General features: G+C 74.0%; 43 protein-coding genes and 1 other RNA gene (1 of these 44 running past the window's edge). 25 read left to right on the forward strand and 19 right to left on the reverse strand.

The window, feature by feature from the left end; translation table 11 throughout:
• Positions 1-87: 87 nt before the first annotated feature.
• From ACZ6ZT_RS31315 to ACZ6ZT_RS31340, 6 genes are read right to left on the reverse strand one after another with little or no spacing between them, the layout of a single operon-like run.
• Positions 88-684: a Uma2 family endonuclease gene (locus tag ACZ6ZT_RS31315; protein WP_469723567.1), complete on the reverse strand. Its 597-nt coding sequence runs from the start codon at positions 682-684 to the stop codon at positions 88-90.
• Positions 685-732: 48 nt separating this feature from the next.
• Entirely contained in the window at positions 733-2,043 is a 1,311-nt protein-coding gene (locus ACZ6ZT_RS31320) for a DUF58 domain-containing protein (protein ID WP_469723568.1), read from the reverse strand.
• Positions 2,043-3,005 (reverse strand): AAA family ATPase, encoded by a 963-nt coding sequence (locus ACZ6ZT_RS31325; protein WP_469723569.1) that lies wholly within the window; start codon positions 3,003-3,005, stop codon positions 2,043-2,045. Before ACZ6ZT_RS31325 ends, ACZ6ZT_RS31320 begins: the two co-directional genes overlap by 1 nt.
• A complete protein-coding gene (locus ACZ6ZT_RS31330) occupies positions 3,002-5,161 on the reverse strand; it encodes a DUF4350 domain-containing protein (RefSeq protein ID WP_469723570.1) in 2,160 nt (719 codons plus the stop codon). Before ACZ6ZT_RS31330 ends, ACZ6ZT_RS31325 begins: the two co-directional genes overlap by 4 nt.
• Positions 5,158-5,829, reverse strand: coding sequence for a DUF4129 domain-containing protein (locus tag ACZ6ZT_RS31335; RefSeq protein ID WP_469723571.1), 672 nt, complete (start codon positions 5,827-5,829; stop codon positions 5,158-5,160). The genes ACZ6ZT_RS31330 and ACZ6ZT_RS31335 overlap by 4 nt, the downstream gene beginning before the upstream one ends.
• A gap of 7 nt (positions 5,830-5,836) precedes the next feature.
• Positions 5,837-7,171, reverse strand: coding sequence for a DUF7847 domain-containing protein (locus ACZ6ZT_RS31340; protein WP_469723572.1), 1,335 nt, complete (start codon positions 7,169-7,171; stop codon positions 5,837-5,839).
• 238 nt (positions 7,172-7,409) lie between these two features.
• Here ACZ6ZT_RS31340 and mtrA point away from each other — a divergent pair, with 238 nt between their 5' ends.
• From mtrA to ACZ6ZT_RS31370, 6 genes are all read left to right on the forward strand, one after another.
• The gene (gene mtrA, locus ACZ6ZT_RS31345; protein WP_351826892.1) at positions 7,410-8,099 is read left to right on the forward strand and encodes a two-component system response regulator MtrA; all 690 of its coding nucleotides are present in this window, start codon (positions 7,410-7,412) and stop codon (positions 8,097-8,099) included.
• A gap of 97 nt (positions 8,100-8,196) precedes the next feature.
• Positions 8,197-10,074, forward strand: a complete 1,878-nt coding sequence (gene mtrB, locus ACZ6ZT_RS31350) for an MtrAB system histidine kinase MtrB (protein ID WP_469723632.1) — start codon at positions 8,197-8,199, stop codon at positions 10,072-10,074.
• 100 nt (positions 10,075-10,174) lie between these two features.
• Entirely contained in the window at positions 10,175-11,950 is a 1,776-nt protein-coding gene (locus tag ACZ6ZT_RS31355; RefSeq protein WP_469723573.1) for an LpqB family beta-propeller domain-containing protein, read from the forward strand.
• A 64-nt stretch (positions 11,951-12,014) separates the two neighbouring features.
• Positions 12,015-12,767 carry a ComF family protein gene (locus tag ACZ6ZT_RS31360; protein WP_469723574.1) on the forward strand — a complete coding sequence of 251 codons (753 nt, stop codon included), beginning with the start codon at positions 12,015-12,017 and terminating at the stop codon, positions 12,765-12,767.
• Between the two features lie 307 nt (positions 12,768-13,074).
• Positions 13,075-13,770, forward strand: coding sequence for a ribosome hibernation-promoting factor, HPF/YfiA family (gene hpf / locus ACZ6ZT_RS31365; protein ID WP_469723575.1), 696 nt, complete (start codon positions 13,075-13,077; stop codon positions 13,768-13,770).
• Positions 13,771-14,045: 275 nt separating this feature from the next.
• A complete protein-coding gene (locus ACZ6ZT_RS31370; RefSeq protein ID WP_469723576.1) occupies positions 14,046-14,849 on the forward strand; it encodes a response regulator in 804 nt (267 codons plus the stop codon).
• 32 nt (positions 14,850-14,881) lie between these two features.
• Here ACZ6ZT_RS31370 and ACZ6ZT_RS31375 read toward each other — a convergent pair whose 3' ends face one another.
• The gene (locus ACZ6ZT_RS31375; RefSeq protein WP_469723577.1) at positions 14,882-16,060 is read right to left on the reverse strand and encodes a winged helix-turn-helix domain-containing protein; all 1,179 of its coding nucleotides are present in this window, start codon (positions 16,058-16,060) and stop codon (positions 14,882-14,884) included.
• Between the two features lie 9 nt (positions 16,061-16,069).
• Complete coding sequence (locus ACZ6ZT_RS31380) at positions 16,070-16,660, reverse strand: GNAT family N-acetyltransferase (protein ID WP_469723578.1); 591 nt, start codon at positions 16,658-16,660, stop codon at positions 16,070-16,072.
• A 227-nt stretch (positions 16,661-16,887) separates the two neighbouring features.
• Between ACZ6ZT_RS31380 and secA the strand changes: the two genes are divergently transcribed.
• The 5 genes from secA to ACZ6ZT_RS31405 all read left to right on the forward strand — a co-directional run bounded on the left by secA (position 16,888) and on the right by ACZ6ZT_RS31405 (position 27,118).
• Positions 16,888-19,686 carry a preprotein translocase subunit SecA gene (gene secA, locus ACZ6ZT_RS31385; protein ID WP_469723579.1) on the forward strand — a complete coding sequence of 933 codons (2,799 nt, stop codon included), beginning with the start codon at positions 16,888-16,890 and terminating at the stop codon, positions 19,684-19,686.
• A gap of 464 nt (positions 19,687-20,150) precedes the next feature.
• The gene (locus tag ACZ6ZT_RS31390) at positions 20,151-20,585 is read left to right on the forward strand and encodes an Rv3235 family protein (protein ID WP_469723580.1); all 435 of its coding nucleotides are present in this window, start codon (positions 20,151-20,153) and stop codon (positions 20,583-20,585) included.
• Positions 20,586-20,616: 31 nt separating this feature from the next.
• Positions 20,617-21,117, forward strand: a complete 501-nt coding sequence (locus ACZ6ZT_RS31395) for a DUF6912 family protein (RefSeq protein WP_469723581.1) — start codon at positions 20,617-20,619, stop codon at positions 21,115-21,117.
• Entirely contained in the window at positions 21,114-21,782 is a 669-nt protein-coding gene (locus tag ACZ6ZT_RS31400) for an HAD family hydrolase (protein WP_469723582.1), read from the forward strand. Before ACZ6ZT_RS31395 ends, ACZ6ZT_RS31400 begins: the two co-directional genes overlap by 4 nt.
• Before the next feature lie 368 nt (positions 21,783-22,150).
• The gene (locus tag ACZ6ZT_RS31405; RefSeq protein WP_469723583.1) at positions 22,151-27,118 is read left to right on the forward strand and encodes an NAD-glutamate dehydrogenase; all 4,968 of its coding nucleotides are present in this window, start codon (positions 22,151-22,153) and stop codon (positions 27,116-27,118) included.
• Positions 27,119-27,191: 73 nt separating this feature from the next.
• Here the strand turns inward: ACZ6ZT_RS31405 and ACZ6ZT_RS31410 are convergent, their stop codons facing one another.
• Both ACZ6ZT_RS31410 and ACZ6ZT_RS31415 read right to left on the reverse strand, forming a co-directional pair.
• Positions 27,192-27,995, reverse strand: coding sequence for an ABC transporter ATP-binding protein (locus tag ACZ6ZT_RS31410; RefSeq protein WP_469723633.1), 804 nt, complete (start codon positions 27,993-27,995; stop codon positions 27,192-27,194).
• Between the two features lie 4 nt (positions 27,996-27,999).
• A complete protein-coding gene (locus ACZ6ZT_RS31415; RefSeq protein WP_469723584.1) occupies positions 28,000-28,902 on the reverse strand; it encodes an ABC transporter permease in 903 nt (300 codons plus the stop codon).
• Between the two features lie 143 nt (positions 28,903-29,045).
• Here ACZ6ZT_RS31415 and ACZ6ZT_RS31420 point away from each other — a divergent pair, with 143 nt between their 5' ends.
• The gene (locus tag ACZ6ZT_RS31420) at positions 29,046-29,663 is read left to right on the forward strand and encodes a TetR/AcrR family transcriptional regulator (RefSeq protein WP_469723585.1); all 618 of its coding nucleotides are present in this window, start codon (positions 29,046-29,048) and stop codon (positions 29,661-29,663) included.
• 13 nt (positions 29,664-29,676) lie between these two features.
• On the opposite strand, the gene ACZ6ZT_RS31425 is transcribed toward ACZ6ZT_RS31420, so the two are convergent.
• From ACZ6ZT_RS31425 to ACZ6ZT_RS31445, 5 genes are all read right to left on the reverse strand, one after another.
• Entirely contained in the window at positions 29,677-31,944 is a 2,268-nt protein-coding gene (locus ACZ6ZT_RS31425) for a bifunctional glycosyltransferase/CDP-glycerol:glycerophosphate glycerophosphotransferase (protein WP_469723587.1), read from the reverse strand.
• 160 nt (positions 31,945-32,104) lie between these two features.
• Positions 32,105-32,965, reverse strand: coding sequence for a carbohydrate ABC transporter permease (locus tag ACZ6ZT_RS31430; protein ID WP_469723588.1), 861 nt, complete (start codon positions 32,963-32,965; stop codon positions 32,105-32,107).
• Positions 32,962-34,281 carry a carbohydrate ABC transporter permease gene (locus tag ACZ6ZT_RS31435; protein ID WP_469723589.1) on the reverse strand — a complete coding sequence of 440 codons (1,320 nt, stop codon included), beginning with the start codon at positions 34,279-34,281 and terminating at the stop codon, positions 32,962-32,964. Before ACZ6ZT_RS31435 ends, ACZ6ZT_RS31430 begins: the two co-directional genes overlap by 4 nt.
• Positions 34,282-34,285: 4 nt before the next feature.
• Positions 34,286-35,683, reverse strand: a complete 1,398-nt coding sequence (locus ACZ6ZT_RS31440; RefSeq protein ID WP_469723590.1) for an ABC transporter substrate-binding protein — start codon at positions 35,681-35,683, stop codon at positions 34,286-34,288.
• 146 nt (positions 35,684-35,829) lie between these two features.
• A complete protein-coding gene (locus tag ACZ6ZT_RS31445; RefSeq protein WP_469723591.1) occupies positions 35,830-39,459 on the reverse strand; it encodes an FtsK/SpoIIIE domain-containing protein in 3,630 nt (1,209 codons plus the stop codon).
• A gap of 485 nt (positions 39,460-39,944) precedes the next feature.
• Here ACZ6ZT_RS31445 and ACZ6ZT_RS31450 point away from each other — a divergent pair, with 485 nt between their 5' ends.
• Together ACZ6ZT_RS31450 and ACZ6ZT_RS31455 are read left to right on the forward strand one after the other, a co-directional pair.
• Positions 39,945-41,681, forward strand: coding sequence for a serine/threonine-protein kinase (locus ACZ6ZT_RS31450; protein ID WP_469723593.1), 1,737 nt, complete (start codon positions 39,945-39,947; stop codon positions 41,679-41,681).
• A gap of 168 nt (positions 41,682-41,849) precedes the next feature.
• A complete protein-coding gene (locus tag ACZ6ZT_RS31455) occupies positions 41,850-43,109 on the forward strand; it encodes a serine/threonine-protein kinase (protein WP_469723594.1) in 1,260 nt (419 codons plus the stop codon).
• Positions 43,110-43,141: 32 nt separating this feature from the next.
• On the opposite strand, the gene ACZ6ZT_RS31460 is transcribed toward ACZ6ZT_RS31455, so the two are convergent.
• Complete coding sequence (locus tag ACZ6ZT_RS31460; protein ID WP_469723595.1) at positions 43,142-44,200, reverse strand: isopenicillin N synthase family dioxygenase; 1,059 nt, start codon at positions 44,198-44,200, stop codon at positions 43,142-43,144.
• A 318-nt stretch (positions 44,201-44,518) separates the two neighbouring features.
• Between ACZ6ZT_RS31460 and prfB the strand changes: the two genes are divergently transcribed.
• Positions 44,519-45,628 (forward strand): peptide chain release factor 2, encoded by a 1,110-nt coding sequence (prfB, locus tag ACZ6ZT_RS31465; protein WP_469723596.1) that lies wholly within the window; start codon positions 44,519-44,521, stop codon positions 45,626-45,628.
• Between the two features lie 97 nt (positions 45,629-45,725).
• On the opposite strand, the gene ACZ6ZT_RS31470 is transcribed toward prfB, so the two are convergent.
• Positions 45,726-45,914 (reverse strand): hypothetical protein, encoded by a 189-nt coding sequence (locus ACZ6ZT_RS31470; protein ID WP_469723597.1) that lies wholly within the window; start codon positions 45,912-45,914, stop codon positions 45,726-45,728.
• A gap of 221 nt (positions 45,915-46,135) precedes the next feature.
• Between ACZ6ZT_RS31470 and ftsE the strand changes: the two genes are divergently transcribed.
• From ftsE to ssrA, 5 genes are all read left to right on the forward strand, one after another.
• Positions 46,136-46,825 (forward strand): cell division ATP-binding protein FtsE, encoded by a 690-nt coding sequence (gene ftsE, locus ACZ6ZT_RS31475; RefSeq protein WP_030240478.1) that lies wholly within the window; start codon positions 46,136-46,138, stop codon positions 46,823-46,825.
• Positions 46,826-46,841: 16 nt separating this feature from the next.
• Positions 46,842-47,804, forward strand: coding sequence for a permease-like cell division protein FtsX (gene ftsX / locus ACZ6ZT_RS31480; protein ID WP_469723598.1), 963 nt, complete (start codon positions 46,842-46,844; stop codon positions 47,802-47,804).
• Between the two features lie 67 nt (positions 47,805-47,871).
• On the forward strand, positions 47,872-49,053 hold the full coding sequence (locus ACZ6ZT_RS31485) for a S41 family peptidase (RefSeq protein WP_469723599.1): 1,182 nt from the start codon (positions 47,872-47,874) through the stop codon (positions 49,051-49,053).
• An 18-nt stretch (positions 49,054-49,071) separates the two neighbouring features.
• On the forward strand, positions 49,072-49,557 hold the full coding sequence (gene smpB / locus ACZ6ZT_RS31490) for an SsrA-binding protein SmpB (protein WP_469723600.1): 486 nt from the start codon (positions 49,072-49,074) through the stop codon (positions 49,555-49,557).
• Positions 49,558-49,639: 82 nt separating this feature from the next.
• Positions 49,640-50,028, forward strand: a transfer-messenger RNA (tmRNA) gene (gene ssrA, locus ACZ6ZT_RS31495).
• A 65-nt stretch (positions 50,029-50,093) separates the two neighbouring features.
• Here the strand turns inward: ssrA and ACZ6ZT_RS31500 are convergent.
• Positions 50,094-51,797 (reverse strand): SH3 domain-containing protein, encoded by a 1,704-nt coding sequence (locus ACZ6ZT_RS31500; protein ID WP_469723601.1) that lies wholly within the window; start codon positions 51,795-51,797, stop codon positions 50,094-50,096.
• Positions 51,798-51,842: 45 nt separating this feature from the next.
• Positions 51,843-53,126, reverse strand: a complete 1,284-nt coding sequence (locus ACZ6ZT_RS31505; protein WP_469723602.1) for an MFS transporter — start codon at positions 53,124-53,126, stop codon at positions 51,843-51,845.
• An 84-nt stretch (positions 53,127-53,210) separates the two neighbouring features.
• Here ACZ6ZT_RS31505 and ACZ6ZT_RS31510 point away from each other — a divergent pair, with 84 nt between their 5' ends.
• From ACZ6ZT_RS31510 to ACZ6ZT_RS31530, 5 genes are all read left to right on the forward strand, one after another.
• Complete coding sequence (locus tag ACZ6ZT_RS31510) at positions 53,211-54,299, forward strand: LysR family transcriptional regulator (protein WP_469723603.1); 1,089 nt, start codon at positions 53,211-53,213, stop codon at positions 54,297-54,299.
• A 39-nt stretch (positions 54,300-54,338) separates the two neighbouring features.
• Positions 54,339-55,709: a nitrate/nitrite transporter gene (locus ACZ6ZT_RS31515; RefSeq protein WP_469723604.1), complete on the forward strand. Its 1,371-nt coding sequence runs from the start codon at positions 54,339-54,341 to the stop codon at positions 55,707-55,709.
• 133 nt (positions 55,710-55,842) lie between these two features.
• Complete coding sequence (locus ACZ6ZT_RS31520) at positions 55,843-57,012, forward strand: uroporphyrinogen-III synthase (protein WP_469723605.1); 1,170 nt, start codon at positions 55,843-55,845, stop codon at positions 57,010-57,012.
• A 30-nt stretch (positions 57,013-57,042) separates the two neighbouring features.
• Positions 57,043-57,567 (forward strand): GNAT family N-acetyltransferase, encoded by a 525-nt coding sequence (locus ACZ6ZT_RS31525; protein WP_469723635.1) that lies wholly within the window; start codon positions 57,043-57,045, stop codon positions 57,565-57,567.
• Positions 57,568-57,663: 96 nt separating this feature from the next.
• A protein-coding gene (locus ACZ6ZT_RS31530) for a CGNR zinc finger domain-containing protein (protein WP_469723607.1) crosses the window boundary here: on the forward strand, positions 57,664-57,671 show its 5' portion. Its footprint extends 592 nt past the window's final position; only the first 8 of its 600 coding nucleotides appear in the window; it begins with the start codon at positions 57,664-57,666; the stop codon falls past the right edge of the window.

The following is a 57,671-nucleotide window of genomic DNA, read 5'->3' on the forward strand; positions in this document are numbered from 1 at the left end:
AGCCCCGCACCAGCCCTTACGGGTTCGGTGCGGGGCTTTTCTGCGTTTACGGGCTCTTTTCCGTGGACCGGGCGGGTGCTCCCGTTTTCACCAGTCGGCGGGATAGCTCTTGAGGCTGCTCGTGTCGAGAGTCCAGCGGCCGGCGGTGACACTGTCACCGAAGGCGTAGGGGACCGTCTTGCGGTAGCGGATGCCGTCGGGCCCGTCCGAGGGGTCGCTGTGCACCGTGACGTTCTTCGTGTCTTTCCGGGGGTCCACGACGACGTAGAGCGGGACTCCCATCCGCGGGTAGTCGTGCAGCTTGTCGTGGATGCCGGTGAGGGAATTGGTGCGGGACACGACCTCCACGACCATCAGGACGTCGCGGGAGTTGACGACCTTCGCCGTGTCGTCGGTGTCGTCCTCCGAGATGACCATGAGGTCGGGGACCTTGGTCAGGCCGGTGACGGGGTCGCCCATGTTCGTGTCGTTGAGGGCCATGACCTCGGGTGTCTGGGCTTCGATCTGGCGACGCAGCCGCACGACGTTCAGGCCGTGCGGTGCCGTGGGGCTCATCATCGTGAGGAAGATCTGACCGTCGGTGGTCTGTACCTTCCACTGGTCCTCTTGGTGCTCGGCCAGCTCCGCGAGTTGCTCCGCGAAATCGTGCATGCGGCGCATCTGCTCGGGGGTGAGGTCGGCCATGGTGCCCTCCGGGTGTGTACCGGACCAGCGTATCCAGGCGGGGGCCGGCTAGAGGCGGCCCTGGGACTTCAGGGACAGGTAGGTGTCGGCCAGGGCCGGGGGGAGGGCTTCCGGGGTGGCGTCGATGACGTGGACGCCGTGGCGGGTGAGCTGGGCCGCGGTGCGGTGGCGTTGGGACTGGGTCTGGGTGGCCGCGGCGGCTTCGTACACGGCGTCCAGGGAGCCGCGGGCGGTGGCCATTTCGGCGATGTGGGGGTCCGCCACCGAGGCGACGATCACCGTGTGGCGCTGGGTGAGGCGGGGGAGGAACGGGAGCAGGCCCTCTTCGACGGGGGCCGTGTCCAGGCTTGTGAGGAGGACCACCAGGGAGCGGCGCGGGGCGCTGCGCAGGATGGTGGAGACCAGGGTGCGGGCGTCCGTTTCGACCAGGGCCGGTTCGAGGCCGGCCATGGCGTTGACGAAGGCCGGGAGGGTGTCGGCGGTCGAGCGGCCCTGGATCTGGGCCCGGGGGCGGCGGTCGTGGGCCAGCAGGTCGACGCGGTCGCCCGCGCGGGTGGCCAGGGCCGCGAGGAGCAGGGCCGCGTCCATCGAGGAGTCCAGGCGGGGGGCGTCGCCGACGCGGCCCGCCGAGGTGCGGCCGGTGTCCAGGCAGATCAGGATGTGCCGGTCGCGTTCGGGGCGCCAGGTGCGGACGGCGACCTTGGGCCGGCGGGCGGTGGCCCGCCAGTCGATGGAGCGGGTGTCGTCGCCGGGTACGTAATCGCGCAGGCTGTCGAACTCGGTGCCCTCACCGCGGGTCAGCACGCTGGTGCGGCCGTCCAGTTCGCGCAGGCGGGCGAGGCGGGACGGGAGGTGCTTGCGGCTGGTGAACGGCGGCAGGACGCGGACCGTCCAGGGGACGGTGTGCGAGCCCTGGCGGGCGAGCAGGCCGAGGGGGCCGTACGAGCGGATCGTGACGCGGTCGGCCCGGCGGTCGCCGCGCCGGGTGGGGCGCAGGCGGGTGGTCAGGCGGCGGCGTTCGCCGGCCGGGACGGTCACGGTGTGGCGGGAGGCTTCCGCTTCGGTGCCGGGCTGCCAGCTGCTGGGGGGCCAGGCGTCGCGGACGCGGGCGCGGAGGGGGCGGCCGGCGGGGTTGGCGAGGATGAGGTCGACGTCGGCCGGTTCGCCGAGGCGGGCCGAGGTGGCGCCCGAGCGGGTCAGCTTCAGGGTGCGGACGGGCGCCGCGAGGGCGTAGTCGACGCAGCAGGCCAGGGCGAGGGGGCCGCCTGCGGCGAGGATCCCCGTCCAGCTCGGTTCGAGGATGCCGACCGGGACGGCGGCGAGGGCCGCGATCAGGGCGGCGCGTCCGGTGAGGGCCATCAGCGGGGTACGGGGACGTGGGAGAGGATCGCGGTGATGACCGCGTCCGGGGTGACGCCTTCCATCTCGGCTTCCGGGCGCAGTTGGACACGGTGTCGCAGGGTCGGCAGGGCGAGGGCCTTCACGTCGTCGGGGGTGACGTAGTCGCGGCCGCTGAGCCAGGCCCAGGCGCGGGCGGTGGTCAGCAGGGCGGTCGCGCCGCGGGGGGAGACGCCGAGGGTGAGGGACGGCGATTCGCGGGTGGCGCGGCAGATGTCGACGACGTACGCGGTGATCTCGGGGGAGACGGTGGTGCGGGCGACGGCCTCGCGGGCGGCTTCGAGGTGGCGGGCGCCGGCGACCGGGCGGAGGCCGGCGGCGTGCAGGTCGCGGGGGTCGAAGCCGGCGGCGTGCCGGGTCAGGACGCCGATCTCGTCCTCGCGGGAGGGGAGGGGGACGGTGAGCTTGAGCAGGAAGCGGTCCAGCTGGGCTTCGGGGAGCGGGTACGTGCCCTCGTACTCGACCGGGTTCATGGTGGCGGCGACGAGGAAGGGCTCGGGGAGCTTGCGGGGGGTGCCGTCGACGGTGACCTGACGTTCCTCCATCGCTTCGAGGAGGGAGGACTGGGTCTTGGGGGGCGTGCGGTTGATCTCGTCGGCGAGGAGGAGGTTGGTGAAGACGGGGCCGTCCTGGAAGGAGAACTCGGCGGTCCGGGCGTCGTAGACGAGGGAGCCGGTGACGTCGCTCGGCATCAGGTCGGGGGTGAACTGGACGCGCTTGGTGTCGAGTTCGAGGGCGGCCGCGAGGGCGCGGACCAGGAGGGTCTTCGCGACGCCGGGGACGCCTTCGAGGAGGACGTGGCCGCGGCACAGGAGGGCGACGACGAGGCCGGTGACGGCGGAGTCCTGGCCGACCACGGCCTTGGCGATCTCGGTGCGGAGCGCTTCCAGCGAGGTGCGGGCGCTGTCCGTGGTGGCCGTCATGAGGTGCGGACCTCTCTTTCGAGGGCGTCGAGGTGGTCGGCGAGCGCGACGAGTGCCGCGTCGTCGGCGGGGGTGGGGCCGAAGAGGAGGGTGGTGGTGGTCGTGTCGGGGGCGTTGCCGGTGCTGAGGCGGGCGGACACGGCGGGGACCAGGGTCACGGGGTCGTGGGCCTGGCGGGCCGGTACGCCGACCAGTGCGGAGAGGCGTTCGCGGGTGGCGGCGCGCAGCACGGTCGCGGCGCGGTCGCGGGCGTCGGCCTTGCGGTAGAGGCGGGCGCGGCCCTCGGTGGCCTCGGAGGCGCGGATCGCGACGGGGAGGTCCTCGGTGACGAGGGGGCCGAGGCGGCGGGCGCGCCACAGGGCGGCGAGGACGGCGGCCACGGAGAGCTGGAGCAGGGCCCAGGCCCAGCCGGCGGGGACGAGGCCCAGGAGGCTCTGCTCGTCGGCGCCGGGGTCGGCGGGCATGTCGGCGAGGGTGGGCAGGTACCAGACCAGGTGCGGGCGGGAGCCGAGGAGTTGGAGGGCGAGGGAGGCGTTGCCCTGGTCGGCGAGGCGGTCGTTGCGCAGGAACGTTCCGGAGCCGAGGAGGACGGTGTCGCCGCCGTGGGTGGCGCCGGGGAGGACGAGGACGGTGGGGTGGCCGTCGCTGGGGTAGCAGCCGAGGGCGCCGGGGAGGTCGGTGGTGTAGCGCAGGCCGTCGCCGGTGCCGGCCCGGCCGGCGGTGTCGGCGGCGGGGAGGCCGCAGCCGGGGGCGCCGGTGGGCTGGGGGTCGAGGTCGCGCCGGTGGGCGAAGCCCTTGGTGCGGGCGGCGGGGGCCAGGCCGGGGAGGCCGGCGCTGCCGGGGGCGACGAGGACGGTCCGGCCGCCGGAGAGGTCGGCGGCGGAACGGAGGGCGCGCCGCTGGGGTTCGCCGAGCAGGTCGGGGTCGGTGACCAGCAGGGTGGTGCCGGGGCCGGCCGCGGCGGCGGCCTCGTCGGCGTTGGTGACGACGCGGCTGGTGACGCCGCGGTCCTTGAGAAGCTGGGCCAGGGCGCGGGAGCCGTCGGGGTCGGCGGAGCGGGGGTCGAGGAGGCCGTGGTGGTCGCCGGCCTGGAGCCCGGCAAGGGCGACGGCCGCGACGAGCAGGATCCCGAACGCGAGCAGGAACCCCCGGGCCCGGGCCCAGACCCGGGCGGGCACGCCGTTGCCCTGGCCGGGCGGTACGGGGGGCCGCGGGTCGGCGGCGACGGGCGTCGGGGTCGTCATGGGGTGACCTGACCGGGGGGTGGAGGGGTCGGTCCCGCTGCTGCCCTGGCCGGGCGGGGGGTACGGGGAGGCGGGGCGGGGCGCGCCGGTGCCCTGGCCGGGCGGGGGGTACGGGGAGGCGGGGCGGGGCGCGGTGAGGGCTGAGCCGGAGGCGAGCGGGGAGGCCTGGGTGCCGGTCCGCGTGCTCGGGGCTTGGCCGGGTGGGGTTCGCGGGGTCTCCGGCTGGGGCGCGCCGGTGCCGGCTGCGTCCTCGCCGGGCGGCAGGGTCTCGCTGCTGCTGCCCGGCGGGGTGTGTGCGGTGCCCGGCTGGGGCGCGCCGGTGCTGGCCGCATTCTCGCCGGGTGGCAGGGCTTCGCTGCCGTGCGGGGTGTGTGCGGTGCCCGGCTGGGGGGCGCCGGTGCTGGCCGTGTCCTCGCCGGGTGGCAGGGCTTCGCTGCTGCTGCCGTGCGGGGTGTGTGCGGTGTCCGGCTGGGGGGCGCCGGTGCTGGCCGTGTCCTCGCCGGGTGGCAGGGCCTCGCTGCCGCTGCCGCTGCCGTGCGGGGTGTGGGGGGTGCCCGGCTGGGGGGCGCTGGTGTCGGCTGCGTCCTCGCCGGGTGGCAGGGTCTCGCTGTTGCTGCCGTGCGGGGTGTGTGCGGTGTCCGGCTGGGGCGCGCCGGTGCTGGCCGCGTCTTCGCCGGGGGCGGGCGGGAGGGCCTGGCTGCCGCTGCCTTGGGCGGAGGGGGCGTGCGGGGGCCTGGGGAGGGGTGCATCGGTACGGGGTGCGCCCTCGCCGGGCGGGGAGGCCTGATCGCTGCCGCTGCTGGGCGGGGTGGGGGGTGTGCCCTCGCCGTTCGGGCAGGGGCGGCTGCCGTTGCCCTGGTCAGAGGGGGTGTGCGGGGGCTGTCGCCGGGGTGCGGCGTCGTCGGGGGTCATCGGAGGGGGGCCGGGGTCGTGTGGAGGAGGGTTTCGTCGAGGGTGCGCAGGGGGGTGTAGGTGGCGGGGGTGGCCGGGCGGCCGCCGTAGGTGACCTCGTCGAAGGCGTGGGCGGCCGCGCGCAGGGCCTCGGCGTGGGCCGGGAGGGAGGGGGCCGCTTCGGTGGCGGCCTCGTCGGCGGTGCGGCCGGGGCGGGGGTCGAGGAGGGCGCGTTCCTCCAGGGAGCGGACGAGGGCCCGCATGCGTTCCTGGACGGCTTCGGTCCAGCGGCCGGCCGCGGCGTGGGCCTCGGCGGCCGCCCGGTGTTCGGCGGCGCTGCGGGGGCCCTGGTCGAAGAGGGTGCCGGCGCCGGCGGGGGTGCGGCGGGGGGTGCCGAGCCGCCACCACAGGGCGGCGACGGCCAGGACGACCAGGAGGGCGACGGCGAGCAGGCCGAGGCCGCCGCCCGGGGTGGCTCCGGCGGCGCGGCCGAAGAAGTCGCCGATCCACTCCCAGAGGCGGTCCAGGGCGCGCTGGAGGAGCCCCGGGTCGTGCTGGTGGTAGGCGGGCTTCGACAGCTCGCGGGCGGCCGCCTCGCGGGCGGCGTCGCGCGGCGTCGTCACCGGTGGTGTCCCGTCGCGCTGCAGCAGGGCCGCCACGCCCGTGCCGATGAGTCCCCCCGTTCCCATCGCCGCGTCAGCCTCCGGTGACCGGTTCGCCGGCGGCCCGGGCGAGTTCCAGGTCCAGGGCCTCGCGCCGGATGCGCTGGTCGACGTAAAGGAGGGTGGTGACGCCGGTCTGCATCGGGACGGTGACGGCGGCGGCGATGATCGAACCGACCGAGGTGATGATCAGGAAGGTCCAGTTGGTGGCGGCGGAGCCGTCGAAGAGGGAGCTGAAGCCGCCGGGGGAGACGAGGAGGGCGAGTCCCGCGAACGGCATCACGATGATGCCGGCGGTGATCACGCGCAGGATCCACGTCAGCGTGCTGATGCCGAAGACGCGCCACCAGGAGCCGCGGACCAGTTTCGCGGAGCGCTTCAGGGCGTCGGTGACCGAGCCGCGTTCCAGCATCAGGGCGGGCGGCGCCAGCACGAAGGTCACGTAGAACCAGGCCAGCAGCACCAGTCCGACGGGGAAGCCGAGGGCGGCCACGCCGATGTTGCCGACCAGGATGCCGGGCAGGACCGGGAGGAAGGCGGCGGCCACGGCGCCCAGCAGCAGGAGGGCGATCAGGGCGAGCATGCGCCCGGCCAGCGGGCGTACGGCGTTCAGGGTGGCGGGGACGGTGGAGGAGCGGCCGAGGACGGCGCGGCTGACGACGGGCGCGAGCAGGGCCGTGACGAGGAACAGCCCGAGGGCTTCCAGGAAGTACTCGGCGCCGTAGAGGAGGGCCGTGGAGCCCAGGACGCCGGAGACCTCCTCGTCGGTGGGGGTGCGGCCGGCGGTGGTGTCGGTGGTGAGGAGGACGCTGTCCATGGTGGTGCGCTGGACGAAGAGCAGCACGGTCTGGCACAGGGCGGCGACGACGAGGCTGACGGAGAGCACGGGCCGCCAGTGGCCGCGCAGGACGCCGACCGCGCCGTCCAGGATCTCGCCGAGGCCGAGGGGGCGCAGCGGGATCACGCCGGGCTTGGCGGCGGGCGGCGGGCCGCCCCAGCCGCCGGGGCCGGCGGGGTAGCCGTAGGGCGGGGCGGGCTGCTGTCCGGGCTGGGAGGGATACGGGCCCCAGCCGGCGGGCGGCTGCGGGGGTGCCGGCGGGGCCGGGGCCGCGGCGGGGGCGGGCGCGGGCGCGGGGGCCGAGCCCGGGTTGGACCACTGGCCCGGCGGCGGCTGGGCCGCCGCCCACTTGCCGTCGCCGGCGGGCGGCGCGGCGGGCTGTGCGGCGGGCTGTGCGGCCGGCGACGTGGCGGCGGACGGCGCGTCGGCGGGCGCGGCCACCGGCTGCGCGTCGGCGGGCCGGTCGGTGTGGGAGCCCTGGCCGCCGTCGGACGGGGATCCGGGCGTGGCCCAGCCCGGAGAGTCGTTCATCGTCGCTCCTTCACGTGCACCTGCCGTGGCCGGCGCGCTGGTCGGCTGCCATCGTGCCACGGGGGATCACGGAAGGGACCGGCCGTCCCCCCGGAAGATCCCCGGCCGCTCGTCCCTTCAATTGTCGCGCGGATCCACGGCAGACTGGTCGTCCTGATCACCACGCAGGTCCGAGGGGCGATTTCCAGCCCTTTTGGCTGTGGGACAGCTCACCGCCAGGTAACGATTAGCTAATGGGATGATGTCAAGCATGAAGGGACGAGTCCTTGTCGTCGACGACGACACCGCGCTGGCCGAGATGCTCGGCATTGTGCTGCGTGGAGAAGGTTTTGAGCCGTCGTTCGTAGCGGACGGCGACAAGGCGCTGGCTGCCTTCCGGGAGGCGAAGCCGGACCTGGTCCTGCTCGACCTCATGCTGCCCGGACGGGACGGCATAGAGGTCTGCAGGCTGATCCGGGCCGAATCGGGTGTGCCGATCGTCATGCTCACCGCGAAGAGCGACACGGTCGACGTCGTGGTGGGCCTGGAGTCAGGCGCCGACGACTACATCGTGAAGCCGTTCAAGCCGAAGGAGCTGGTCGCCAGGATCCGGGCGAGGCTGCGGCGCTCCGAGGAGCCCGCGCCGGAGCAGCTGGTCATCGGTGACCTGGTCATCGACGTGGCCGGGCACTCCGTCAAGCGGGACGGCGCCGCCATCGCGCTGACCCCGCTGGAGTTCGACCTGCTGGTCGCGCTCGCACGCAAGCCCTGGCAGGTCTTCACCCGCGAGGTGCTGCTGGAGCAGGTCTGGGGCTACCGCCACGCGGCGGACACCCGCCTGGTCAACGTGCACGTGCAGCGGCTGCGCTCCAAGGTGGAGAAGGACCCGGAGCGCCCTGAGATCGTCGTGACGGTGCGTGGTGTCGGCTACAAGGCCGGACCGAGCTGACGTGCCGCCCGGCACGCCCCGGGGCGGCCCCCGTCGGGGAGCCCCGTGGGGCGGCCGGCTGCTGCGTCTCGGCAAGGACGGAGCGCCCGGCGGCCCCCTGCTGCGGCTCGTCGTACGCCTCGTACGACGGCCGCTGCTTCCGGCTGTCCGGCTGTGGCGGCGCAACATCCAGCTCCGGGTGGTCGCGGCGACGCTGCTGATGTCGCTCGCCGTCGTCCTCGCGCTGGGCTTCGTCGTCATCGCGCAGGTCAGCAAGGGTCTCCTCGACGCCAAGGAGGAGGCCGCGCAGAGCCAGGCCGCGGGCGGTTTCGCCGTCGCACAGGAGAAGGCGAACACGCCGTCCGCGGCGGACGGGGCCGACGCCGCCGACAACAAGGTCGGCCGCGACGCCAGCACCTGGATGAACTCGCTGGTCAAGCAGCTGGCCAGCGGCGGGCAGACCGCCTTCGAGGTGGTCGCGCTCGGCGCGGGCACCGGCGAGCAGGCGCCCGGCGCGCAGGGCGTCAAGGGCGCCCGCGCCTCCGGCAACGTCGATCCGACGGCGAGCGTCCCGCTGGAGCTGCGCCGTGCCGTCAACCACGCCACCGGCACCTTCAAGACCTTTTCGCAGATCAAGTACACCGCCGGGAGCGGGGAGAAGCTCCCCGAGCCCGCGCTGGTCGTCGGCAAGCGGCTCACGGACATCAACGGGGACCCGTACGACCTGTACTACCTCTTCCCGCTCACCCAGGAGGAGGAGTCCCTCAACCTCGTCAAGAGCACCATCGCGACCGCCGGCCTGTTCGTCGTGGTGCTGCTCAGCGCCATCGCCTCGCTCGTCGTGCGGCAGATCGTGACGCCCGTGCGGATGGCCGCCGGGATCGCCGAGCGGCTCTCGGCCGGCCGGCTCCAGGAGCGGATGAAGGTCACCGGCGAGGACGACATCGCCCGTCTGGGCGAAGCCTTCAACAAAATGGCGCAGAACCTCCAGAACAAGATCCAGCAGTTGGAGGAGCTCTCGCGGATGCAGCGCCGGTTCGTCTCGGACGTCTCCCACGAGCTGCGCACCCCGCTGACGACGGTCCGGATGGCCGCCGACGTCATCCACGACGCCCGCGTCGACTTCGACCCGATAACGGCCCGCTCCGCCGAACTGCTCGCCGGGCAGCTCGACCGGTTCGAGTCGCTCCTCGCCGACCTGCTGGAGATCAGCCGGTTCGACGCGGGCGCGGCCGCCCTGGAGGCGGAGCCCATCGACCTGCGGGACGTCGTACGCCGGGTCATCGACGGCGCCGAGCCGCTCGCCGAGCACAAGCGCACCCGGATCCGCGTCCTCGGGGACACCCAGCCGGTGATAGCGGAGGCCGACGCCCGCCGGGTGGAGCGGGTGCTGCGCAACCTCGTCGTCAACGCCGTCGAGCACGGCGAGGGCCGTGACGTGGTGGTGCGGCTCGCCTCGGCGGGCGGGGCCGTCGCCGTCGCCGTCCGCGACTACGGGGTCGGGCTCAAGCCCGGCGAGGCCACCCGCGTCTTCAACCGGTTCTGGCGCGCCGACCCGGCCCGGGCGCGCACCACCGGCGGTACGGGCCTCGGCCTGTCGATCGCCGTCGAGGACGCCCGGCTGCACGGCGGCTGGCTCCAGGCCTGGGGCGAGCCGGGCGGCGGCTCCCAGTTCCGCCTCACCCTGCCCCGTACCGCCGACGAGCCGCTGCGCGGATCGCCGATCCCGCTGGAGCCCGAGGACTCCCGGGGCAACCGGGCCCGGGCCGCGGCCGACGCCGCCGGGCGGGGCGAGGCCGCCGGCCGGCCGGGCGCGGGCGGCGCCGGGCACGGCGAGCGGGCCGGCCGGTCGCCGATACCGCCGAGGCCGGCCGTCACCACCGCCCAGCCGGTGCCCGCCGACCCCACGGCGCTGCCCGGCAACGGCGCCCGGGTCGTGGCCAGGCCCGCCGATCAGGGAGCAGCACAGGAGGATGGATCCGGTGGAGGACGCTGAACGCGCGTCGGCGCACGCGCGGGGCCCGCGGCGGGCCCGGCCCGTACGGGGCGCACGGCGCGGGGGGCCGCGGGGGGCCCGGGCGAGGGCGGTCGCGGCCGTGGGCGCGGTGGCGCTGCTGCTGGCCGGCTGCGCCTCCATGCCCGACCGCGGGGAGATCCGCCGGGTGGAGGCCTCGCAGGGCGTCGACTCGCAGGTGCGGGTGTTCGGCGTCCCGCCGGCCGACAAGGCCAGTCCCGCCGACATCGTCGACGGTTTCCTGGAGGCCATGACCAGCGACGACCCGCAGCTGGCGACCGCCCGCAAGTACCTCACCGAGGACGCGGCGGCGCAGTGGCGGCCCGGTTCGGCCGTCACCGTGCTCTCCGCGGGCCTGGACCGGGTGCCCGTGCACGGCGAGAAGGACCCCGAGGGGCCCCGCTGGAAGGTCACCGGCAAGATGCTCGCGACCGTCGACGAGCGCAGCGCGTACCAGCCGGAGACCGGCGGCAAGCGCTACGAGGAGTTCCTCCAGCTGGTCCAGGTGGACAAGCAGTGGCGGATCGCGACCCCGCCCAGTGGCCTCGTGCTCAGCGAGTCCGATTTCCAGCGCATCTACAAGCCGGTGAACAAGTACTACTTCGCGGGCGGCAAGCTCGTCGCCGACCCGGTGTACGTGCGCCAGCGCAGCGATCCCGACACGCGGATGGACCCGACGACGCAGACGGTGCAGTCGCTGCTCGCCGGTCCGTCCAAGTGGCTCGGGCCGGTCGTCTCCACCGCCTTCCCGACCGGTGCGGCCCTGCGCGTGGGCACCAAGTCCCTCTCGTACGACGGCCAGAACACGCTGCGCGTGCCGCTGAACAAGGAGGGCGTCAACGTCGGGCAGCCGCAGTGCGAGAAGATGGCGACCCAGATCCTGTACACGGTGCGGGATCTGACGGCCTCCCGGCTGGACCGGGTCGAACTGCTGCGCACCGACGGCAGGTCCTCGCTGTGCTGGGTGACCGGTTCGGCCGCGGCGGCGCTCGCCAACCGGCCGCCGACGCCCGAGCACCAGTACTACGTGGACAAGGACTACAAGCTGGTGCGGATGGTCCTCGACGTCAACGCCGAGGAGCAGCAGCAGGACAAGCCGGAGCCGGCGCCGGGGCCGCTGGCCACCGCCGCCGCGTTCAAGGTGGGTGCGGCGGCCGTGACGTACGACGAGAAGCGGGCCGCGGTCGTCTCCGACGACGGGCACGGGCTGTACGTGGTGACGCTGACGACGGCCGGGCAGATGCCGCAGCCGCTGCTGAGCAGCAAGTCGGGCAGACTGATCGCGCCGAGCTGGGACGCGCAGGGCGACCTGTGGACGGCGGACCTCGACCCGCAGGGACAGGGCCTGTACCGGATCCCGGGCGGGACGGGGGCGCCGCAGAAGGTGGACGTCGCCGGGCTGGACGGCGGGAAGATCACCGCGTTGAAGGCCTCGCCGGACGGGGTGCGGATCGCGCTGATCGTGGAGCGGGAGGGCGGGCGCAAGAACCTGTACCTGGGGCGGATCGAGCGGCCCGAGGGCAAGGGGGACGCGACGCCGGTGTCGGTGCGGGAGCTGCGGCCGGCCGCGCCGCAGATGGCGGAGGTCACCGCGATCAGCTGGGCGCCGCGCGGCCGGCTGCTGGTCGTGGGCCGGGAGAGCGGCGGCGTCGACCAGGCCCGCTACATGCTGGCCGACGGGTCGATGGTCGCGGCGAGCCTGCCGGGGGCGACCGGGCTGAGCGCGATCGCCGCGACGGAGGACGAGGCGAAGCCGGTGGTGGCCGCCTCCAGTGAGGACGGCATCGTGTGGCTGCCGCCGGGGGCGCAGTGGCGCACGGTGGCGGCGGGTGGCCGGGCACCGGTCTACCCGGGCTGACGGCCGGCCGCCCCGGTTGTCCACAGGGGTCGCGGCTGCGGCCGCCGCCCGGCAGGCTGGAGGCATGCGGGGGTGGTGGCAGGAGCTGGCCGGGCTGGTGCTGCCGTCCGACTGCGCGGGCTGCGGGGCCGCGCGGTGTGTGCTGTGCGCGGACTGCCGGGGCGCGCTCGGCGGCGCCCGGGCCGGGCAGGTGCGTCCCGTGGCGCGCCGGGCCGGGCCGGCGGGGCTGCCCGCGGTGTGGGCGGGCGCCCGGTACGAGGGGGCCGTACGGGCCGTCGTACTGGCCCACAAGGAGCGCGGGGCGCTCCCGCTGGCGGGCCCCCTCGCCGCGGCCCTGGCCGCGGCGGTGCTCCGGGCCGAGGAGGCCGGCCGGGCCGGCGGGGCGGGGGAGGTGGCGCTGGTTCCCGTACCCTCCGCGCGGCCCACGCTGCGGGCGCGCGGGCACGATCCGGCGCGCCGGGTCGCCCTGGCGGCCGCGGGGCGGCTGCGCGGGGCCGGTACGGCGGCGCGGGTGGCGCCGGTGCTGCGGCTGCGGCGGCGGGTCGCCGACCAGGCGGGGCTGGGGGCCCGGCAGCGGCTGGAGAACCTGGCGGGGGCCCTGGAGGTGCGCCCCGGCGGGGTCCGGCTGGTCGCGGGGGCGCGGATCGTACTGGTGGACGACGTCATCACCACCGGGGCCACGCTCGCGGAGGCGGCGCGGGCGCTGCGCGCGGCGGGTCTGCGGGTCGGGGCGGCGGCCGTGGTGGCGGCGCCGCCGGGTTCGTTCCTTCGTGCGGAACCGGCCGCCACGCGTACGGGGCGAAAGACCGGTGAATAGATTTGGAACTGCGGGGGAATGCGCATCGTTGCAGGTAGTAAGAGGGAACAGAAACCTGAGCGGAGGTACGTTCCGGCAGCGGGTGCCGACAACCGGCATAGAGGGATATGTTCGGTTGTGAGGACTTCGTGTCAGTGCCCGTTCAGGGGGTTCTCTCTACTCCGAAGTCGGTGGGATGTAGATCTTGCCGATGGGGGAGGAGGAGGTGAAAGTCGCCAAGTCCGAGGCTCCGGTGTTCACCGGAGCCTGGTGCGAAAGGGAGACGCTTCGCCGCTGGCGGTGGGGCTCTCCGGGAACGGAGTTCTGCGTGGACATCGTCGTCAAGGGCCGCAAGACCGAAGTGCCCGAGCGGTTCCGCAAGCACGTGGCCGCGAAGCTGAATCCCGAGCGGATCCAGAAGCTCGACGCCAAGGTGATCAGCTTGGACGTCGAGGTGTCCAAGGAGCACAACCCGCGGCAGGCCGACCGGTGCGACCGCGTGGAGATCACCCTGCGTTCGCGGGGCCCGGTGATCCGGGCCGAGGCCGCCGCCGCCGACCCGTACGCGGCGCTCGACCTCGCCCAGGACAAGCTGGAGGCCCGGCTGCGCAAGCAGCACGACAAGCGCTTCACCCGCCGTGGTAGCGGCCGGATCTCGGCGGCCGAGGTCGCCGACGTGGTGCCGGGCGTCGCCTCGCTCAACGCGAACGGCGAGCCGGTCTCCGAGGAGCAGGGGGAGGGGGTTCCGACCACCCGGATCGGACCGCTGGAAGTGCAGGGTGAAGGCCCGCTGATCGTCCGCGAGAAGACCCACTCGGCCGGGCCCATGTCGCTCGACCAGGCGCTGTACGAGATGGAACTGGTCGGACACGACTTCTATCTGTTCGTCGACTCCGACACCAAGATGCCCAGCGTCGTCTACCGCCGTCACGCCTACGACTACGGCGTCGTCCACCTGAACGCCGACGGCGCCTCCAGCTCGGACGAGCCGGCCGCCGGCGCCGGTGGCGCGCTGGGCGGCTGACCGTCCTCCCGTTGCCCCTGCGGAACGCCGACCGGGCGATCCGCAGGGGCACCTGTGTGACGTGCTGTGGCCGGAACCCCGCGGGATGTGGCCGGTTCTGCCCGGGAGTTCGGCGGGTTCCGGCCGGGAGCGGCCGGGGAGTGGCTCGTATGGGTCGCACGGCCGCCGACGAGCCCCCTCGCCGGTATCCGGGCATGGAATCATGGCGGGCAGTCAACCGGTGGCGGACCCCGTGGGGTTGACCCGGCAACTCGGCACATGCAGGGGGAGGAACGATGGCGGACAGCTTCGGGCCGGTGCGCGGTGACGACGGCGCGGGCTGTCGCGCGGCGGACCCGTCGGACCCGGCGCGCCGGGCGGACCGGGCGGATCGGGCGGACGGTGTCGCGCCGGTGGATCCGGCGGCCGATCCGGCCGGGGAGCCCATCCGGGTGCTCGTGGTCGACGACCACGCCCTGTTCCGGCGCGGGCTGGAGATCGTCCTCGCCCAGGAGGAGGACATCCAGGTCGTCGGTGAGGCCGGGGACGGGGCGGAGGCGGTGGACAAGGCCGCCGACCTGCTGCCGGACATCGTGCTGATGGACGTGCGGATGCCCCGGCGCGGCGGTATCGAGGCCTGCACCTCGATCAAGGAGGTGGCGCCCTCCGCGAAGATCATCATGCTGACGATCAGCGACGAGGAGGCGGACCTCTACGAGGCGATCAAGGCGGGCGCGACCGGCTACCTGCTCAAGGAGATCTCCACGGACGAGGTCGCGACCGCGATCCGCGCCGTCGCGGACGGGCAGTCGCAGATCAGCCCGTCGATGGCGTCGAAGCTGCTGACCGAGTTCAAGTCGATGATCCAGCGCACCGACGAGCGCAGGCTGGTCCCGGCGCCGCGGCTGACCGACCGCGAGCTGGAGGTGCTGAAGCTGGTGGCGACCGGGATGAACAACCGGGACATCGCCAAGCAGTTGTTCATCTCCGAGAACACCGTCAAGAACCATGTGCGCAACATCCTGGAGAAGCTCCAGCTGCACTCGCGCATGGAGGCGGTCGTCTACGCGATGCGCGAGAAGATCCTCGAAATCCGCTAGTTCCCCCGGAATCCGCCGGCCCCCCGGCCCGGCTAGAGGGCCTTCAGTTCCGCCGTGACCGCCGCGGCCTCGGCGGGCGTGGTGGCGCGCTCGACGCGGACGGCGTCGCAGCCCACCCACTCGGCGGCCTCCCGCAGGGCCCGCGCCATCGCGGCGGCGGCCTTCGGGGTGGTCAGCGAGAGCTGGCGGGCCACCAGGGTGGTGCCCTCGCGGCCCGGGTCGACCCGGCCCTGGAGCAGCCCGCCGGCCAGCAGCGGCATCGCGAAGTACCCGTGGATCCGCTGGGGCTTGGGGACGTACGCCTCCAGCTTGTGGGAGAAGCCGAAGATCCGCTCCGTACGCGGCCGGTCCCAGACCAGGGAGTCGAACGGCGAGAGCAGGGTGGTGCGGTGGCGGCCCCGGGGGGCCGTGGCCAGGGCCGCCGGGTCCGCCCAGGCCGCTTTCGCCCAGCCCTCGACCGCGACCGGCACCAGTCCGGAGTCCGCGAGCACGGCGTCGACCTGGTCCCCCTTGAGCCGGTGGTAGTCGGCGAGGTCGGCGCGGGTGGCGACGCCCAGGGACCGGCCCGCGAGCACGACCAGCCGGCGCAGGCACTCGCGGTCGTCGAGGTCGTCGTGGAGCAGGGCGCCGGGCACCGCCCGCTCGGCCAGGTCGTAGACCCGCTTCCAGCCGCGCCGCTCGGTGCAGACCACGTCACCGGTGTCCAGCAGCCACTCCACCGCGATCTTGGTTTCGGACCAGTCCCACCACGGGCCGCCGTTCTTCGCGCCGCCCAGTTCGGTCGAGGTCAGCGGGCCCTCGGCGGTCAGCCGGTCCAGGACCAGGCGGCAGGAGCCCTCCCGGTCGCGCATCTTGTGCCAGCGATAGCCGTGTGCCCGCTTGACGCGGCGGCGGAAGGCGAAGTGGGGCCACTCCTCGATCGGCAGTACGCACGCCGCGTGCGACCAGTACTCGAAGGCGTGGCGGTCCGTCCAGTACGCCCGCTCGACCGCCGTCCGGCCGACCGCGCCGAGGCGTGCGTACGGGACCAGTTCGTGCGAGCGCGCCAGGACGGAGATGGTGTCCAGCTGGACGGCGCCCAGCCGGCGCAGGAGGCCGCGGACACCGCCCTTGCGGTCCGGGGCGCCGAGGAAGCCCTGGGCGCGCAGGGCGATGCGGCGGGCCTCGTCGGCGGACAGGGAGAGCGTCGGCTGCGGCAGGCTGCTGGTCATGGCCGCAGCCTAGGTCCCGGCACTGACAGCGGGCGGGTGGGGCAGGTAGGGGAGGGCGGAGGGCAGGCCCAGATCGGAGGGGAGCAGGGCGCCGATCCAGCAGTCGCGGACGGTGCCGGCCCGGTGCAGGCCGGCCCGCAGCAGGCCCTCGACGCGGAAGCCGGCCTTCTCGGCGACGGCGCGCGAGCCCTCGTTGCCGGCTTCGGCGCGCCATTCGAGGCGGGCGGCGCCGAGCGCGGTGAAGGCCCAGCGGGCGACGGCGCCCAGGGCCTCGGTCATGTAGCCGTGGCCGCGGTGCTCCCTGGTGGCCCAGTACCCGACCTCGTACTCGTCCTCGCCGCGGACGTGGACGCCGATCGCCGCGACGAGCGGGCCGCCGGGGCCCAGCCGTACGGCGAAGCTGTACGCGGTGTCCTCGCGCCAGCCGGCGGGGACCAGCTCGCTCACGAAGGCCCTGGCGTGGGCGCGCTCGTAGGGGGAGGGGACCATCGTCCAGCGCTGGATGTCCGGGTCCTGGGCGGCGGCGTACACCTCGTCCTCGTCCGACGGGGCGAAGGGGCGCAGGTCCAGCCGTCCGGTGCGCAGTGTGGTGGGTTCCATCCACGGATTGTGGACGCGCGGGAGGGCGGGCGGCGAGGAGTTTTCCCTTCCCCCGGCACCTTCGGCCCTGCCCACACGTTCTCATTCCGGGCGCCCGTGCCCCGCGGATACGGCGGACCTCCCGACGTGACCACGTCCTCGCTTACGATGGCCGTTGCGGTGGGGCCCACCTGCCGTGCCCGGTTACGAACAGTGCCCAGGCCCGACCGGCAAGGAGACAAACCTCGGTGTCCGTCTTCAACAAGCTCATGCGTGCAGGCGAAGGCAAGATCCTGCGCAAACTGCACCGCATCGCGGACCAGGTCAACTCCATCGAAGAGGACTTCGTCAACCTCTCCGACGCCGAGTTGCGCGCGCTCACGGACGAGTACAAGCAGCGGTACCAGGACGGCGAGAGCCTGGACGACCTGCTGCCCGAGGCCTTCGCGACCGTGCGCGAGGCCGCGAAGCGGGTCCTCGGCCAGCGTCACTACGACGTGCAGATCATGGGCGGCGCGGCCCTGCACCTGGGGTACGTGGCGGAGATGAAGACCGGTGAGGGCAAGACCCTCGTCGGTACCCTCCCCGCGTACCTGAACGCGCTGTCGGGCAAGGGCGTCCACCTGATCACGGTGAACGACTACCTGGCCGAGCGCGACTCGGAGATGATGGGCCGCGTCCACAAGTTCCTGGGGCTGGACGTCGGCTGCATCCTGGCGAACATGTCGCCGGCCCAGCGCCGGGAGCAGTACAGCTGCGACATCACGTACGGGACGAACAACGAGTTCGGCTTCGACTACCTGCGCGACAACATGGCGTGGTCGCAGGACGAGCTGGTGCAGCGCGGCCACAACTTCGCCGTGGTCGACGAGGTCGACTCGATCCTCGTCGACGAGGCCCGTACGCCGCTGATCATCTCCGGTCCGGCCGACCAGGCCACCAAGTGGTACGCCGACTTCGCCAAGCTGGTCACCCGGCTGACCAAGGGCGAGGCGGGCCAGCCGCTCAAGGGCATCGAGGAGACCGGCGACTACGAGGTCGACGAGAAGAAGCGCACGGTCGCCATCCACGAGGCCGGTGTCGCGAAGGTCGAGGACTGGCTCGGCATCGAGAACCTGTACGAGTCGGTGAACACCCCCCTCGTCGGTTACCTCAACAACGCGATCAAGGCCAAGGAACTCTTCAAGGCCGACAAGGACTACGTCGTCATCGACGGCGAGGTCATGATCGTCGACGAGCACACGGGCCGTATCCTCGCGGGCCGCCGCTACAACGAGGGCATGCACCAGGCGATCGAGGCGAAGGAGGGGGTGGACATCAAGGACGAGAACCAGACCCTCGCCACGATCACCCTGCAGAACTTCTTCCGCCTGTACACGAAGCTGTCGGGCATGACCGGTACGGCCATGACCGAGGCCGCCGAGTTCCACCAGATCTACAAGCTGGGCGTCGTGCCGATCCCGACGAACCGCGCGATGGTCCGCAAGGACCAGGCGGACCTGATCTACCGCACCGAGGTCGCGAAGTTCGCCGCGGTCGTCGACGACATCGCGGAGAAGCACGAGAAGGGCCAGCCGATCCTCGTCGGTACGACGTCGGTCGAGAAGTCCGAGTACCTCTCGCAGCAGCTCTCCAAGCGGGGCATCCCGCACGAGGTGCTGAACGCGAAGCAGCACGAGCGCGAGGCCTCGATCGTCGCCCAGGCCGGCCGCCGCGGCGCGGTCACCGTCGCCACGAACATGGCCGGCCGCGGTACCGACATCAAGCTCGGCGGCAACCCGGACGACCTCGCCGAGGCGGAGCTGCGCCAGCGCGGCCTGGACCCGGAGGAGCACATCGAGGAGTGGGCGCAGGCCCTGCCCGAGGCGCTGCGCCGTGCGGAGGCGGCCGTGAAGGCCGAGTTCGAAGAGGTCAAGGACCTCGGCGGGCTGTACGTGCTGGGCACCGAGCGGCACGAGTCGCGCCGTATCGACAACCAGCTGCGCGGCCGTTCCGGCCGTCAGGGCGACCCGGGCGAGTCCCGTTTCTACCTGTCGCTCGGCGACGACCTGATGCGTCTGTTCAAGGCGCAGATGGTCGAGCGGGTCATGGCGATGGCGAACGTGCCGGACGACGTGCCGATCGAGAACAAGATGGTGACGCGCGCGATCGCGTCCGCCCAGTCGCAGGTCGAGACGCAGAACTTCGAGACGCGCAAGAACGTCCTGAAGTACGACGAGGTCCTCAACAGCCAGCGCGAGGTCATCTACGGGGAGCGCCGCCGCGTCCTGGAGGGGGAGGACCTGCACGAGCAGGTCGTCTTCTTCATGGACGACACGATCGACGCGTACATCGCGGCCGAGACGGTCGAGGGCTTCGCCGAGGAGTGGGACCTGGACCGGCTGTGGGGTGCCTTCCGGCAGCTCTACCCGATCAAGGTGACGGTGGAGGAGCTGGAGGAGGCCGCCGGCGACCGTGCGGGCATCACGGCCGAGTTCATCGCGGAGTCCGTCAAGGACGACATCCACGAGCAGTACGCGGCGCGCGAGAAGGCGCTCGGTTCCGACGTCATGCGCGAGCTGGAGCGGCGTGTGGTGCTGTCGGTGCTGGACCGCAAGTGGCGTGAGCACCTGTACGAGATGGACTACCTCCAGGAGGGCATCGGCCTGCGGGCGATGGCCCAGAAGGACCCGCTGGTCGAGTACCAGCGCGAGGGCTTCGACATGTTCAACGCCATGATGGAGGGCATCAAGGAGGAGTCCGTCGGCTACCTGTTCAACCTGGAGGTCCAGGTCGAGCAGCAGGTCGAGGAGGTTCCGGTGCAGGCGGCGGCGCCGTCTCTGGAGAAGGAGCCGGTGGCCGCGATGCGGCCGGAGATCCGGGCCAAGGGGCTGGACGCTCCGCAGCGGCCGGACCGGCTGCACTTCTCCGCGCCGTCGGTGGACGGGGAGGGCGGGGTCGTCGAGGGCGAGTTCGACGCGGAGGGTTCCGTCGGCGGAGACGGGATGACGCGGGCGGAGCGGCGCAAGGCGCAGAAGGCCTCCGGCGGGCGTCGGCGCAAGAAGTAGCCCCCGCTCACGGGAAGACCGCTTCGGCCGGGGCCGGGCACCTTGAGGGTGTCCGGCCCCGGCCGTTGTGCTGCGCGGGCGCGGTGCGGGTGCGGCGCCGTTGCGGGGGCTCCGCCCCCGGACCCCCGCGCCTCGAACGCCGGCGGGGCTGGGGATGTGGGCGTTGGCGGGGCTGGGAGGTGGGAGGCGCCCTCGGCCCCCGGGCCTCACGCGTCGGTGCGGCCGGGTTCGTGGTGGATGGGCCGGATGGGTGACGGAGGGTCGCCTATCGGGGGGTGGGCGGGTGGGGGTGGGCGTGTGCCCCGGGGGTGTGGGGCGTGGGTTCGGGGGCTGGGGGGTGGGGGTGGCTCACTCGGATAGGTGGTGTGCCTAAGGGGCGGTGCGGGCGCGGGTGGTGATTGCGGAGGGTTTTGCGGGGCCCTAGAACGGTCACACCGAGTTACCGGACCGTAGGGGGAATCACCATGAACGAGGCCAGCGGCACCGCCCGGACCCGGCCCGCCGGGCGGCGGGATCAGCGGGGGCCCGGGCGGGCGGGGCGGCGGGGCGGGCCGCACGACTGGTTCGCGGAGCGGCTGCTGGCGGTGGTGAGCGGGCAGCGGCCCGTGCATTCGCTGCTGGGGTTCACCGTGGGGGCCGCGTACGAGCAGCTGGCCGGCCTGGCGCCGGTCAGCCCCTCGCCGGGCCGGCCGCGGCCCGTGCTGCGCCACTGCGGGCGCTTCCACCCCCGCCCCGGGGTCATCGAGGCCTTCGCCCGGGTCGCCACCGGCGACCGGGTCTCCGCGATGGCGTTCCGCCTGGAGCAGGGCCCCGACCTGCGCTGGCGCTGTGCGGCGGTGGAGATCCGGGGGCCGCGCACCCGGGGGGATTCGGCGTCCGGGGCGGCGGTCGTATCCTGAGGGCGTTTCCGACTACCGAAAGCAGCCGGCCATGCGCGTGTACGTCCCCCTGACACTCCCCGGTCTCGCCGAGGCGCACAAGGCGGGCGAGCTGGGGCCCGCCCCGCTCCGCGCCTACGCCGTGACGCCCGGGCTGCGGGAGTGGTACGTCTCGGACGACATCGAGGAGCTGGAGTACGCCGCCCTCGGCCGGGCCGCGGCCGCTTCCCTGCGGCTGCTCGCCGCCGACGCGGACGCCCCGCGCCGCCGGGTCGTCGTCGCGCTCGACGTCGACGACAAGGCCGCCACCGCCACCCCCGGCGTCGAGGAGGCCACCCTCGGCCAGGTCGCCCTCGCCGCCGCCGTACGGCTCGCGGTGGCCGCCGCCGTGCACGTCGACGCCGGTGACGCCGAGGCGGACGTCGCCGCGGCCGCCGCCGCGCTGGAGGCCGCGGACGCCGGTGACGACGACGCGCGATTCACCGTCGACGGCGCCGAGGACCACGAGCTGCTCTGGTACGGGGTGCAGGAGATCCCGGGGCTGCTGAAATGACCGGCCCCGGTGCCCACCTCGTGTGGGACTGGAACGGCACGCTGCTGCACGACATCGACGCCGTCGTCCTCGCGACCAACGCCTCCTTCGCCGAGCTGGGCTTCGCCCCGATCACCCTGGAGCGGTACCGCGAGCTGTACGTCGTACCGGTGCCGAAGTTCTACGAGCGCCTCATGGGCCGGCTGCCCACCGAGGAGGAGTGGCTCGTCATGGACGAGGCGTTCCACCGCCACTACTGGGCCGCCGCCGGCAGCGCGGCCCTCGCCGAGGGTGTGCGCGAGCTGCTGAGCGGCTGGCAGACCGAGGGGCTCACCCAGTCCCTCCTGTCCCTCGCGCCCCACGAGAAGCTGGTGCCGCTGGTGCGTACGCACGGCATCGACCGGCACTTCCTGCGCGTCGACGGCCGTACCGGGCCCTCCCACACCTCCAAGGCGGGACATCTCGTACGCCATATGGCCGCCATGGAGTCCGCCGGAGTGACCCCCGGAAGGACGATCCTCATCGGAGACGCCGTGGACGACGCGCTCGCCGCCGCGCACGTCGGAGCCCGCGCGGTGCTGTACACGGGCGGTTCGCACAGCCGCGCCAGTCTGGAATCGGCCGGGGTCCCGGTGGTGGACACGCTGGCCGACGCCGTCGCCGCAGCTCGCGAGATGGCCGGATAGCGCCACCCGGCACGACCGGATGGCCACGTCGCTGGCCAGAGTGTCCAGGTTTCCCCCCGGGATTTGTACAGATGCTGTCAATGACGACCGGGGGGTGGGGCGAGATAGCCTTGTACCCGTGATCAGCGCGATAGTCCTCGGGGGCACGGACGCCCCCGGCCCGCGCCCGGCGCACCTCCGTGCCCGGGCCGTCGCTGGTCCCCGCCGCCGGGACGTCCGCCAGCCCATGGCCGAATCCCTCCCGGCCGGCGCATCCGGCGTGATCACGCCGACACCCCATCCGGACGCACGCACCGCCCCGGGGCGGAGCCGCGTCCATCCTTCCTTCACCTACGTCACGCAATGGCGCGCGACAGGAGCCAGAGGACATGCAGACCAAGCTGGACGAAGCAAAGGCCGAGCTGCTCGCGCGGGCGGCACGGGTAGCTGAGAACAGCCCGGCCGGGGGGCTACTTCCGACTGGGTCCGAGCAAGGGGAGCGTCCCGACCAGGACACGACGCTCTCCTACCTCCAGCGCTACTACCTGCACACGGCGCCCGAAGACCTCGCCGACCGCGACCCGGTCGACGTGTTCGGCGCGGCGCTCTCCCACTACCGGCTCGCCGAGAACCGCCCGCAGGGCACGGCGAACGTCCGCGTGCACACCCCCACGGTCGAGGAGAACGGCTGGACCTCCAGCCACTCGGTCGTCGAGGTCGTCACCGACGACATGCCCTTCCTCGTCGACTCCGTCACCAACGAGCTGTCCCGCCAGGGCCGCGGCATCCACGTCGTGATCCACCCGCAGGTCGTCGTGCGCCGTGACGTCACCGGCAAGCTGATCGAGATCCTCGGCCCCGACTGCGACGCCCATGGCCCGCGGACCGCGCGCCCCCACGACTCGCTCGTCGAATCGTGGATCCACGTCGAGATCGACCGCGAGACCGACAAGGCCGACCTCAAGCAGATCACCGTCGACCTGCTGCGCGTCCTGTCCGACGTGCGCGAGTCCGTCGAGGACTGGGAGAAGATGCGCGACGCCGCGCTGCGCATCGCCGACGAGCTGGCCGCCGAGCCCACCGCGCCCGACCTGCGCGAGTACGAGCTCGAAGAGGCCGGCGAACTGCTGCGCTGGCTCGCCGACGATCACTTCACCTTCCTCGGCTTCCGCGAGTACAACCTCCTCGACGGCGACGCCCTGACCGCCGTGCCCGGCACCGGCCTCGGCATCCTGCGCTCCGACCCGCTGCACAGCGGCAAGGAGGACGGCCACCCGGTCTCGCCGTCCTTCAACCGGCTGCCCGCCGACGCGCGCGCCAAGGCACGCGAGCACCGCCTGCTGGTGCTGACCAAGGCCAACAGCCGTTCCACGGTCCACCGTCCCTCCTACCTCGACTACGTCGGCGTGAAGAAGTTCGACGCCGAGGGCAACGTGGTGGGCGAGCGCCGCTTCCTCGGCCTGTTCTCCTCCGCCGCCTACACCGAGTCGGTGCGCCGCGTCCCGGTCGTGCGCCGCAAGGTCGCCGAGGTCCTGGAGCGGGCCGGCTTCGCCCCCTCCAGCCACGACGGCCGCGACCTGCTCCAGATCCTGGAGACCTACCCGCGCGACGAGCTGTTCCAGACCCCCGTCGACCAGCTCCAGTCCATCGTCACCTCCGTGCTGTACCTCCAGGAGCGGCGCCGGCTGCGGCTGTACCTGCGCCAGGACGAGTACGGCCGCTACTACTCGGCGCTCGTCTACCTGCCGCGCGACCGGTTCACCACCGGTGTCCGGCTGCGCCTGATGGACATCCTGAAGGAGGAGCTCGACGGCATCAGCGTCGACTTCACCGCCTGGAACACCGAGTCGATCCTCTCCCGCATCCACTTCGTCGTCCGCGTCCCGCAGGGCACCGAGCTGCCCGCGCTGACCGACGCCGACGTCGAGCGCATCGAGGGCCGCCTGGTCGACGCGGCCCGCTCCTGGGCCGACGGCTTCGGCGAGGCCCTGACCGCCGAGCTGGGCGAGGAGCGCGCCGCCGAACTGCTGCGCAAGTACGGCACCGCGTTCCCCGAGGGCTACAAGGCCGACCACTCGCCGCGCGCGGCCGTCGCCGACCTGTGCCACCTGGAGCGGCTCTCCGCCAGCGAGAGCGAGTTCGCGCTGTCGCTGTACGAGCCCGTCGGCGCGGGCCCCGGCGAGCGCCGGTTCAAGATCTACCGCACCGGTGAGCAGGTCTCCCTCTCCGCCGTGCTGCCCGTCCTGCAGCGCCTGGGCGTCGAGGTCACCGACGAGCGGCCGTACGAGCTGCGCCGCACCGACCGGGTCAGCGCCTGGATCTACGACTTCGGCCTGCGGATGCCGCTGTCCACGGGCAACGGCGACACCCACCTCGGCGACGACGCCCGCGAGCGCTTCCAGGAGGCCTTCGCGGCCGTCTGGACCGGCGAGGCCGAGAACGACAACTTCAACACCCTCGTCCTCGGTGCCGGGCTGACCTGGCGGCAGGCCGTCGTCCTGCGCGCGTACGCGAAGTACCTGCGCCAGGCCGGCTCCACCTTCAGCCAGGACTACATGGAGGACACCCTCCGCAACAACGTCCACACCACCCGGCTGCTGGTCTCGCTGTTCGAGGCCCGGATGTCGCCCGGCCGCCAGTCCGCCGGCACCGAGCTCATCGACGCCATGCTGGAGGAGCTCGACGGGGCCCTGGACCAGGTCGCCTCGCTGGACGAGGACCGCATCCTGCGCGCCTTCCTCACCCTGATCAAGGCGACGCTGCGGACGAACTTCTTCCAGCTCAACGACGCGGGCGAGCAGCACTCCTACGTGTCGATGAAGTTCGATCCGCAGGCCATCCCGGACCTGCCGGCTCCGCGCCCGGCCTTCGAGATCTGGGTGTACTCGCCGCGCGTGGAGGGCGTCCACCTGCGCTTCGGCAAGGTCGCCCGCGGTGGCCTGCGCTGGTCCGACCGCCGTGAGGACTTCCGTACGGAGGTCCTCGGCCTGGTCAAGGCGCAGATGGTCAAGAACACCGTGATCGTGCCGGTCGGCGCCAAGGGCGGCTTCGTCGCGAAGAACCTGCCCGACCCGGCGGTGGACCGCGACGCGTGGCTCGCCGAGGGCATCGCCTCGTACAAGATCTTCATCTCGGCGCTGCTCGACATCACCGACAACCTGGTCGCCGGCGAGGTCGTGCCGCCCCAGGGCGTCGTGCGCCACGACGAGGACGACACCTACCTCGTCGTCGCCGCCGACAAGGGCACGGCCACCTTCTCCGACATCGCCAACGGCGTGGCGGAGGCCTACGGCTTCTGGCTGGGCGACGCGTTCGCCTCCGGCGGCTCGGCCGGCTACGACCACAAGGGCATGGGCATCACCGCCCGCGGTGCCTGGGAGTCCGTCAAGCGGCACTTCCGCGAGCTGGGCCACGACACCCAGAGCGAGGACTTCACGGTCGTCGGCGTCGGCGACATGTCCGGCGACGTCTTCGGCAACGGCATGCTCCTCTCGGAGCACATCCGCCTGGTCGCGGCCTTCGACCACCGGCACATCTTCATCGACCCGGAGCCCGACGCGGCCACCTCCTACGCGGAGCGCCGCCGCCTCTTCGACCTGCCCCGTTCCTCCTGGGCGGACTACGACACCGCGCTGCTGTCGGCCGGCGGCGGTATCCACCCGCGCAGCGCCAAGGCGATCCCGGTCAACGCGCAGATGCGCGCGGCCCTCGGCATCGAGGCGGGCGTCACCAAGATGACCCCGGCCGAGCTGATGCAGTCCATCCTGCGGGCGCCGGTGGACCTGCTGTGGAACGGCGGTATCGGCACCTACGTCAAGGCCACCGCCGAGACGCACGCCGACGTCGGCGACAAGGCCAACGACGCCATCCGCGTCAACGGCTCGGACGTCCGCGCCAAGGTGATCGGCGAGGGCGGCAACCTGGGCCTGACCCAGCTCGGCCGCATCGAGTTCGCCCGTACCGGCGCCGGCGGCGAGGGCGGCAAGATCAACACCGACGCCATCGACAACAGCGCTGGCGTGGACACCTCCGACCACGAGGTGAACATCAAGATCCTGCTGAACCACGTGGTCTCGGACGGCGACATGACCGTCAAGCAGCGCAACAAGCTGCTCGCCGAGATGACCGACGAGGTGGGCCGGCTCGTCCTGCGCAACAACTACGCGCAGAACACCGCGCTCGCCAACGGCGCCGCCCAGGCCCCGAGCCTGCTCCACGCCCAGCAGCGCTTCATGCGCCGCCTGGAGCGGGCCGGCCGGCTCGACCGGCAGCTGGAGTTCCTGCCCACCGACCGGCAGATCCGCGAGCTGCTGAGCAACGGCAAGGGCCTGACCCAGCCGGAGCTGGCGGTCCTGTTCGCGTACACCAAGATCACGGTGGCGGACGAGCTCATCGCCACCGAGCTGCCGGACGACCCGTACCTGCGCCGCCTGCTGCACGCCTACTTCCCGGGCGCCCTGCGCGCGAAGTTCCCCGAGCAGATCGACGCGCACGCCCTGCGCCGCGAGATCATCACGACGCTGCTGGTCAACGACACCGTCAACACCGGTGGTTCGACCTTCCTGCACCGCCTGCGGGAGGAGACCGGCGCGTCCATCGAGGAGATCGTGCGGGCGCAGCTGTCGGCCCGTGAGATCTTCGGCCTGGCCGACGTGTGGGACGCCGTCGAGGCGCTCGACAACAAGGTCGAGGCGAGCGTCCAGACCCGGGTGCGGCTGCACTCGCGCCGTCTGGTCGAGCGCGGTACGCGCTGGCTGCTGAACAACCGGCCGCAGCCGCTCCAGATCACCGAGACCATCGAGCTGTTCGCGGCCCGGGTCGAGCAGGTCTGGGCGCAGCTGCCGAAGCTGGTGCGCGGCGCGGACCTGGAGTGGTACCGGTCGATCCTGGACGAGCTGACCGGCGAGGGCGTGCCGGAGGAGCTCGCGGCGAAGGTGGCCGGGTTCTCGTCGGCCTTCCCGACGCTGGACATCGTCGCCATCTCGGACCGGACGGGCGTGGACCCGCTGGGCGTCGCCGAGGTGTACTACGACCTCGCCGACCGGCTGGACATCACGCAGCTGATGGACCGGATCATCGAGCTGCCGCGTTCGGACCGCTGGCAGTCGATGGCCCGTGCCTCCATCCGTGAGGACCTGTTCGCGGCGCACGCGGCGCTGACCGCGGACGTGCTGGCGGTGGGCGACGCGGACGCGACTCCCGAGGAGCGGTTCAAGCTCTGGGAGGAGAAGAACGCGGCGATCATCAGCCGGGCCCGCACGACCCTGGACGAGATCCGGGGCTCGGACGACTTCGACCTGGCGAACCTGTCGGTGGCCATGCGGACGATGAGGTCGCTGCTGCGCGTGCACGCGTAAGGGCGCGGCCGTACCGAGACGGGCGGGCCCGGGACCTCGTGGTCCCGGGCCCGCCCGTTCGCGTACCGGCGGTTCAGCGGCGCGTGAAGGCCTCGTAGGCGTCGCAGACCTCCTGGGAGGGGCCGTCCATGCGCAGGACGCCCGACTCCAGCCAGATCGCGCGGTCGCAGGTCTCGCGGACCGTGCCGATGCCGTGGCTGACGAGGAAGACGGTGCCGGCGCGGGCCCGCAGCTCCTCGATGCGGGCCTGGCTGCGGCGCTGGAAGGCGGCGTCGCCGGTGGCCAGGGCCTCGTCGATCATCAGGACGTCGTGGTCCTTGGCGGCGGCGATGGAGAACCGCAGCCGGGCGCCCATGCCGGAGGAGTAGGTGCGCATGGGCAGGGAGATGAAGTCGCCCTTCTCGTTGATGCCGGAGAAGTCGACGATGTCCTGGTAGCGCTCGCGGATCTGCCGGCGGGTCATGCCCATGGCGAGGCCGCCGAGGACCACGTTGCGTTCGCCGGTGAGGTCGTTCATCAGGGCCGCGTTCACGCCCAGCAGGGAGGGCTGGCCGTGCGAGTAGACCGCTCCGGAGGCCACCGGCTGGAGGCCGGCGATGGCCTTCAGGAGGGTGGACTTGCCCGATCCGTTGGAGCCGATGAGGCCGATCGCCTCGCCCTTGTACGCGGTGAAGCTGACGCCCCTGACGGCGTGCACCTCGCGCACGCCGGGGGTGGGCCCGCGCGAGAAGATCCGGCTGAGGGCGGCGGTGGCGCCGCCCTTGCGGGCGGTGCCGTGCACCTTGTAGACGACGTGGACCTCGTCCGCGATCACGGTGGGGATCCGGGCGCCGGGGGAGGCCGGCGCGGGGGTGGGGGGCGTCGTGCTGCGGGTCAGGGTGTCAGCCACGGCCGTACTCCTCCTCTGCCTTCCAGAAGTAGACGAACCCGCCGACGCCGGCGAGCAGGGCCCAGCCGATGGCGAGCGGCCAGACGTGGTGGGGCAGCGACGACGCCTTGAAGCCGTCGATCAGGGCGAAGCGCATGAGGTCGATGTAGACGGCCGCCGGGTTGGTCTTGAGCGCCAGCGCGACCCAGTGCGGCAGGTGGTCGGTCTTCAGGACGGCGTCGATGGACCACATCACGCCCGAGGAGTACATCCAGGTGCGCAGGACGAAGGGCATCAGCTGGCTGACGTCCGGGCTCTTGCTGCCGATGCGGGCCATGACCATGGCGCAGCCGGCGCAGAAGACGGCCATCAGGAAGAGGGCCGGGAGGGCGATCAGCCAGGCCGGGCCGGGGGTCTGGCCGAAGGCGAGGAGCAGGACGACCAGGGCGCCCATGGTGACGAGCAGCTGCTGGAAGAGCTGCACGACGGAGGAGAGGGGCAGGCTGGCGCGCGGGAAGTGCAGGGCGCGGACCAGGCCCAGGTTGCCGTGGATGGCGCGGGTGCCGGTGTTGATGGAACTGCCGATGAAGTCCCAGACGAAGACGCCGGTGATCAGGAACGGCAGGTAGTCGGGGACGCCGTGGCTGGCGTGCATCACGATGCCGAAGATGAAGTAGTAGACGGCCGCGTTGAGCAGCGGGGTCATCAGGTGCCAGACCTGCCCGAGCCGGGCGGTGCTGTACGTGGCGTGCATGCGGGCGGTGGCGTACGCCGTCACGAAGTGGCGGCGGCCCCAGAGCTCCGCGACGTAGCGGGGCAGGGAGGGGCGGGCGCCGCTGACGGTCAGGCCGTGGGCTGCCGCCAGCTCCGCGGGAGTGGGCGGTGCGCCCGCGTGGGTCACGGAATCGCTGGTCACGGTCACGGGGGTCGCTTTCGACGGGGGCGGTGAGCGCCGCTGGCGATGGGACGGGTCCGTATCGTCGCTACGGTGAGGTTAGGACGTACCCACGTCGGAACGCAACCGTATCGTCGTGACGATGCCGCCGCTATGCTCTGTGCATGACCACCGAGCCTGCCGCCCGCCCCGCCCCCCGCCGCGCCCCCGCCGGGGCCGCGGTCCTGCGCGAGGACGTGACCGAGGCGATCCGGGCGGCGGTGATGGAGGAACTCGCCGCGGTGGGCTTCGCCCGCATGTCCATCGAGGGCATCGCCCGCCGCGCCGGGGTCGGCAAGACCGCCGTCTACCGGCGCTGGAAGTCGAAGCTGCACCTGGTGCTCGACCTGGTGGGCGCCGTCGCCGCCGACGGGATCCCGGTCCCGGCCACCGGCTCGCTGTACGGGGACGTACGGGCCCTGCTGGAGGTCATGTCCCACGTGCTGCGCCACCCGGTGGCCTCGGCGGTGATCCCCGACCTGCTCGTGGAAGCCGCCCGCAACCCCGAGATCGCCGACGCGGTACGGGGGGCCCTGCTCGACGGGCAGAAGCGGCTCGCCGAGGGCATCGTCGCGGAGGCCGTCGGGCGCGGGGAGCTGCCCGCGACGGCCTGCCCCGACCGGGCGCTCGATCTGGCGATCGGGCCGCTGTACTGGCGCCAGGTCGTGGTCCGCGACGCCGTCCCGGCGGGCTACCTGGACGACCTGGCGCGCTCCGTGGTGGCGGGCCTGCGGGCCGGCTGACCCGCGCCGGCCCTCAGAACACGAAGCGGCGCGTCGGCGCCGGTTCCGCGGCCGGGGCGTGAGCGGCCGGCGCCGGCCGGCGCTCCTGCGGCGGGACGACCGCCGGGAGCGGGCCGGGCTGCCCCAGGAAGACGCGGCGCACGACCCGCTCGGCGGCGTTCCCGTCGTCGAAGGGGCAGAACCGGGCCCGGAACGCCGCCCGCAGCTGCGCCGAGCGCGAGCCCTGCCAGTGACCGGTGGCGAAGATGTCCACCAGCTCGTCCTCGGTGCGCGCGACCGCTCCCGGCGGGCACGTCCGCAGGTCGAAGTAGGTGCCGCGGGCGGCCTCGTACGCCTCCCAGTCGGCCGCGTGGATCACGATCGGCCGGTCCAGCGCCGCGTAGTCGAACATCAGGGACGAGTAGTCCGTGACGAGCGCGTCGGAGGCCAGGCACAGCTCCTCCACCGACGGGTGCGCGGTGACGTCGATCAGCCGGGGGTGCGGGTCGCGCGCCGGGACGGTGCCCGCGTACGTCAGGTGGTCGCGGACGAGCAGCGTGAAGCGCGGGCCCAGGTCCCGCAGGACCCGCTCGAAGTCCAGGTGCTCGGGCCGGGTGCGGCGGTAGTCGCGGTGCGTGGGGGCGTACAGGACGGCGGTCGAGCCCGGCGGGATCCCGAGCCGCTCCCGCAGCTCCAGCACCTCGGGCCGGGTGGCCCGGTGGAAGGGGTCGTTGCGCGGGTAGCCGTATTCGAGGGTGGTGTACGGGGCGGGCACGGCCCGCTCCCAGACCAGCGTGGAGTGCCGGTTCCCGGAGAGCAGGTAGTCCCACTGGCCGGCGCCGCGCAGCAGTGCCGTGAAGTCCGTGGTCGGGGCGGCCGCCGGGCGGTCCCGCAGGTCGAGGCCGACCCGCTTGAGCGGGGTGCCGTGCCGGGTCTGCAGCAGGACCTGCCCCGGCCGCTTGACCAGCGCCCGGTCGAAGCCGGCGTTCGTGGTGAGGTACGCGGCCCGGGCGAGGGCGCTCCAGTACGCCGCCGAGCCGGGCCGCAGCGGGGCCGTCCCGGGCGGCAGCGTCGCCTCGTGCTCCGGACCGCAGACCCACGCCGTGCGCATCCTCGGGGCCAGCTCCCGCAGCTTCGCCTCGATGGCCGCCGGGTTGCAGGCGTAGCCGCCGTTCCCGTACGCGGAGAAGACGGCCAGCTCCGGCCGCAGCGGCAGCACGCGCTGGAGGCGGTAGTGCGCGCGCAGGGCGCACGCGCGCAGCCCCCGGCCCAGGGCCCGGGCCGCGCGGGCCACCGCCGGGCCCGCCGGGGCGAGCGCCGACAGCAGCCGGTACGTGCGCCGCAGCCCGAGCCGCATCAGCGTGTGCCACAGCCGGTCGGTGCGCGTCGGCCCCGGCCACAGCGGCAGCGAGCCGGAGCCCCGGCCGACGGCCCGGTGGCGGCGCAGCAGGGCCGAGGCCCGCGCGAAGAACTCGGCGCGGGCGGCGCGCGGGAGGCGGCGGGGGTCGGCGTACAGGACGCGGAAGTGCTCCGCCATCCGCCGGTGCACGGCGGGCCGCCAGCGCTCCAGCGCGGGGCGGCCGGCGAGGTAGCCGAAGACCCGCTCGTACTGGTCGAGGACGTCGAGGTGGCCGCGGTCCGGGGCGGCCGGGGCCGGGCCGGTGCGGCGCCGGCGGTGGTGGACGCAGACCCGGTCCAGCACCGCGACGGACTCGGCGGCCAGCAGCGCCGGACAGGTCCAGGGGATGTCCTCCGAGTGGCCGGGCGGGAAGGTGAGGCCCTCGCGTTCCGCGTACTCGCGGCGGTAGGCCTTGTTCCACACCACCATCGGCAGGCCGAGCAGCGCCGGCCGGTCCGCGAGGCGGAAGCTGGCCGGGCCCTCCTCGCCGAGGCGGTGCGGGAGCGGGTCGCGCGCCGGCTCGCCGGTCCAGAGGGCCAGCGCGTGGTCGTAGACGAGGACGTCGGGGGAGCCGGTGGCCTTCAGCCGGTCGGTGACGGCCTGGAGCGCGCCGGGCGCCAGGGTGTCGTCGCCGTCCAGGAAGACCAGGTAGTCGCCGGCCGCCCGGGCCAGACCCGCGTTGCGGGCCGGACCCGGGCCGAGGTGGTGCGCCAGGTGCACGGCGGTGACCCGGGGGTCGCGGGCCGCGTACTCGTCGATGAGCGCGCCGCAGGCGTCCGGGGAGGCGTCGTCCACCACGATCAGTTCCAGATCCGGGTACGACTGGGACAGGACCGAGTCCAGACTCTCCTGGAGGTACGCCTGAACCTCGTACGCGGGCACGATGACGCTGAACCGGGGCACGGCACATCCAGGGGTCGGCGCGGGCGGGTGGCCCCGGGAAGGGGGCAGGTGGCCCCAGGAACCACGCGCGCGGCGACCGGGTTACGCACCGTGCGCCATTCGGGTGACGCTGTATCAACGCCGCACGTCAACGCCGCACGTCAACGCCTTGATCGCACCGCTACTTGACGGCCCCGGCCATCACCCCCGTCACGAACTGCCGCTGGAAGGCGAAGAAGACGACGAGAGGCACCACCATCGACAGGAACGCACCCGGGGCCAGCACGTCGATGTTGTTCCCGAACTGCCGTACCTGCTGCTGGAGGGCGACGGTGACGGGCGGGTGCGCCGAGTCGGCGAAGACCAGCGCGACCAGCATGTCGTTCCACACCCACAGGAACTGGAAGATGCCGAGCGAGGCGATCGCCGGGCCGCCCAGCGGCAGCACCACCCGTGTGAACAGCCGCAGTTCGCCCGCCCCGTCCAGGCGGGCCGCCTCCAGCAGCTCGCGCGGGATTTCCGCGAAGAAGTTCCGCAGCAGGAACACCGCGAACGGCAGCCCGAAGGCGGTGTGGAAGAGCACCACCCCCGCCGTCGTCTCGAACAGCCCGACCGCCCCGAACAGTTTGGAGACGGGGATCAGCGCTACCTGGACGGGGACCACCAGCAGCCCCACCACCACGAGGAACAGCGCGTCCCGCCCCGGGAACTCCAGCCACGCGAAGGCGTACCCGGCGAGCGCGCCCAGCCCGACCACTAGCAGCGTCGCCGGGACCGCGATCGCCACCGTGTTCAGCAGCGACCCGGTGATCGTGTCGTTGGCGAGCAGGCGCGCGTAGTTGGCCGCCGTCAGCTTCGACGGCTCGGTCAGCACCTGCCACCAGCCGCCGTCGTTCAGATCGGTGGGCGACAGGAACGAGGAGATCAGCAGGCCGAGGGTGGGCAGCAGCCAGAACAGCGCCGCCAGGACCAGGAAGACGCGTACGGCCCCCGACGCGGCGCGCGCCGCGAGCCGGCCGACGGCGGGCGTCGTCACGCTCATCGGGCCCCCTCCTTGCGCAGCCTGCGGATATTCACCAGCATCACCGGCACCACCAGCACCAGCAGCAGGACGGCGATGGCACTGCCCAGCCCCTGGTCGGCGTCCGTCCCGAACGAGGTCCGGTACAGCTGGAGCGCGAGCACGTTCGCGTCGTCCTGGACCGCGCCCGGCGCGATCACGAAGACCAGGTCGAAGATCTTCATCACGTTGATGACCAGGGTCACCAGCACCACCACCAGCACCGGCGCCAGCAGCGGCACCGTGATCCGCCGGAACACCTGCCACTCACCCGCCCCGTCCACCCGCGCCGCCTCCAGCAGCTCCCGCGGTACGGCGGCCAGCCCGGCCCCGATCAGCACCATCGCGAAACCGGCCCACATCCAGACGTACGCCCCGATCACCGCCGGGGTCACCAGCGTCGGACCGAGCCACTCCACCCCCGCGTACGCCGCCCGGAAGTTGGCGCCAGGCAGCCGCAGCCGCGCCCCGTCGGCCGCCGCCGGCAGGGAGAAGGTGCCGTCCGCGCGGGCCTTCGCCGAGGCCACCACCCGCCCGTCGCGCACCGCCTCCACGCGCATCCCGGAGAACCCCTGCTCGCTCGCGTCGACCGCGTTCGTACGGCCGCCGCCGCCCCGGGTGAAGTCCTGCCAGACCGTGCCCGTCACCTTCCCCGGCTCCGCCGCGGCCGCCGCGGCCCCCCGCGTGCCCGCCGGGAGGTCCTCCGGCGCCACCCCGACCAGCGGCAGCAGCACCGGCACCCCCGCCCGTACGGGGGCGCGGGTCACGAACGCGCCGTCCCCGGCCGGCTCCAGCGGGGAGTCCCGGCCCGGCCGGGCCTTCGGGAACGCCGAGGACTCCGCGAAGGTGTCGTGCACCCCCACCCACACCGCGTTCGCCACGCCCCGGTGCGGATCGTGGTCGTAGACCAGCCGGAAGATGATGCCCGCCGCCAGCATCGAGATCGCCATCGGCATGAACACCAGCAGCTTGAACGCCGTTCCCCAGCGCACCCGTTCGGTCAGCACCGCGAAGATCAGCCCCAGCGCGGTGGCCGTCGTCGGGGCCAGCACCACCCACAGCGCCGTGTTGCCGAGGGCGGTGCGGATCGTCGGATCGTGCACGATCTCCCGGTAGTTGTCCGCCCCGACGAACACGTCCCCGGAACGGTCGAAGACGCTGCGGTAGAGGGAGTAGCCGATGGGCTGCACGACGAGCGCGCCCAGCAGCACCAGCGCCGGCAGCAGGAACGCCGCCGCCACCAGCCGACGGCGCCGCGTGCCCGAACGGGATGCCGCGTTGCCGTTCCCGGTCGCCACCGGATCAGTTCCCGCCGCCGGACGCCGTGGGGAGCGCCCCCCATGCCTTGGCCGCGTCCGCCTCCAGTTTCGCCTGCGCGCCCGCCACGTCCGACGGGTTCGCCAGGAAGTCCTGGAGCGTCTTCCACTCCCCGGCGCCCGGCGTCCCGCCGAAGGCCGCCGGAGCCTGGTCCGACATGTCGAAGCGGAAGTCGTCGCCCGCCGCGATCAGCGCCTTCGCGATGTTCCGCTGGATCGCGTTCGGGTACGCGGCCGGATCCACCGCCTTGTTCGGCGAGACGAAACCGCCCTCCCGGGCCTGGATCTCCGCCGCGTCCGCCGACGCCAGGAACGTCAGCAGCGCCTGCGCCCCCTTCGACGCCTTCAGCGCCACCGCCACGTCACCGCCCGAGACCACCGGCGCCTTCGCGCCCACCGCCGGGAACGGGAACACCAGCGCGTCCTCGCCGACCTTCGCCTCGGTCTGCGCGATGTTCACCGCCACGAAGTCGCCCTCGAAGACCATCGCCGCCGCCGGCCGGTCCCCGCCGGTGAAGGTCTGCGTCACCGACTTCGGGAACTCCGTCGCCAGCGCCCCGCTCGCCCCGCCGGCCAGGAAGTCCCCCCGCCCGAACAGCTCGCCCAGCGTCGTCAGCGCCTGCTTGACGCTGTCGTCCGTCCACTTCAGCTCGTGCCGGGCCAGCTGGTCGTACTTCTGCGGCCCGGCCTGCGACAGGTAGACGTTCTCGAACCAGTCCGTCAGCGTCCAGCCGTCCGCGCCCGCCACCGACACCGCCGGGGTGCCCGACGCGGAGAGGGTGTCGGCCGCCGCGATCAGTTCCTTCCAGGTGCCCGGGGGTTTGACCCCGGCCGCCTCGAAGGCCTTCGCGTTGTACCAGATGAGCGACTTGTTGGCCGCCTTGTAGTACACCCCGTACTGGGTGCCGTCGACCGCGCCCAGCTTCTTCCAGCCCGCCGAGTAGTTCGCGTCCAGCTGCGCCGCGGCCTCCGGGCCCACCGGCTGTACCCACTTGTTCTTCACCGCCGACACCAGCGCCCCGACCTGCGGGAGCAGCGCCACGTCCGGCGGCTGACCGCCCGCGATCTTGGTGCCGAGGAAGTTGACGATCGGGTCCTGCGCCGGGACGAAGGTGACGGTGGCACCCGTCCGCTTCTCGAACTCCTTCAGCACCTTGACGAAGTTGGCCTGCTCCGGGCCCGTCCAGACCGCCGCGACCGACAGCTTCTCCCCGGCCAGCTTCGGCAACTGCACGCGCGGCGCCGCCGCCGATCCCGAGGGGGCACCCTCCGGCCCCGGCTGCGGATCGCTGCTCCCGCACGCCGAGAGCGCGAGCGCGCCCGCGGCCGCCAGGGCCGTCCAGCCGATCCTCGTACGGCTACGGCTCGTTCCGTGCTTGCGCATGCGTGTGCCCCCGATGCCCGTGCGTGCCCGTGGTGTGTCCCGGACCACAAGGTCTACGCCGACCCGCGCGCCCCCGCAATACCGCGTGACGGGCGCGGTGCGGGGGCGGGGCGGGTACGGGGGCGGTGCGGGGCCGGGGCGGGCCGTCAGGGCGCGGGCGGGGGCGCGGCCGGGGGTGCGGGCGGGAACAGCACCGGCACCGCCGACACCAGGTGGGAGGCCCGCTCCAGGGCACTGGCCAGCAGCGCCAGGTCCGTCGGGCCGTTGCCCAGCTCGCGCACCGGGCGGCGGGCCGGCGGATCGCCCATCCGCTCCCACTCCACCGGCACCACCGTCGGCCGCAGCGTCGCCGTCCGCGGGATCCGGCCCGTGACCCGGCCCGCCTGGAACGGCACCGCCCGCCCGTCCGCGTACCGCAGCACACCGCGGCCCGGACCCGGCCGGTCCGGGGCGTCCAGCTCCACCCGCAGCGTCGCGCGGCGGGCCGGCTCGGTCTCCGCCGTCCGGTCCGGGCGGGCACTGGCCGTGATCAGGTGCACCCCGAGCCGGGCGCCCTCGCGGGCCACCGCCTCCAGCGCCCGCACCACCGACCCGGCCGCCGGCCGGCCCGTGCTGCCCAGCGCCGGCGCCACCAGCGCGTCGAAGTCGTCCACCAGCACCACCAGCCGGGGCAGCGGACCCGGCCCCGCCGGCGGCTCCGCGCGGGTCGCCGCGGCCCGCAGCCGCAGCGTGCCGGTGCGCGGGGAGTCGAGGTCGCCGCGCAGCTCGCCGGGGGAGGGGCGGCGGGGCGCGATCATCCGGCCCGACAGCTCCCGGCCGGCGTGCCACTCCGCGAACGCGACCCCGTCCAGCAGCTCGTGGCGGCGCTTCAGCTCGGCGCCGAGGGCCTGCGCGAACTCCCGCATCCGCAGCGGGTCCGAGGCCACCAGGTGGGCCGCCACGTGCGGGAGCTCCGTGCACGGCAGGAGGCCGTCGCCGCGCTCCCCGCCGGCGCCGTCCAGCAGCAGCAGGCCGAGGCGGTCGGGGCGGGCCGCCGCCGCGAGGGACGCCGCCAGCGAACGCAGCAGCTCCGTACGGCCGCTCCCGGCGGGACCCTCCACCAGCAGGTGCGGGCCGTCGTGGACCAGCTCGGCGCCGACCGGGCCGCGCCGGCCCGCGCCGAGCACCACCTCGACCAGGCCGCCGACGCCCTGCCCCTCGTCGGTGGCCGCCGCCCAGCGGGCCATCAGGGAGGCCGGGGTGGCGCGGGCCAGGCCGAGTTCGTCGAGGAGCCGGGACGCCGCCGGCAGGCTCGCCGCCGCCAGGCGGTACCCCGAGCCCTCCGCGGTCGTACCGTCCGCGCGCAGCGGGGCCAGCGCCCGGGCGAACCGCTCCGCCCAGGCGGCCGAGACCGCGTCCGCGACGGCCGTCTCCCCGGGCGGCTGCGGCCGGCCGCCCGCGACCGGGAAGACCCGTACCGCCGTGGCGACGTCCCCGCTCAGCAGCGCGACCGCCGCGCAGTCCCGCAGCGCCGGGGCCGCCGCGCAGGCCGCCTCGTACGTCGCCGCCACCGGGGAGGCCGCGGTGGCCGCCGGGGCCTCCGCGAGCACCAGGACGTGGACGCCCGCAGCGGCCCCGTGCGAGGCGAGGCGGGCCGTGACGTCGCGCAGGGCGCCCGCGCCGGGATCGCCGTCCAGTACCACCAGCGTGCGCGGGCCCTCGTACGCCCGGGCCGCCTGCCACAGCGCCGCCGCGTCGGCCGCCGCCCAGTTCGTGCCGAGCGCGCTGTCGTCCAGCCGCCGGGCCAGCTCGCCCGTGCGGGCCGCCGCCTGCTCCCGGTCGTACGCCAGCAGCAGCCGGCAGTCCTGCCCGTGCGCCGGGCGTACGTGGGGCAGCCAGCCGAGCCAGCCCCAGTCGCGGCGCCGCTCCTGGACGGGGCGCGCCCGGTCCGCCGCCAGCAGCACGACCTCCAGCCGTGCGGGCGCGTGCAGCCCGGCCAGCTGGGCGATCACCGACCGGGCCACGCCGGTCAGCCGCGCCCGCGGCCCCGCGACGCCGAGCGAGCCGCACGCGGGCAGCGCCACCCGGCTGCCCGCGCCGAGACCGACCTCCAGGAACCCGGGGTGGCCGGGCCCGCGCGACCAGAGCCGCTCCGTGGGCCCGAGCGCCGCCAGCAGCAGCGCCGCCGGGTCGTCGGCGTCGGGCACCGCGGCCGCCGCCACCGCCTCCGGCCCGGCCTCCGCCTCCTCCGCGCCGCCGCCCTCGCCGCGCACCCACCGCCGCGCCCAGGCCCCGATCCCCCGCCGCCGCCCGCCGGCGCCCTGCCGGGCCTCACCGCCGACCCCGGGCGCCCCCGCCCGAGGCGTCCCGGGCCGCAGCCCCATCCCGAGGTCGGGCCCGGCACCACCGCTGTCGGGGGCCGTCGCCGCGCCGGGGTACGCGGTATCGCTGCTGTCCGGGCCAGCGCCCGTACCGGAGTACGTCGTACCGCCGCTGTCCGGGCCGGCGCCCGTACCGGAGTGCGCTGCACCACCGCTGTGGTGGCCGGCGCCCGTGCCGGGGAACGCCGTACCGCCGGCGCCGGGGTACGCGGTACCACCTCCATGCGTGCCCATCGGCGTACCGGGGTACGCCGTGCCGCCGGTGTCCCGGCCCGCGCCGGTGCCGGAGTACGTCGTGCCGCCGCCATGCGTCCCCGTCGCCGTACCGGGGCGCGCCGTACCGTCACCGTGCTGGCCGGGGCCCGTACCGGGGTACGTCGTGCCGCCGCCGTGCGTGCCCGTCACCGCGCCGGAGTACGTGCCGCCGCCGCTGTCCCTGCCGGCACCCGTGCCGGGGTACCCCGTGCCGTCGTGCCGCCCGGCGCCGGTGGCTCCGTCCGGCCCGTTCGCGCCCGGGCGGGCCGGGGCGTTGCCGGGGGCCGGGGGCCAGGCGGTGGCCGGGACCGGGCCCGTGTCGCCGCCCTGCGATCCCGGGCCGCCGGGGCCGGGGGTGGAGCCCCCGTTCCGGGAAGGGGCGGGGTGGGGGAGGGGCTGCGGTGTCCGGGGCCCGTCCGCGCCGTCCGCCTCCCCGGGCCGCCGGCCCGGCTCCGTACCGCCGCCGGAGGCGTCACCGCCGGGAGCGGGGTGGGCCGGGAGGGCGAGGTGGCCCTCCAGGTCCGGGACGACCGGCAGGGGACGCGGCCCCCCGGCGGCCAGCCGGAGCGTCGATTCGCCGATGCGCAGCAGCGCACCCGGCGGCAGCGCCACCGCCCGCACCCCCACCGGGGCCCCGTCGAGGGCCGTGCCGTTCGTCGAGCCGAGGTCGGCCACCGCCACCCGGCCGTCGGCCCCCACCGTCACCACGCAGTGCAGCCGTGACACGTCCGGGTCGTCCAGCGGCACGTCCGCGTCCGCCGAGCGCCCGATCCGCACCGCCCCGGGATGCAGGAGGTGGACGCCGCCCGCGTCGGGCCCCGCCACCACGTGCAGCTGCGGCGCACCGGCGGCGCCGTCCGCCGGGAGGGCGCCCTCGGCCACGGGGTCCGCGTCCGGCGCCGGCGCGTTCAGCGTCAGCACCGCGCCGTCCACCAGCGGCGGCTCCCCGAGCACGGCGCGCTGCGCGTCGAGCCGCCGGGTCCCGCAGTACAGCACCACCGTGCCCCCGGTGTCGGGGCCGCCGACGGTCGCCGCGAGCCCGGAGGCGACCGCGGCCAGCGCGGTCCCGGCGGGCGCCGTGACGAGTACGTCACAGCCGGCCGGCGCGGTGGCGGCCTGGTGGCCGCTGCGCGGCCCGAGGACGGTCAGCCGGATCTGCATCGCCGTCAGCGGTCCCTTCTGCGCGGAGCGCCGGCGCGCGGAGCGCGAGCGCCCGGTGCGCGGTGCGTGCGCCCGGCAGGGGGCGGCGGGACCAGGACACGCCTGCCCGGTGACCCCCCGCCCGGCACGGACGCGTCGTCCGGTCAGGTCTGCCCGGAAGGCGGGGCTCCCGTCCCCGCCGTTCCGTACGGGTGCATCCTCGCACCTGTCGCGTACGACACGCCCGGCACCCATCGACAAATGATCTTGATCGATCGCATGACCGTCCGGCCGTCGTACGAATACGGACACGGAGCTGCGGAAAATCGCCTCCGGCATACCCCGCGAACCTCACCCTTCGTACATATGTGCGGCAACCAACCTCCTCCGGGCCGCGTCTTCCCCGAGGACACCCCCTAGAGTTGGGCCGGAAACCCAACCAGCGGAATCAGCCGAAAACACTCCGGGGAAGACCCGGCGAACACGACAGCAGGGGAGCGCGAGACGTGCGGCCAGTCGGCAGCAAATACCTGCTTGAGGAGCCGCTCGGACGCGGCGCCACGGGCACCGTTTGGCGTGCCCGCCAGCGGGAGACCGCCGGCGCGGAGGCAGCCGTCGCCGGGCAGCCCGGCGAGACCGTGGCCATCAAGGTCCTCAAGGAGGAGCTGGCCCAGGACGCGGACATCGTCATGCGCTTCCTGCGCGAACGCTCCGTCCTGCTGCGCCTGACCCACCCCAACATCGTCCGCACCCGCGACCTCGTCGTCGAGGGGGACCTGCTGGCCCTGGTCATGGACCTGATCGACGGCCCGGACCTGCACAAATACCTCCGCGCAAACGGCCCCTTCAGCCCGGTCGCCGCCTGCCTGCTCACCGCCCAGATCGCCGACGCGCTCGCCGCCAGCCACGCCGACGGCGTCGTCCACCGCGACCTGAAGCCCGCCAACGTGCTGCTCGACGAGCGCGGCGGCCAGATGAAGCCGATGCTCACCGACTTCGGCATCGCGCGCCTCGCCGACTCCCCGGGCCTGACCCGCACCCACGAGTTCGTCGGCACCCCCGCCTACGTGGCGCCCGAGTCCGCCGAGGGCCGCCCGCAGACCTCCGCCGTCGACATCTACGGCGCCGGCATCCTCCTCTACGAGCTCGTCACCGGGCGGCCGCCCTTCGCCGGCGGCAGCGCCCTCGAAGTGCTCCACCGCCACCTCAGCGAGGAGCCCCAGCGCCCCGCCAGCCTGCCCGAGCCGGTGTGGACCGTCATCGAGCGCTGCCTGCGCAAGGAGCCCGACGAGCGTCCGAGCGCCGAGAACCTGGCCCGCGGCCTGCGCGTGGTCGCCTCCGGCATCCGCGTGCACTCCTCGCCCGACGAGGTCGAGGCCGCGCTCGGCGTCGGCGCCCTGCTCGTGCCCGACCCCTCGCCCGCGCCCGTCCCCACCGTCCCGGGCGGCCCCGCGCCGGTGGACGCGTACGACCCGAACGGCATGACCAGCGTGCTGCCGCCGATCGGCGGGGCCGACGCCACCACCGTGCTGCCCCACACCGGCGCCCCCGGCGGGCCGGGCGGCGCTCCCGACCCGACCTCGGTGATGCCCCCGGTGCAGCGGCCCGACTCGCCGCACCCGTGGGAGTCGCAGATGCGGGCCGCGCGGGACCGCAACGAGCAGACGCAGATGCAGTACCTCGACCCGAGCGAGGACCCGCTGCGCCGGCGCCCCCAGCGACAGGCCCCGCCGCCCCCGCAGCACCAGCCCCGGCCGCAGCAGCAGCAGTACCAGCAGCCGCAGCAGCCCCCGCAGTACCGCCCGGCGCCTCCGCCGCAGCAGTACCAGCAGCCGCCGCAGCACTACCAGCCGCAGCAGCCCCCGCAGTACCAGCAGCCGCAGCCTCCGCAGCGGCCCCAGTACCAGCAGCCGCAGCAGCCTCCCCAGCAGCAGCAGCAGCGGCGGCAGCCGGCGCCGCAGCCTCCGCCGCAGCAGCGCCCCGCCCGCGAGCCGCGGGAACCGCGCGAGCCGCGCCGCCGCAGCGCCAACCCGGTCAAGATCCCCGGCCTCGGCTGCCTCAAGGGCTGCCTGGTCATGATCCTGCTGCTGTTCATCGGCGGCTGGCTGGTCTGGGAGCTCACCCCGCTCCAGGAATGGGTCGGCACCGGCAAGAACTGGTGGGACCAGGTCTGGAGCTGGGGCGGCCAGGCCGTCGACTTCGTCAGCTCGATCGGCGACTCGGCGGGCGGCGGCACCCCCTGACGCGCGGGACGGGGGCCGACGGCGGCCCCGTAGCGCCGACTTCGTGGATTTGTCGACATCCAGGACGTGATTTCGCCCGCAGAAGTGAAGGTCGCCGCGATCCGGAGCGTCCAACCCCCATTCGGCCGCGTAGCTTGGTCGCGTACGCCAGCCGCTGAGGGAGCAGTCGTGGCACGGAAGATCGGCAGCCGGTACACCGCGCACCAGATCCTGGGGCGCGGCAGCGCGGGCACGGTGTGGCTGGGCGAGGGACCTGACGGGCCCGTCGCCGTCAAACTGCTGCGCGAGGACCTCGCCTCGGACCAGGAGCTGGTCGGACGCTTCGTCCAGGAGCGCAGCGCCCTGCTCGGCCTGGAGCACCCGCACATCGTCTCCGTCCGCGACCTCGTCGTGGACGGCAACGACCTCGCCCTCGTCATGGACCTCGTCCGCGGTACGGACCTGCGCACGCGCCTCGACCGCGAACGGCGGCTCGCCCCCGAGGCGGCCGTGGCCATCGTCGCGGACGTCGCGGACGCGCTGGCCGCGGCGCACGCGGCCGGGGTCGTCCACCGGGACGTCAAACCGGAGAACGTCCTCCTCGACATGCAGGGCCCGCTCGGCCCCGGCGGCGCGCACCCCGCGCTGCTCACCGACTTCGGCGTGGCCAAGCTCATCGACTCCCCGCGCCGGGCCGCCACGGCGGGCGGCGGCCGGGCCGGCGCGCAGGCCACCCGGATCATCGGGACGCCGGACTATCTGGCCCCGGAGATAGTGGAGGGCCTGCCCCCGCGGGCGGCCGTCGACATATACGCCCTGGCCACCGTGCTGTACGAGCTGCTCGCCGGGTTCACCCCCTTCGGCGGGGGGCACCCGGGCGCGGTGCTGCGGCGGCACGTCACGGAGACGGTGGTCCCGCTGCCGGGGATCCCCGACGAGCTCTGGCAGCTGATGGTGCAGTGCCTGGCCAAGGCGCCGGCCTCCCGGCTGCGGGCCTCCGAGCTGTCCGTCCGGCTGCGGGAGCTGCTGCCGCTGCTGGCCGGGATGCCGCCGCTGGACGTGGACGAGCCCGACGACGCGGACGCGGAGCCGGAGCCCTCGGAGGAACCGGCCGCGGAGCCCGTGCGGCGCCGCGGGGTGGTGCCGCTGGTGCCGGGCTCCGCGACGGACTCCAACCGGGACACCCACACCTCCATGCGGGTGCCGGGGCCGGACGAGCTGGCCGGCGGGGCGCTGGGCACCGCCCGGGTGCCGCGGCCGGCCGGCGGGCACCGGCCCGGCTCCGCCCGGCACCGGGCGGAGGCCGCGCGCAAGCGGCGCCTGGTGCTGTCCGCCTCGGCGGTGGCGCTGGCCGCCGCGGTGGGGGTCGGCAGCTGGCTCGCCCTCTCCGGGGACGACCCCGAGCCCCGGCCCCAGGACAACAGGCACTCGGCCCCGGCCGGCCCGTAACCGCGGCCTCCCCCCGCGGTCGGGCTCCGGGATCAGGCCGTCGTCAGGGCCGGGTGCCAGCGGCGGGCCACCGCGGGGTGGGCGCGGACCCAGCCCTTGAGCTCGTTGCGTCCGTACTGCGCGTGCAGCGGGTTCGAGGTGTCCTGCGCCAGCCCCGGCGCGGAGCGCAGGTACTCCCCGGGGACGGTCTCCACGACCGCGTCCAGCCTCGGGTTGTAGAAGAACGGCACCGAGTACCGCTCCACCGCCCCCGGCGGGCTGACCACCCGGTGGTCGGTGGCCCGCAGGTACCCCTCGGTGGCGATCTCCAGCAGCTCGCCCAGGTTCACCACGAACGCCCCCGGCAGTGGCGCGATGTCGACGTAGCCGCCGTCCCGGACCACCTGGAGCCCGCCCACCGCGTCCTGCAGCAGCAGCGTGAGGAAGCCGTAGTCCTTGTGCGCGCCGACGCCCTGGCCGGCGCCCGACGGCGCGGACCCGGGGTAGCGGATCAGCTTCGTGTGCAGGTGGGGCCGGTCCGCGAAGGCCGCGTCGAAGAAGTCGGCCGGGGCGCCGATCGAGGCGAGCAGCTCGCGGAGCAGCCGGTGCGCCACCGCCGCCAGCCGGGCCTGCCAGCCGAGGACCACCCCGCGCAGCTCCGGCAGGGCCGCCGGCCACTGGTTGGGGCCCTCCAGCCACAGGTACGCCGGGTCGTCCGGGCCCACCACCGGCGCCGGCCGCTCCGCGCCCACGTCCAGCTGGTCCCGCCAGTCGGAGGCGCCGCCCGTCAGCTCGTGCCCGATGCGGGTGTAGCCCCGGAAGTGGGGCGAGTTCAGGTTGCTCACCGACAGCCGGTCGGCCTCCGGGAGCGCGAAGAAGGCCCGGGTCAGCTCCAGGATCCGGGCGGTCTCCGCCTCGGTTATGCCGTGCCCGGTCAGGTACAGGAAGCCGGTGTCCCGCGCGGCCGCGTGCAGCTGCTTGAGGAAATCGGCCCGCTCGGCGGGATCGTCCGCCCGGGAGAGGTCGATGACGGCGAGGGAGGAGGAAGAAGAGGAGGGCGCGCGGAGCGAGGGCGAGGCTGAGAGGGAAGAGGAAGGGTGCGCGGACGGCATGACGGCTCCGTTTCGGATGTCACGGGGTCCCGTGCCCCAGAGATGGCGGGGCCAGGCGCAGGGAACTCGCCGCCGGCAGGGATGGCGCCGGAGGGCGGAAGGGCCGCGTACGGGACCGAAGTCGGATCGGGGTGGATCAGGCTCGTGCGGGGTCCGTCGGCTGACAGCTCGTGGTCGTGACACGCATGTGATCCACATGGCGGCGCTTCACGAGGAGAACAGTCATGCGGTGAGCGTACGCCCGTACCCGCCCCTCTTCGTACGGGTCGATCCGGCCTGGCCGGAGAGTGCCGTCCGAGGACCGGCTACGCTGGACCCGTGGCAGTCGTCGATGTTTCCGAAGAGCTGAAGTCCCTCTCCTCGACCATGGGGTCGATCGAGGCCGTCCTGGACCTCGACAAGCTGAGGGCAGATATCGCCGTGCTTGAGGAGCAGGCCGCCGCGCCGTCCCTGTGGGACGACCCGGACGCCGCCCAGAAGATCACGAGCAAGCTTTCGCACCTCCAGGCCGAGGTCCGCAAGACCGAGACCCTGCGCGGGCGCATCGACGACCTCGCGGTGCTGTTCGAGCTCGCCCAGGAGATGGACGACGCGGACACCCTCGCGGAGGCGGAGGCCGAGCTGGTCTCCGTACGCAAGGCGCTGGACGAGATGGAGGTCCGGACCCTGCTCTCCGGCGAGTACGCCGAGCGCGAGGCCCTGGTCAACATCCGCGCCGAGGCCGGCGGCGTCGACGCCTCCGACTTCGCCGAGCGCCTCCAGCGCATGTACCTGCGCTGGGCCGAGCGGCACGGCTACTCCACCGAGGTCTACGAGACCTCGTACGCGGAAGAGGCCGGCATCAAGTCGACCACCTTCGTCGTCAAGGCCCCGTACGCCTACGGCACCCTCTCCGTCGAGCAGGGCACGCACCGCCTCGTGCGCATCTCCCCCTTCGACAACCAGGGCCGCCGCCAGACCTCCTTCGCCGGCGTCGAGGTCCTCCCGGTCGTCGAGTCCAGCGACCACGTCGAGATCGACGAGGGCGAGCTGCGCATCGACGTGTACCGCGCCTCGGGCCCCGGCGGCCAGGGCGTCAACACGACCGACTCGGCCGTGCGCATCACGCACCTGCCGACCGGCATCGTGGTCTCCTGCCAGAACGAGCGCTCGCAGATCCAGAACAAGGCCAGCGCCATGAACGTCCTCCAGGCCAAGCTGCTGGAGCGGCGCCGCCAGGAGGAGCAGGCCAGGATGGACGCCCTCAAGGACGGCGGCAGCTCCTGGGGCAACCAGATGCGCTCCTACGTCCTGCACCCGTACCAGATGGTCAAGGACCTGCGGACGGAGTTCGAGGTCGGCAACCCGCAGGCGGTCCTCGACGGCGAGATCGACGGCTTCCTGGAGGCCGGGATCCGCTGGCGCAAGCAGCAGGAGCAGAGCGCGTAGGCGCCGCCCCCACCGCGTGAGCGTGCGAAAGGGCCCGGACACCCCGAGGGTGTGCGGGCCCTTCGTCATGACGTGTGATGACCGTCATCACGGTCTGCTACGCGGTCCGGGCCACCAGTGCCAGAGCGCCCACCAGCACCACCAGAAGCGCTATGAGCGTCACCGGATTCAGCCCGGCGAAGGGGCCCTCCTGCTGGAGGCGCTCCCGGTTCGCCCGGCACACAGGGCAGCGGCCCTGGCTCACGGGTGCGGCGCAGTTCGCGCACACGAGCCGGTCATAAGTCATGCGCTCCTCCTCTCGTCCCCTCGTTAACGGCACGGGGACGGAGTCCGTTCCCCCTACCACTGTGCCAGCTCCGCCGGCATTCGGCGCGGCCCCTGCGGACAAGCACGGAACACCTCCGCCGGCACCCGGGATAAAACGGGCAACTGCGGATGCCGGGTCCCCACCTCGCGCCCGGTCGCGTATGGTCACGCACACCTACTCCCGGCGACCGTGGTGCACCCGTGATCCGATTCGACAACGTCTCCAAGTCCTACCCGAAGCAGAACCGCCCCGCACTCAGAGATGTCTCCCTGGACATCGCCAAGGGCGAGTTCGTCTTCCTGGTCGGCTCCTCCGGCTCCGGCAAGTCCACCTTCCTGCGGTTGGTCCTGCGCGAGGAACGGGCCAGCCACGGCCAGGTGCACGTGCTGGGCAAGGACCTCGCGAAGCTCTCCAACTGGAAGGTCCCGCACATGCGGCGCCAGCTGGGGACCGTCTTCCAGGACTTCCGGCTCCTGCCCAACAAGACGGTGGCCGAGAACGTCGCCTTCGCGCAGGAGGTGATCGGCAAACCGCGCGGCGAGATCCGCAAGGCCGTCCCGCAGGTGCTGGAGCTGGTGGGCCTCGGCGGCAAGGAGGGCCGGATGCCGGGCGAACTGTCCGGCGGCGAGCAGCAGCGCGTGGCCATCGCCCGCGCCTTCGTCAACCGCCCCGCCCTGCTGATCGCCGACGAGCCGACCGGCAACCTCGACCCGCAGACCTCCGTCGGCATCATGAAGCTGCTGGACCGGATCAACCGGACCGGCACCACCGTGATCATGGCGACGCACGACCAGCAGATCGTCGACCAGATGCGCAAGCGCGTCATCGAACTCGAACAGGGCCGACTCGTGCGCGACCAGTCGCGCGGCGTCTACGGCTACCAGCACTGAAAGGTCCCCAGACGCCATGCGCGCCCAGTTCGTCATGTCGGAGATCGGCGTCGGCCTCCGCCGCAATCTCACCATGACCTTCGCGGTCATCATCTCCGTGGCCCTCTCGCTGGCCCTCTTCGGGGGCTCCCTCCTCATGCGCGACCAGGTCAGCGCGATGAAGGGCTTCTGGTACGACAAGGTCAACGTCACCGTCTACCTCTGCACCAAGAACGACGCCATCGACGCGGCCGGGGCCCCCGCCACCGCCGGAGCGCCCGCCGCGGGCGGCGGGAAGCCCTGCTCCAAGGGGGCCGTCACCCCCGAGCAGAAGCAGGGCATCGAGGCCGAGCTGAAGAAGATGGCCCTCGTCCAGACGGTGATGTACGAGTCCTCCGACGAGGCCTACAAGCACTACAAGGAGCGCTTCGGCCACACGGCCCTGGCCTCCGTCGTCACCCCGGACCAGATGCCGGACTCCTTCCGGGTCAAGCTGAAGAACCCCGAGAAGTACGCCGTCATCACCTCCGCCTTCGCCGGGCGCGACGGCGTCCAGTCGGTCGCCGACCAGAGCAGCGAGCTCGACAACCTCTTCGCCCTGCTCGGCACCCTCAACTGGGCCGCCCTCGGCATCATGCTGATCATGCTGATCGTGGCCCTGCTGCTGATCGTCAACACGGTGCGCGTCTCGGCGTTCAGCCGTCGGCGCGAGACCGGCATCATGCGGCTCGTGGGCGCCTCCGGCTTCTACATCCAGGTGCCGTTCATCATGGAGGCCGCCGTCGCCGGCCTCATCGGCGCCGGCCTCGCCTGCGGCATGCTCGGCGCCGGCCAGTACTTCGTGATCGACCACGGCATCGCGCTGCGCGACAAGCTCCAGCTGATCAACTTCATCGGCTGGGACGCCGTCCTCACCAAGCTCCCCCTGGTCCTGGTCATCGGCCTCCTGATGCCCTCCCTGGCCGCCTTCGTCGCCCTGCGCAAGTACCTCAAAGTGTGATGAGCGCCCCCTCCCCGGTCCGGGCAACGGCCCGTGGCCGCAGGGGGCTTGTCCTAGACTCGGCGGCATGCCGGGTCTGCCCGTCCTCTGTCTCCGGCCCCGCGGCCTACGCCGCGGGGCCGCTTTGACGTTGGTGTTCCTCGCCTGTGTGGGGGCCGGTGCGGGCAGTGGGTGCTGGAGTCCCCGGGAGGCCGGTGGGGGCCGTCCGGTCGCGCTCGCGGGCACTCCCTCGCCCGCCCCGCGCGAGAGCGGGACGGCGGACCGGGAAGCCGTCGCCCGCGCCGCCGCCGAAGCCGTCGCCGAGGGCAAGTCCGGCAAGAAGGCCGCCCAGGAGGTGGTCAGCCGCAGCGGGGACCGCTGGGGCACCGTTTACGACCGGGGCGAGTACGCCGCCTTCGCCGACGACCTCGACGGCCGCTGGACCGGCGTCGGGGTCTGGGCCGGCCGCCGCCGCGACGGCGCCATCGAGGTCGAGCGGATCCAGCCCGGCAGCCCCGCCGAGCGGGCCGGGCTGCGCGCCGGGGACCGGCTGCTCAGCGTGGACGGGCGCGGCGTGACCGGGCTCGCCGTCGCCGACGTGGTGGCGCTGCTGCGCGGCGAGGCCGGTACCCCGGTGGTGCTCGGCATCGGCCGCGACGGCGCCGAGCGCACCGAGACCCTGCGCCGGGAGCGGCTGCGTACCGAGCCGGTGACCGTACGCCGCCTCGCGGACGGCACCACCGTCATCAAGGTCGCCGCCTTCACCCGGGGCTCGGGGGAGCGGGTGCGCGACGCCGTCCGCGCGGCCCCGCCCGGCGCCGGGGTGATGCTGGACCTGCGCGGCAACCCCGGGGGCCTGGTCGCCGAGGCGGTGACGGTGGCCTCGGCGTTCCTGGACGGCGGGCTGGTGGCCACGTACGACGTACGGGGCTCCGAGCGCGCCCTGTACGCCCCGCCCGGCGGGGACACCGTGCGGCCCCTGGTGGCGCTGGTGGACGGCGGCACGATGAGCGCGGCCGAGCTGCTCACCGGCGCCCTCCAGGACCGGGGCCGCGCCGTGACGGTGGGCAGCCGCACCTTCGGCAAGGGTTCGGTGCAGATGCCCACCGCCCTCCCGGACGGCTCGGTGGCGGAGCTGACGGTCGGCACGTACCGCACGCCGGCGGGCCGCAGCCTCGACGGCGGGGGGATCGTCCCGGACCTCCTGGCGGGCGACGCGGCCGAGGACCGGGCCCGGACGGTATTGGGTGGCCTCGGGGTGGGTCCGTAGTGCGAAAATGACCGCACTATGGCTAAGGAAACAGGGCGCAAGCTGATCGCCCAGAACAAGAAGGCGCGGCACGACTACACGATCATCGACACCTACGAGTGCGGCATCGTGCTCACGGGTACCGAGGTCAAGTCCCTGCGCCAGGGCCGGGCCTCCCTGGTGGACGGCTTCGTGTCGGTGGAGGGCCGCGAGGTCTGGATGTACAACGTGCACGTGCCGGAGTACAGCCAGGGCACCTGGACCAACCACAGCGCGCGGCGCAAGCGCAAGCTCCTCATGCACCGGGAGGAGATCGACAAGCTGGAGCGCAAGGCGGAGGAGTCGGGCCACACGGTGGTCCCGCTGGCCCTGTACTTCAAGGACGGCCGCGCGAAGGTGGAGATCGCGCTGGCGAAGGGCAAGAAGGAGTACGACAAGCGGCAGACGCTGCGGGAGAAGCAGGACACCCGTGAGACGAACCGCGCGATCTCGGCGATCCGCCGCAAGCAGCGCGGTACGGTTTAATCTTCTGGCACGTGGTGGTCGTCTTCGCGTACCATGGCGTCAGCGCCACCCCGCGAGGGGCGGCAGTTTGTCAAAAAAACATGGGGATGATCGGTTTCGACAGCGGATGTCGATGCAGGGGAAGCGAGCCGAGGAAGCGGCAATGATCTCGCTAACCACATGTCGCAAACAATAATCGCCAACTCCAAGAGCGATAACTCCCGCTTCACCCTCGCTGCCTAATAACAGTGAGCTGAAGCCTCTGTGAGGAGCGTCAGCCCGGAAGTGGTCCCGGTCCGGATCCTGGCGTCAATTAGGGATCTAAACCTCTAGCCCCGGTCACGGGGGCTGGAGGGAAACCAAACAGTGACTGAGCCCGTCGGAGACTTGTCCGTGTGATCTCCGGGGCTGAGAAAAGCGCAGCGGACTGCGCTCGGAGAAGCCCTGCTTCTGCACCGTTGGACGCGGGTTCGATTCCCGCCATCTCCACTCATCCCATGTGGGCAAAGGCCCCGCAGCCTCTCGGCTGCGGGGCCTTTGTCATGCGGCCGCCCTGGTCAGCAGAGCGGGACCTTGTTGAGGTTCTGGGCGTAGCGGGCGGCGATCCAGCCGGTGCCGTCGGCCAGTTTGTACCAGATGGAGTTGCCGTCCACGGTCTGGCCGTTGGCGACCTTGCACTGGAGCTTCACGACCGTGCCGGTCTCGACCTTGCCGGTCTTCGCGGAGTCCGTGCTGGGGCCGGAGTGGACGCCGAGGCCGCTGTCGGGGGAGACGATGCGGGCGGACGGGGAGCCGGAGCCGGGCTGGTCCTTGTCGCCCTTGTCCCCCTTGCCGTGGTCGCCCTTGCCGTGGTGGTCGTCGCCCTTGCCGTGGTGCTCGTCCTTGCCGTGGTGGCTCTCGCACTTCTTGCAGGTGCCGGGCTTTCCGGTGTCGCCCTTGGGGCCCTGGGGGCCTTGGGGTCCCTGAGGCCCCTGGGGGCCCTGCGGGCCGCCGGACGGGCCGGTGTCGCCCTTGGGGCCCTGGGGTCCGGCCGGGCCGTGGTCGCCCTGCGGGCCTTCGGGGCCGCGGGGGCCTTGCGGGCCCTCGGGTCCCTGCGGGCCGCGGTCGCCGGTGTCCCCCTTGGGGCCGCCCGACGGGCCGCTGTCGCCCTTGGGGCCCTGGGGTCCGGCCGGGCCGTGGTCGCCCTGCGGGCCCTTCGGACCGTGGTCGCCCTTCGGGCCGTGCGGGCCCTGCGGGCCGCGGGGGCCGTGTTCGCCCTGGTCGCCGTGGTCGCCCTTGGGGCCGCGCTCGCCCTGGTCACCCCGGTCGCCCTTGTCGCCCTTGGGCCCCTGCGGGCCGCCGGCCGGGCCTTGCGGGCCCTGGGGTCCCGTCGGGCCGGTGTCGCCGCGGTCGCCCTTCGGGCCGCGTTCGCCCAGGTCGCCGTGCTCGCCGTGCTCGCCCTTCTCGCCCCGCTCGCCCCGGTCGCCCTTGGGTCCCTGGGGGCCGCCGGCCGGACCCTGGGGTCCCTGGGGTCCCGTGGGGCCGGTGTCGCCGTGTTCGCCCTTCGGGCCGCGTTCGCCCTGGTCGCCGCGGTCTCCCTTGCCGCCCCGGTCGCCCTTCGGGCCGTGCTCGCCCTTCTCGCCCCGGTCGCCGTGCTCGCCCCGGTCTCCCTTGTCCCCCTTGTCCCCCTTCTCGCCCTTGGGGCCCGGGCGGCCCGGCTTGCCGTGGTGGCCCGGCTTCCCCTCGTGACCGTCGTGGCCGTCCTCGCCCGGCCGGCCGTCGTCGCCCTTCGGGCCGGTGACCGGGGTGGCCACCGCGAACAGGGCCGGGGCCTCGGAGCCGGCGGCCCACTCGCCGCCGTCGAGGGTCGTGCCCTGCGGCGCACCGGAGTCCACCCGTACGGTCACCGCCAGCCGCGTCCGCGCGTTCGCCGGGAAGGCGAACCCGGCCCGGGTCCCGGAGTCGCAGGTCAGCAGGCGTGCGTCGGAGGACCGGGTGCAGGAGCCGCCCGCCCGCTGCCCGTTCCAGTAGAACCGCGCCTCCGGGAAGGTGGTGCGCTCCGGGGCGGTGATGCGGAAGGTGTCGCTGCGGGCCGGGTCCTCCCCGTTCAGGGCGGTGATGACGACCCGTCCGGACGCGCCGGGGGCGATCGAGGGGACGTACGGCTGCGAGAGCCGCAGCTGCGAGGAGTCGTCGGCCAGGGCCGGTGCGGCGGGCACCAGGCAGGAGGCGGTGACGGCCGCGACGAACAGGGCCGCCGAGGCACAACGGGAAGCAGGCACGGGGAGTTCCTCCGCGAAGGGAAGGGCGCTGGGAAGACCCCCCAGTTATTGCGGATCCCGGTCACCGGCCGTGATCACCACGCGGGTACGGTCACCCACCCGCCGGACAAAGAGGGCAAACAGGGCAGCGAGAGCCGGAAGTGTGTACGCGGTCGTGGTGCCCAGGCCGTCGACGGCGAGACCGGCCGCCGCCGAACCGGCCGCGATGCCCGCCAGGATGGCGGTGACGGCCAGGGTCATGCCCTCGTTGAGGCGGCCCGCCGGGGTCAGCGCGTGCACCCGGGACATGGCCGTGACCATCACCGGGGCCGTCGCCGTACCCGCCAGCAGCAAGGCCCCCGCCAGCAGCGGCAGCGAGCCGGACGCGGCCGCCGCCCAGGGCAGCGCCATCGCGACGGCCAGCGCGGCCAGGCAGACGGCCAGACTCCGGGGGCGGCGGGTGCCGTAGAACAGACCGGCCGCGCACGAGCCCGCCGCCTGGAGGGCCAGGACCGGCCCGGACGCGGCGCCCAGGCCGAGCCCCGCGAGGTGGGCCACCGAGGTGACCTCCATCGAGCCGAAGACCACCCCGGTGGCGAGGAACACGCCGAGCAGCGGGAGCAGCGCGCGCAGCGGTGAGGCGCCCCGGACCGTGCCGGCTCCGGCCGGCGGGGGCTCGGTCGCGCGGTGCGCGGTGAAGACGAGCATGCCGCCCAGCAGCAGAGCCGCCCCGGTGAGGGTGCCCGCCTCGGGGAAGACGGCGGTGCACAGGAGGGCCGCGAGGACCGGGCCCAGCAGGTAGCAGAGCTCGTCGGCGGCCTGCTCGAAGGACATCGCGGTGTGGTGGGCGGCCCGGGGCAGCAGGTGGGTCCAGCGGGCCCGGGACATGCCGCCGGTGTTGGGGGTGGTGGCGGTGGCCGCGTACGAGGCGAACAGGGTCCAGGCGGGGGCCTCGGTCCGGACGCACAGCGCCAGGCAGAGCGAGCCGAGGACCGCGATCAGGGTGGCGGGCACGGCCACCCGGGCCTGGCCGTGGCGGTCGATCAGCCGGGCCGTCCACGGCGCGACCACGGCGGTGGCGGCCAGGCCGGTCGCGGTGACCGCCCCGGCGAGGGCGTACGAACCGCGCTGCCCGGCGATCATCATCACCGCGCTGATCCCGAACATGCCCGCCGGGAGCCGGGCCAGGAGGCTCCCGGCGGTGAACCCGCGAGCGCCGGGGACGCGGAAGAGGCGCCCGTACGGGCCGGGGGCGCGGGAGGGCGCGGGGGGCGGGGACGGGGCGGCCAGGACCAGGGTGTTCCCGGTCACGGCCATCAGCGGGGTCGTCTGCGCGGTCGTCTGCGGCATGCCACGAGCCTGCGGCCCGGCCCCCGCCCCGGTCCAACACCTGTTCCGGGGCCATTCACGCACCGGCGTTGTTAGTCTCCGCGGGTGAACTCCCGTGACGTCGTGGACCCCCGGCTGCTGCGCGGCTTCCTCGCCGTGGCCGAGGAGCTGCACTTCTCCCGCGCCGCCGCCCGCCTGCACGTCGCCCAGCAGGCCCTCAGCCGCGACGTGCGCCGCCTCGAACGCGACCTCGGCGCCGCCCTGTTCCTGCGCACCACCCGGGCCGTCGAACTGACCCCCGACGGGGAACGGCTGCTGCCCTACGCCCGCGAGGTGCTGCGCGCCCACCGCGAACTGGCCGACGCCTTCGCCGGGCCGCCCCGGCCGCTGCTCGTCGACGTCAACACCGACGGGCCCGGCACCGGCCGCCGGGTCCTGGAACGGGCCCGCGCCCTCGCCCCGGGCTGCGAGCTGATGGCCCGCTTCGAGAGCGGCCTCACCCATGCCGCCGCCGAGATCGCCGCCGGCCGGCTCGACGTCTCCTTCGGGTACGCGGCCGGGCTGACCCCCGCGCTGCGCGACCGGCTCGCCCACCGGCCGGTGCGCTACGAGCCGCTCGCCGTGCTGCTGCCCGAGGACCACGCGCTGGCCGCGCGGGCCGTGGTACCGCTGGCCGCGCTCGCCGGGCAGACCGTGTACGCGGGGGCCGGGAACCCGCGGACCCTGGAGTGGACCGGGCTGGCCCGCGAGCTGTTCGCCGGGCGGGACATCGCGCTCGCGCCGCCCGCGCCGGTGGCCGTGGGGAAGGAGGAGTTCGGGCGGGTGATGGCCAAGACCCGCACCCCGGTCCTGGCCACCGTCGACTTCGCCGAGCTGCCCGGCTGCGTCAAGCGGCCCCTGGTGGACCCCGTACCGCTGTCCCCGCTCGCGCTGGTGTGGTCCCGCGGCCTGCGCCACCCCGGGCTCGACGCCCTGCTGGGGGCCGCCGACGAACTGGCGCGGGCCCACGGCTGGCTGGACGTCCCCCCGGGCAGCTGGCTCCCGGCGACGCTCACCCCGCTCGGGCCCGCCGCCCCGCTGGGCCCGCCCGCCCCGATTGGGCCGCCCCGCTCACACCCCGGGCCGCCCCCGGGTGAGAGCGAGGTTTCCCGGCGGTCATCGGGCGGGGCCGGGGCGGAAACGCGCCGTCCCTAGCGTCGGCCCCCACGGACGCGACAGCTGGGGAGGCGTGTGATGACCCGTACCACCGCACCGCGCGAAGGGGGCCGCTGGATCCGGCGGTGGGACCCCGAGGACGAGACGTTCTGGCGCGAGACCGGGCGCGCCGTCGCCCGCCGCAACCTCCTGTACTCCGTGCTCTGCGAGCACGTCGGCTTCTCCGTGTGGTCCCTGTGGTCGGTGCTCGTGCTCTTCATGGGCCCCGCCTACGGCATCGACCCGGCCGGGAAGTTCTTCCTCATCGCCACCGCCACCTGCGTCGGCGCCCTCGTCCGCATCCCTTACACCTTCGCCGTCGCCCGCTTCGGCGGCCGTGACTGGACCGTCGTCAGCGCCCTGCTGCTGCTCGCCCCCACCATCGCCGCGCTGGTGGTCATGGAGCCCGGCACCCCGTACGGGACCTTCCTCGCGGTGGCCGCGCTCACCGGGGTGGGCGGCGGCAACTTCGCCTCCTCCATGACGAACATCAACGCCTTCTTCCCGCTCCGCGAGAAGGGGCGGGCCCTCGGCCTCAACGCGGGCGGCGGCAACATCGGCGTACCGGTCGTCCAGCTCGCCGCGCTGCTCGTCATCGCCACCACCGGGGCCGGACACCCGCGCCTGCTGCTCGCCGCGTACGTCCCGCTGATCGTGGCGGCGGCCGTACTGGCCCTCGTACGCATGGACAACCTGGCGGCGGTGCGCGGCGACACGGGCGCCGTGCGGGAGGCGCTGCGCGAGCGCCACACCTGGATCGTGGCCTTCCTCTACGTCGGCACCTTCGGCTCCTTCATCGGCTACGGCTTCGCCTTCGGGCTGGTCCTCCAGACCCGCTTCGGCCACACCCCGCTCCAGGCCGCCTCGCTGACCTTCCTCGGACCGCTGCTCGGCTCCCTGGCCCGGCCGGCGGGCGGGGCCCTCGCGGACCGGTTCGGCGGGGCCCGGGTCACCCTGGCCGCCTTCGTGGGGATGGCCGCCGCGACCGGGGTGGTGGTGCTGGCCTCCGTACGCGGCTCCCTGCCGGTGTTCCTGACCGGCTTCGTGGCCCTCTTCGCGCTCAGCGGGGCCGGCAACGGTTCCACGTACAAGATGGTTCCCGGCATCTTCCACGCCCAGGCCCTCGCCCGGGGGCTGACGGGCGAGGCGGCGGCCGCGTACGGGCGCCGGCTCTCCGGGGCCGCCATGGGCCTGACCGGGGCCGTGGGCGCGCTCGGCGGCCTCGGCGTCAACCTCGCCTTCCGGCAGGCCTTCCAGGACGGCGGCACCGGCACGGCCGCCTTCGTCACCTTCCTCGGCTTCTACGCGGTGTGCTGCGCCGTGACCTGGGCGGTATACCTTCGCCGGCCGGGGCGGACGACGGCCCCCGCCGTCGGGAGCGCCGGGAAGGGGCAGCTCACCTCGGTGTGAGGGCGGTGCGTTACGGCGCGGAAATACCCTGGAACCGAGTCCGACACGACGCTTTGACACGCTCGGTCGGTCCACGCCCCACCCGTCCCCTCCACGGGGCAGTACCCACAGCAGCGGAGGCAGGTCACCCACGATGCCCACGACGCCCGCGACGCCCACGACCGACGAACCGGAGGACGGTCCCCTCGCGGGCTTCACCGTCGCCGTCACCGCCGCCCGGCGGGCCGATGACCTGATCGCCCTGCTGCGCCGGCGCGGCGCGGCCGTGGTGCACGCGCCCGCCCTGCGGATCGTGCCGCTGGCCGACGACGGCGAGCTGATGGCGGCCACCAAGGAACTCATCGACAGCCCGCCGGACGTGGTCGTCGCGACCACCGCCATCGGTTTCCGCGGCTGGATCGAGGCCGCCGAGGGATGGGGCGTCGGGGAAGGCCTCCTGGAGCGGCTGCGCACCGCCGAACTGCTGGCGCGCGGACCCAAGGTGAAGGGGGCCGTACGGGCCGCGGGGCTGGTCGAGGACTGGTCGCCGGGTTCCGAATCCCTGGCCGAGGTGCTGGACCGGCTGCTGGCCGGCGGGGTCGAGGGCCGGCGCGTCGCGCTCCAGCTGCACGGGGAGCCGCTGCCCGGGTTCGTGGAGGCGCTGCGCGTGGCCGGGGCCGAGGTGGTACCGGTGCCCGTGTACCGGTGGATGCCGCCGCGGGACCTCGCCCCGCTGGACCGGCTGCTGGACGCCGTCGCGGTGGGGGCGGTCGACGCCGTCAGCTTCACCTCGGCGCCGGCGGCGGCCTCGATGCTGGCCCGGGCGGCGGAACGCGGGCTGCGGGAGGCCGTGGTGGAGGCGCTGCGCGGGCCGGTGCTGTGCGCCTGCGTCGGGCCCGTGACCGCGCTGCCGCTCCAGGCCGAGGGGGTGGCCGCGGTGGCGCCGCAGCGGTTCCGGCTCGGACCGCTGGTGCAGCTGCTCTGCCAGGAGCTGCCCGCCCGGGCCCGCGTCCTGCCGGTGGCGGGGCGCCGGGTGGAGATCCGCGGGCACGCCGTCCTCGTCGACGGGGCGCTGCGGCCCGTGCCGCCCGCCGGGATGGCGCTGCTGACGGCGCTGGCCCGGCGTCCGGGGTGGGTGGTGTCCCGGGCCGAGCTGCTGAGCGTGCTGCCGGGGGCGGGCAGCGACGAGCACGCCGTGGAGACCGCGATGGCCCGGCTGCGTGCGGCGCTGGGGGCGCCGGGGCTGATCCAGACCGTGGTCAAGCGAGGTTACCGGCTGTCGCTGGACGCCGGGGACTGTGCGGGGGCGGGCGGGGTCGGTTAGCGTGCCCGGGTGATCGCTGACGGGGTGGAGATGAGGGGCGTCACGCTGGACGACGCCGCCGGGCTGGCCGACGTACTGGCGCGCAACCGGGCGTACATGAAGCCGTACGAGCCACTGCGGCCCGACCGCTTCTACACGGAGGCCGGGCAGCGGGAGCGCATCGAGGGGCTGCTGGCCGAGCGCGCTGCCGGGCGGGCCGTTGCGTACGTCCTGGTCGCGGGCGCGGACCCGGTCGGGGGGATCAACCTCGGCTCCATCGTGCTGGGCCCTCTCCGCAGCGGCGGCGTCGGCTACTGGATCGACCGGGAGTGGCACGGCCGGGGCCTGGCCACCGCCGCCGTCGAGGAGGTGTGCCGGATCGCCCGAGACGAGCTCGGCCTGCACCGGGTCGAGGCGGGGACCCTGCTCGACAACCTCGCCTCGCAGCGGGTGCTGGCCAAGACCGGCTTCACCGCGTACGGGGTCGCCCCCCGCTACCTCCACATCGACGGCGCCTGGCGCGACCACCGCCTCTTCCAGCGCCTGCTGCACGAGGACCCGCCGCCCGCGGGGTAGGGCCGTGCCGGGGGCTTCCGCTTCGCCCGCCGCGGCGGCACTCTGGGGAGGCGGCCCACGGTGGCGGCCCACGGCGAGAGCTAGGCGGTGACGCGCATGTGGTT

It is taken from the genome of Streptomyces sp. NPDC102258, from assembly GCF_055584685.1.

What these genes read in the sequence shown, in the direction of transcription:
- ACZ6ZT_RS31315 (WP_469723567.1), bottom strand. Translation starts at nt 684, where the DNA reads ATGGCCGACCTCACCCCCGAGCAGATGCGCCGCATGCACGATTTCGCG.
- ACZ6ZT_RS31320 (WP_469723568.1), bottom strand. Translation starts at nt 2,043, where the DNA reads ATGGCCCTCACCGGACGCGCCGCCCTGATCGCGGCCCTCGCCGCCGTC.
- ACZ6ZT_RS31325 (WP_469723569.1), bottom strand. Translation starts at nt 3,005, where the DNA reads ATGACGGCCACCACGGACAGCGCCCGCACCTCGCTGGAAGCGCTCCGC.
- ACZ6ZT_RS31330 (WP_469723570.1), bottom strand. Translation starts at nt 5,161, where the DNA reads ATGACCCCCGACGACGCCGCACCCCGGCGACAGCCCCCGCACACCCCC.
- ACZ6ZT_RS31335 (WP_469723571.1), bottom strand. Translation starts at nt 5,829, where the DNA reads ATGGGAACGGGGGGACTCATCGGCACGGGCGTGGCGGCCCTGCTGCAG.
- ACZ6ZT_RS31340 (WP_469723572.1), bottom strand. Translation starts at nt 7,171, where the DNA reads ATGAACGACTCTCCGGGCTGGGCCACGCCCGGATCCCCGTCCGACGGC.
- mtrA (WP_351826892.1), top strand. Translation starts at nt 7,410, where the DNA reads ATGATGTCAAGCATGAAGGGACGAGTCCTTGTCGTCGACGACGACACC.
- ACZ6ZT_RS31360 (WP_469723574.1), top strand. Translation starts at nt 12,015, where the DNA reads ATGCGGGGGTGGTGGCAGGAGCTGGCCGGGCTGGTGCTGCCGTCCGAC.
- ACZ6ZT_RS31370 (WP_469723576.1), top strand. Translation starts at nt 14,046, where the DNA reads ATGGCGGACAGCTTCGGGCCGGTGCGCGGTGACGACGGCGCGGGCTGT.
- ACZ6ZT_RS31375 (WP_469723577.1), bottom strand. Translation starts at nt 16,060, where the DNA reads ATGACCAGCAGCCTGCCGCAGCCGACGCTCTCCCTGTCCGCCGACGAG.
- ACZ6ZT_RS31380 (WP_469723578.1), bottom strand. Translation starts at nt 16,660, where the DNA reads ATGGAACCCACCACACTGCGCACCGGACGGCTGGACCTGCGCCCCTTC.
- ACZ6ZT_RS31390 (WP_469723580.1), top strand. Translation starts at nt 20,151, where the DNA reads ATGAACGAGGCCAGCGGCACCGCCCGGACCCGGCCCGCCGGGCGGCGG.
- ACZ6ZT_RS31395 (WP_469723581.1), top strand. Translation starts at nt 20,617, where the DNA reads ATGCGCGTGTACGTCCCCCTGACACTCCCCGGTCTCGCCGAGGCGCAC.
- ACZ6ZT_RS31400 (WP_469723582.1), top strand. Translation starts at nt 21,114, where the DNA reads ATGACCGGCCCCGGTGCCCACCTCGTGTGGGACTGGAACGGCACGCTG.
- ACZ6ZT_RS31405 (WP_469723583.1), top strand. Translation starts at nt 22,151, where the DNA reads ATGCAGACCAAGCTGGACGAAGCAAAGGCCGAGCTGCTCGCGCGGGCG.
- ACZ6ZT_RS31420 (WP_469723585.1), top strand. Translation starts at nt 29,046, where the DNA reads ATGACCACCGAGCCTGCCGCCCGCCCCGCCCCCCGCCGCGCCCCCGCC.
- ACZ6ZT_RS31430 (WP_469723588.1), bottom strand. Translation starts at nt 32,965, where the DNA reads ATGAGCGTGACGACGCCCGCCGTCGGCCGGCTCGCGGCGCGCGCCGCG.
- ACZ6ZT_RS31440 (WP_469723590.1), bottom strand. Translation starts at nt 35,683, where the DNA reads ATGCGCAAGCACGGAACGAGCCGTAGCCGTACGAGGATCGGCTGGACG.
- ACZ6ZT_RS31445 (WP_469723591.1), bottom strand. Translation starts at nt 39,459, where the DNA reads ATGCAGATCCGGCTGACCGTCCTCGGGCCGCGCAGCGGCCACCAGGCC.
- ACZ6ZT_RS31460 (WP_469723595.1), bottom strand. Translation starts at nt 44,200, where the DNA reads ATGCCGTCCGCGCACCCTTCCTCTTCCCTCTCAGCCTCGCCCTCGCTC.
- ACZ6ZT_RS31470 (WP_469723597.1), bottom strand. Translation starts at nt 45,914, where the DNA reads ATGACTTATGACCGGCTCGTGTGCGCGAACTGCGCCGCACCCGTGAGC.
- ftsX (WP_469723598.1), top strand. Translation starts at nt 46,842, where the DNA reads ATGCGCGCCCAGTTCGTCATGTCGGAGATCGGCGTCGGCCTCCGCCGC.
- ACZ6ZT_RS31485 (WP_469723599.1), top strand. Translation starts at nt 47,872, where the DNA reads ATGCCGGGTCTGCCCGTCCTCTGTCTCCGGCCCCGCGGCCTACGCCGC.
- smpB (WP_469723600.1), top strand. Translation starts at nt 49,072, where the DNA reads ATGGCTAAGGAAACAGGGCGCAAGCTGATCGCCCAGAACAAGAAGGCG.
- ACZ6ZT_RS31505 (WP_469723602.1), bottom strand. Translation starts at nt 53,126, where the DNA reads ATGCCGCAGACGACCGCGCAGACGACCCCGCTGATGGCCGTGACCGGG.
- ACZ6ZT_RS31515 (WP_469723604.1), top strand. Translation starts at nt 54,339, where the DNA reads ATGACCCGTACCACCGCACCGCGCGAAGGGGGCCGCTGGATCCGGCGG.
- ACZ6ZT_RS31520 (WP_469723605.1), top strand. Translation starts at nt 55,843, where the DNA reads ATGCCCACGACGCCCGCGACGCCCACGACCGACGAACCGGAGGACGGT.
- ACZ6ZT_RS31525 (WP_469723635.1), top strand. Translation starts at nt 57,043, where the DNA reads ATGAGGGGCGTCACGCTGGACGACGCCGCCGGGCTGGCCGACGTACTG.